This window comes from Microbacterium hydrocarbonoxydans, assembly GCF_011752045.1.
In the GTDB taxonomy this organism is placed as follows: Bacteria; Actinomycetota; Actinomycetes; order Actinomycetales; family Microbacteriaceae; genus Microbacterium.
Genome location: NZ_JAAKXW010000005.1, coordinates 223,229 through 280,272, shown reverse-complemented (window position 1 = coordinate 280,272; position 57,044 = coordinate 223,229). Strand labels below are relative to the sequence as shown.

Sequence of the window (57,044 nt, the reverse complement as noted above, 5' to 3'; positions counted from 1 at the left end):
ATCTTGCCGTTCTCCGGGTTCTCCCCGAGCACGCGATCACCGGCGACGGGTGCATCGATGAGCTCCTGCGCCCTGGCGGCGGTGAGCTCGTCGGGAGCCAGGTCCTCGGGGACGTTCACGATGCGCGGCTTCTCGTCGGGCGCGTCCGGGTTCACGACCTCCAGATAGGGGCCGTACTTGCCGAAGCGGAGCGTCGCCGTGTCGGTGATGCGCGTCGAGTTCAGCGCCCTGGCATCGATCTCGCCGAGATTGTCGACGACCTGCCGGAGCCCGACCTGCTTCTCGGACCCGTAATAGAAGGAGCGCAGCCACTCCACGCGCTTCTGCTCGCCGCGGGCGATGGCGTCGAGGTCGTCCTCGAGCGCGGCGGTGAAGTCGTAGTCGATGAGGTCTGCGAAGTGCTCCTCGAGCAGGCGCACGACGCTGAACGCGAGCCAGGTCGGCACGAGCGCCTGCCCGCGCTTGGTCGCGTAGCCGCGGTCGATCACGGTGCCGATGATGCTGGCGAACGTCGACGGTCGGCCGATGCCGTGCTCCTCGAGCGCCTTGACCAGCGACGCCTCGGTGTACCGGGGCTTCGGCGTGGTGCGGTGACCCTTGGCCTCGGCATCCGACACCGCGAGTTCGTCGCCGACGGCGACGGCGGGCAGGGACTGGTTCTCCGCGGCGTCGTTGTCGCTGCGCTTCTCGTCCCGCCCCTCCTCGTAGGCCTCGAGGAAGCCCTTGAAGGTGTAGACGGTGCCGGATGCCGTGAACTCGGCGTTCTGCCCGGCGGCGTCGACCGCGAGGGTGACCGTCGTGGTCTCGTACTTCGCGTCCGCCATCTGGCTGGCGACGGTGCGCTTCCAGATGAGGTCGTAGAGGCGCAGCTCCTCGCGGTCGAGCTGGGAGGAGACGGATGCCGGGGTGCGGAAGTTCTCCCCCGACGGGCGGATCGCCTCGTGCGCCTCCTGGGCGTTCTTGCTCTTCGACTTGTACACGCGGGGCTTCAGCGGCACCGCGGTGTCGCCGTAGAGCGCGACGGCCTGGCTCCGCGCCGCCTGCACCGCCTGGGTGCTCAGCGCCTGGGAGTCGGTGCGCATATAGGTGATGTACCCCTTCTCGTAGAGGCGCTGGGCGACGCTCATCGCCTGCTTCGCGCTCATCGAGAGCTTGCGACCGGCCTCCTGCTGCATGGTGGAGGTGGTGAAGGGCGCGTAGGGGCTGCGGGTTCCCGGCTTCGCCTCGACCTTGGTGACGGTGCCGGCGCCGGCGGCGTCGACCGCTGCGGCGAGCGCCGCGGCCTTCTTCCCGTCGAGGACGACGACGGCCTTCTTGAGCTTGCCGAGGTCGTCGAAGTCGGTGCCGCGGGCGAGCTGACCGCCGTCCACGCGGACGAGGCGCACCTTGAAGCCGGTGGTCGAGGAGGCGAGCGCCTCGACATCCCAGTAGTCGGCGGACACGAACGCCATGCGCTCGCGCTCCCGGTCGACGATCATGCGGGTCGCGGCGGACTGCACGCGGCCGGCGGAGAGGCCGGTCTTGACCTTGTACCAGAGCACGGGAGAGACGTCCCAGCCGTACAGGCGGTCGAGGATGCGGCGGGTCTCCTGTGCGTCGACGAGCGCGGTGTCGAGCTCTCGGGTGTTCCCGACGGCCGCCTGGATCGCGTCCTTGGTGATCTCGTGGAACACCATGCGCTTCACGGGGACCTTCGGCTTCAGCGTCTCAAGCAGATGCCAGGCGATGGCCTCGCCCTCGCGGTCCTCATCAGTGGCGAGCAGGAGCTCGTCCGCGTTCTTCAGGGCGCGCTTGAGTTCGGCGACGGTCTTCGTCTTGCGGTCGGACACCACGTAGTACGGATCGAAGTCGTTGTCGACGTCGATCGAGTACTTCCCGTACGCCTGCTTCTGCGCGGCGGGGATGTCCTTCTTGTCGGCGAGGTCGCGGATGTGGCCGACGGAGCTGAGCACCTCGTAGCCGTCGCCGAGGTACCCCTGAATCGACCGCATCTTCGTCGGGGACTCGACGATGACGAGCTTCTTGCCTTCAGCCAAGGGAGCGTCCTTTCTTCGAAGCACACCATACACACCACTGTGAGGGGAAGGTCACAGTGATCGCCCGCCCTCTTCGGCCGGATCGCGCCTCGTGCCGCGGTCATCTCCCGTCGGGTGGCCCGGCGCGGGCTCGGGAGATCGCGGCGAGTCCAGCGTACGCCGCCTCGACCTGGACGGTCGCCACAAGACCGTCGATGACGCAGGAGGTGAGGGTCGCCCGTGAGGCGGCTGCGACGCGCCGGGCGACCCCGCACGGGTCGCCGTCGACGGGCACCGCGCCGCTGACGGCGTCTGCGGCGGCGAGCGCGGCGGCGTCGGCCGCACCGGCCGCGCGCTGCGCGGTCACGGCCGCCCCGCCCGCCGCGGCGAGACCCAGGGAGAGCGCCGCGGCGACCGTGAGGACCCCCGCGGCGAGGGCGGAGCCCGCCATCAGAGACCGCCGGCCAGGGCGCAGCTCGACGCCGACAACGGGATCCGGAGCAGGTTGCCGATCGACGCGTCCACGCGTGCGGTGACGCAGACCATCTCGCCCGCGGCGCCGCTGGTGGCCGCGGCACCGGGCACCGCCGCCGAGACCAGCTGCGCCGCCGCGCCCGTGCTCTCCCCGCGACCGAGCAGTCGGGCTGCATCGGCCGCGGCATCCTGCAGCACCACCTGACGGGAGGCGGCGCCGAGAGCACCCGCTCCGAGGATCAGCGTGAGCACGACGGCGGGAAGAGCGAGCGCGAGCTCGGCGGCCACCGACCCCCGCTCGCTCCCGAGACGGACAGCCCGCGGCATCACGACACCGTGAGCGCCCGGCGCACGAGGTCGGTGAGGATGCCACGCACCTCGTCGGACCGCATGATCACGACGAGAAGGCCGGCGAACGCGACGGCGGCCATCGTGGTGATCGCGTACTCCGCGGTCGCCGCGCCGGTGTCGTCGCCGAACAGCTCCGCGGCGCGCCGGCGTGTGAGGGCGGGAAGGGTGGTGGTCATGTCGTTCCTTCTTTCTCTGTGGACGCGGGTGCGCCCGGTTTGTGCCGGTCAGACCGGCAGCGGGGTGGATGTGAGGACGCTGAGCAGCATCGGCGCGACGCCGAGGAGCAGGAAGGCGGGCAAGGTGCACACGCCGAGCGGGATCAGCAGCCGCGTGGAGAGCTTCGCCGCGCGCAACCGTCCGTCGATCCTGGCGGCGTGCCGGTCCTGCGCGGCGGCGGCCCTGAGCAGCTCGCCGGCGGGGACGCCCGCCGCCTGCGACAGGTCCAGCACGGCGCGGATGCGCTCCTCACCGCCGTGCCGTGACGCAGGACTCTCTGCGACGAGACGCAGCGCCCGGGCGACGGATGCCCCGCCGGAGAGGGCGACGGCGACGAGCTCGGCCTGCATCCCGGGTGTGCCGGGGGCGGGGCGGGCTCTGTCGAGGAGCCGCCGGGTCCAGGCGCGGGCCGCAAGCATGAGGAGGAGGCCCGCGACGACGCAGGCGGCGCCGATCGGGTGGCCGAAGATGACGCCGACCGTGTCGAAGCCGAGGGCGAAGCCGAGCAGGAGACCGGCGAACGGCATCCAGAGCAGCAGCCGCGCGGTGCCCGCCGGCTCCGCGAGGGCGATCCGCACGTCGTCGGCGGCGGATGCCGCATCGCGGAGGGTCTCCGCGATCATCCGCAGCACTTCCGCGAGCGGGGCGCCGACCGTGGTCGCGACCTCCCAGGCGGCGGCGAGATCGGACCACGCACCGCCCTCCTGCTCGATCGCCTCGAGGAGCGGCACCCCGCGCTCCAGACGGTCGACGACTGCGACCGCGTGCTGATCGCCGGTCTCGGCGAGGTGACGCCAGGCGACGGCCGGAACGGCACCGGCCTGGAGCAGCACCGCCAGCGTCTGCACCGACGTCGCGGCGTCCGCACCGGCGTCACCGGTGCCGGCCCGGCGGCGGAAGCTCACCACGGGCGCACCTCCTCGATGTCGAGCCGGTCGCCGGCGAGGAGGAAGGTGCCGGCCTGCGCGATCCGGCGTCGGCCCCCGGGGGCGCGGGCGAGGTGGAGCACGACCGTGAATGCACTGACGACCTGCCTTGCGAGAGCCGTGGCATCCATCCCCGCCAGGGCGCCGAGCGCCTCCAGGCGCGCCGGCACATCACGCAGCCCGCTGGCGTGCAGCGTCCCGGCTCCGCCGTCGTGCCCGGTGTTCAGGGCGGTGAGGAGTTCGCGCACCTCCTCTCCTCGGCATTCGCCGACGACGAGCCGGTCAGGGCGCATCCGGAGCGACTCGCGCACGAGCCGGGCGAGCGTGATGCCGCCGGCGCCCTCGAGGTTCGCCTGCCGCGCTTCGAGCGCGACATGGTGCGGATGCCGGGGCCGGAGCTCGGCGACGTCCTCGATGGTGACGATGCGCTCCCCCGGGGAGACGGCGGACAGCAGCGCGGAGAGAAGGGTTGTCTTGCCCGTGCCGGTGCCACCGGTGATCAGGATGTTCGCGCGCTCCGCGACGAGTCCCTGCAGCCAGCTCTGCTGCCGCGCGTCGAACGCCCCGAGAGCGGCGAGCGCGTCGAGATCGGCCGCGCGGACCCGCGGGATCCGGATCGACAGGGCGGTGCCCGATGTCGCCACCGGGGCGAGCACGGCGTGCACCCGGATGCCGGATTCCAGTCGCACGTCGACGCAGGGAGCCTGATCGTCCAGATGCCGGCCGCCGAGCCCGACCAGGGCGACCGCGAGGTCGCGCACCTCTTTCTCCGACGCCGTCCAGGACGAGACGGGCTCGGCGCCGGCGCCCCTGTCGACGAAGAGGCCGGCTGCGCCGTTGACGAAGAGGTCGGTCACGGCGTCGTCGGAGCAGTGCTCGGCGAGCGGCCCGAAGGCGGGATCGAGGATCAAGGCCGCTCCGCCGGTGACCGCGGGGAACGTCGACGACGCGGAACCTCGGGGACGGATGACGAAGGGATCGGTCATGCGACGACGGTAGGCGCGGCGGAGGACGCGGCAGCTCGCCTGGTGCCAGGCGCACCGCCGCCTGTGCAGAACTCTCCAGCAGGAGCATCCGTGCAGAGCGCCTCGGCGCTCCGGGAGGGAGCGCTCCCAAAGAGAAGGGCGGCACCTCACGGGGGGAATGAGATGCCGCCCACGGCGGATCCTCGATCGGGGGAATCGGGCGCGCCAAGGCCGGAATGAGAATTCGGCTGTCGTCGAGTGTACGCAAGGCGACCCGCCTGACAAAACCCGCTCCACTACCTACTTTCGGCAGTATGCGCCGAGTCGGCCCGAGACTAGATTCGCCGTGACCTCGTCGTGCCACCCACACGACCGAGCCGAGCACGACCGCATCGCCGCAAAGGAGCGCCTGCCGATGAGCAGCCAGATCGACCATCTTCTCGATGAGACCCGCCAGTTCCCGCCGTCCGAGGAGTTCGTCGCCCAGTCGGTCTCGTCTCCCGCCCTCTACGAGCGCGCCGCCGCCGACCGCGAGGGGTTCTGGGGGGAGCAGTCCCGCGAGCTGCTGCACTGGCACAAGCCGTTCACCCGGGTGCTCGACTGGTCGAACCCGCCGTTCGCGAAGTGGTTCGACGACGGCGAGCTCAACGTCGCCTACAACTGCCTCGACCGGCACGTCGAGGCAGGCCACGGCGACCGCGTCGCCCTGCACTGGGAGGGCGAGCCGGGAGACACTCGCACCATCACGTACGCCGAGCTGACCGACGAGGTCAAGCGCGTCGCGAACGTGCTCGAAGGTCTCGGCATCGGCCACGGCGACCGCGTCGCCATCTACCTGCCGATGATCCCCGAGGCCATCGCCTCGATGCTCGCCGTCGCACGGCTGGGCGCCATCCACTCCGTCGTGTTCGGCGGGTTCAGCGCCGACAGCCTGCGCTCGCGCATCGACGACGCGGGCGCCAAGCTCGTGATCACCGCGGACGGCGGCTACCGCAAGGGCCGCGTGTCCCCCCTCAAGCCGGCCGTCGACCAGGCGCTCGCCGACCGCGGCGAGGGCGAGCAGCAGACCGTGGAGCACGTGCTCGTCGTCCGGCGCGGCGAGAACGAGGTCGACTGGGTGGAGGGCCGCGATCTGTGGTGGCACGACGTGGTGCCCGCGGCATCCGCCGAGCACACCGCGCAGGCCTTCCCCGCGGAGAACCCGCTGTTCATCCTCTACACCTCCGGCACGACCGGGAAGCCGAAGGGCATCCTGCACACGTCCGGCGGCTACCTCACCCAGGCGTCCTACTCGCACAAGTACGTGTTCGACCTGCACCCGGAGACCGACGTGTTCTGGTGCACCGCCGACATCGGCTGGATCACCGGACACAGCTATGTCGCCTACGGCCCGCTCGCCAACGGCGCCACCCAGGTGCTCTACGAGGGGACGCCGGATGCTCCCCACCCCGGCCGCTGGTGGGAGATCATCGAGAAGTACGGGGTGACGATCTTCTACACGGCGCCGACCGCCATCCGCTCCTTCATGAAGATCGGTCGCAGCGTCCCGAAGAAGTTCGATCTGAGCTCGCTGCGCCTGCTCGGATCGGTCGGCGAGCCCATCAACCCCGAGGCCTGGATGTGGTACCGCGAAGTCATCGGCGCCGGCAAGACGCCGATCGTCGACACGTGGTGGCAGACCGAGACGGGCGCGATCATGGTGTCCGCGCTCCCCGGCGTCACCGCCACGAAGCCGGGCTCCGCGCAGGTCCCCCTGCCCGGCATCTCGATCGACGTCGTCGACGACGCCGGCGTCGAGGTGGGCAACGGCAACGGCGGACTGCTCGTGATCACGGAGCCGTGGCCGAGCATGCTGCGCGGCATCTGGGGCGACCCGGAGCGCTTCAAGGAGACCTACTGGGAGAAGTTCGAGGACCAGGGCTATTACTTCGCCGGTGACGGCGCGCGTCTCGATGAGGACGGCGACCTCTGGCTTCTCGGCCGCGTGGACGACGTCATGAACGTCTCCGGCCACCGGCTGTCCACGGCTGAGATCGAGTCCTCGCTCGTCGCCCACGAGGCGACCGCCGAGGCGGCTGTCGTCGGCGCGTCGGACGAGACCACCGGTCAGGCGGTCGTCGCCTTCGTGATCATCAAGGAGAGCTATCTCGCCGAGCACGCCCCCGAGGGGCTCGCGCAGCAGCTGCGGCTGTGGGTCGGCGAGCAGATCGGGGCGATCGCCCGCCCCCGCGACGTGTACATCGTCGGCGAGCTGCCGAAGACCCGCTCCGGGAAGATCATGCGGCGTCTGCTCCGCGACGTCGCGGAGGGCCGCGAGGTGGGTGACACCACAACGCTCGCCGACACCGCGGTGATGAGCATCATCTCCGCGCAGGTCAAGTAGCAGGACCCGATCGCCGAGACCCCGCTCTCTCGCCGAGACCCCTGCCTGCCGACGTCGGCAGGCAGGGGTCTCGGCGGTACTGCGGGGTCTCGGCGGGCGTGAGCAGGATGCCGGACCGGATGCCGTCAGGCGAGGATGAAGGTGACCTCGACCTCGACCGGGCTGTCCAGCGGGAGCACCGGGACGCCGACGGCCGCACGCGCGTGACGACCGGCATCGCCGAAGATCTCTCCGAGGACCTCGCTGGCGCCGTTCACGACGCCGGGCTGGCCGGTGAACTCGGGCACGGAGGCGACGAATCCGCCCACCCGCAGCACGCCGGCGATGCGGTCGACGCCGCCGACGGCATCCGCGGCCGCCGCCAGGGCGTTCAGCGCGCAGGTGCGGGCGTAGGCCTTCGCGTCGTCGGCGTCGACGCCTGCGCCGACCTTGCCGGTCGCCGGAAGGGCTCCCTCCGAGAACGGCAGCTGGCCGGACGTGTACACGAGGTCGCCGTGCACGACGGCGGGGACGTACGACGCGACGGGCGCCGCGACGGCGGGCAGTTCGATGCCGAGTTCAGCGAGACGCGCGGAGATGCTCATGCCGCACCGCCTTCGAACTGGCGGGACGCCTCGGCGGCGGCCGCGAGGCCGGCGTTGGCTGCGGCATCCTGCGTCACAGGACGCTTGAAGTAGGCGACGAGGCCGCCTTCGGGCCCCTGCACGACCTGCACGAGCTCCCACCCCTGCTTGCCCCAGTTGTTGAGGATCGCGGCGGTGTTGTGGATCAGCAGCGGCGTGGTGAGGTACTCCCACGTGGTCATCGGCACTCCTGTCTGGCGCCGTGGCGGCGCAGATGCGTCAAAGGCGGTATTCAGGGAACTCCCCTACGATCAAGCGTATGCCTCAACAGAATCGCACGGTGAAAGGCGTGCTCGGCGGCCTCCTCGGGCTCGTCGGGCTGAGTGCCGTCGCCGGCCTACTGGTCACCGCCAGCGTCACCCCCGTCCTCGCCATGACGGGCATCGCGGGATCCCAGGCCATCACCATCTTCGAGAAGCTGCCGACCAACCTGCAGGTCGACGCCCCGATGGAGCAGTCGACGATCTATGCGACCGCCGCCGACGGCACCGCGGTCGAGCTGGCCTCGTTCTTCGAGCAGAACCGCATCCCGGTGACGCTCGACCAGGTCGCCCCCGCGATGATCGACGCCATCCTCTCCAGCGAGGACAAGGACTATTACAACCACGGCGGCGTGAACCTCGGCGCCACCGCGAAGGCGCTCATCGACAACGTCCGCGGAACCAGCGATCGCGGCGCGTCGACGATCACCCAGCAGTACGTGAAGAACGTGCTCATCCAGGAGTGCGAGCAGAACGTCGACACCGCATCTGACACGTATGCCGACGACCTGCAGCAGTGCTGGCTGGATGCGACCAACGCAACCGGCAACGAGGGCATCGAGCGCAAGCTCCGTGAGATGCGCTACGCGATCCAGATCGAGAAGGACTACTCGAAGAACGAGATCCTGATCGGCTACCTGAACATCGCCAACTTCGGCGGCACCGTCTACGGCATCGAAGCCGCGGCCAACTACTACTTCTCCACGACCGCAGCGAAGCTCACGGTCGCGCAGGCCGCGACGATCGCGGGCATGGTGCAGAACCCGAACCAGTTCCGCATCGACCTGCCAGAGGGCACCTGGACCGATTCCACCGGCACGATCCGGAACGGCGCGATGGACGAGTACAAGGACACAACGATCCGCCGCTCCTACGTGCTCGACCGGATGCTCACCGACGGCAAGATCACGCAGGCCCAGTTCGACGAGGCCATGGCCACGCCCATCACGCCGGCGATCAAGCCGCCGGTGCAGGGCTGTGCCAAGGCCGGGCGGAACGCCTACTTCTGCGAGTACGTGAAGTCGATCGTCCTCGCCGACGAGGCTTTCGGCAAGACTCCGCAGGAGCGCAGCGAACTCCTCCGCCGCGGTGGCCTGAAGATCTACTCGACGATGAACATCGACATCCAGAACGCCGGCACCGAGTCGATGGCCAACATCGTTCCCGCGAACTACGACAACCAGTACTTCGGAGCAGCCGGGGTCTCGATCGAGGCCACCACCGGACGCGTGCTGGCGATCACGCAGAACACGACCTTCAGCGAGACGATTCAGGGAGACCAGGCTTACTCCGCGCTCGTGTTCGCCTCCGACAACGAGCACGGTGGCTCGGGTGGCTTCGCAGTCGGCTCCACCTACAAGCTGTTCACGCTCATCGACTGGCTCGAGAAGGGGCACTCCGTCAGGGAGACCCTGAACGGCGGCAACCGCGTGTTCTCGAAGTTCCGCTGTGGCGAGACTCCGATCTCGAACAGCACGAAGATCGCGAACTTCGGAAACGCCGGCGGCTACACCGGCACTGTGATGAGCTTCACCGCCGCCTCGCTCAACAGCGGGTACCTCGCCATGGCCGAGAAGCTCGACCTGTGCGACATCAACAAGGTGGCGGATCGCATGGGAGTGACCCTGGCGAAGGGCGGGAAGACCACTGACGGCCCCGCCGTCCCCTACGACATCCTCGGCTCCAAGTACATCTCCCCGCTCGCGATGGCCGGCGCCTACGCCACGGTCGCGAACAAGGGCGTGTACTGCACCCCGAAGGCGATCGATCGAGTCGTCTCTCCGTCCGGGGAAGACCTCCCGCTTCCGGAGTCGAAGTGCTCCCAGGTGATCTCCCCCGAGGTCGCCGCCACGGCCGCCTTCGCCCTCCAGGGCGTCATGAACGGCGGAACGGGCCGGCAAGCGAACACGTACGACGGCACTCCGCTGATCGGCAAGACCGGTACGCATGAGGACTTCGGCACGATGATGATCGAGTCGAGCACGAAGGTCACCACGTCAGTCTGGGTCGGGCGGTCCGTGGGCGACGCGAGCATCCTCCGGCAGAGCTGGGGAGGGATCGCGCTCAACCAGATGAGGTACTTCCTTGCGAGGGACATGCAGCGTGCGGCGAACTCGCTTTACGGCGGCGACGACTTCCCGCCGCCGGACAACAACCTGTCCCGCCAGGTGCTGACCGCAGTCCCGGACGTCGTCGGCAAATCCATCGAGGAGGCGACCTCGATCCTCGAGGGCGCCGGGTTCTCGGTGACGGTGGGCGCTCCTGTCGACAGCGACCGGCCGGCGAACACCGTGGCCGCGCAAGACCCCTCCGGCCAGGCCGCGGGCGGCGCGACCGTGACGATCTCGCCGAGCAACGGCCAGGGGACGAGCGTTCCAGATGTCACCGGCCAGTCGAAGGCGGACGCGCAGAACGCGCTCTTCGGCGCCGGGTTCACAGCGATCGACTTCAACGGCTCCTGCAACCCGCCGGATGCCAAGGTGAAGTCGACGAACCCTGCTGCCGGTACGGCGACGAACAAGAGCACCGAGATCAAGGTGCAGTGCGAGTGACCGCATCCCGCACGGCGAACCCGGCCCTCATCGCGCTCGGCGCGGTGGGGGCCGCGGGCGCTGCAGCCGCCGTCTGGGGCATCGGCATCGAGCGCTACCTCTTCACTGTGCGAGAGGCGACCGCAGCCGCCCTGGCGCCCGGCTCTGCCCCGATCCGCGTCCTGCACATCTCGGATGCCCACATGGCGCCGTGGCAGCGCCGCAAGCAGGACTGGCTCGCCTCCCTCGCGGACCTGCATCCTGACCTCGTCGTCAACACCGGCGACAACCTCGGCCACGAAGACGGGCTCGACGGCATCCGCCGCGCCTTCCAGCCGCTCGCCGGCATCCCCGGCGTCTTCGTGCACGGATCCAACGACGTGCAGGGCCCCTCGCCGCGCAATCCGCTGCGGTACTTCTCCGGCCCCTCGCAGCGGCACCACAAGAAGCGTCCGCTCGACACGGATGCCATGGACCGCTTCTTCACAGAGGAGCTGGGCTGGTCCGATCTGGACAACACCGCAGCGCGGCTTGAGGTCGCCGGGAACACGGTCGACTTCTTCGGGGTCGACGACGCCCACCGCGACTGGGACCGGCTCGAGGATCTGCCCTCCGCCATCGCCGATCTCGGACGGCGGGATGCCCGCACCTCGGTGCTCGGCGTCACGCACGCGCCGTACCAGCGGGTGCTGAACGGCTTCGTCGAGCTCGGCGCCGATGCGATCTTCGGCGGGCACACGCACGGCGGCCAGGTGTGCCTCCCCGGCTTCGGCGCGCTCGTCGCGAACTGCGACATCCCGCTGAAGCAGGCGAAGGGCCTGAGCACCTGGACCCGCGAGGGCCGCACCGTGCCGCTGAACGTCAGCGCGGGCTGCGGGCACTCGATATACGCCCCCGTGCGCTTCGCCTGCCGTCCGGAGGCGACGCTGCTCACGCTCACGGCACGCACCTGAGCCTCGATTCGTCGTTTCGGGTGCTTTGGCTATAGACTCGGAGGGTTGCAAAACGGGGTGTGGCGCAGCTTGGTAGCGCGCTTCGTTCGGGACGAAGAGGTCGCAGGTTCAAATCCTGTCACCCCGACAATGCAGAAAAAGGGTCCGCCGGAGGCGTGGCCCTTTTTCTGCATTTCGCGGTAGCAAAGCGGGGCCCCGCGGCGCAGGAGGCTCCACGCGCCGCTGTCCCGACCCGCGCGACCCGCGCCGGCTCTGGCGGCGCGTGGAGGGCGCCGTGGGGACGCACCCCGCAGTGACCGTCCCTCGAAAGGCGATGGCGCGAAGCGCTCATCGCCGCCCCGCCGCCATCGCCGCCATCACTCCGACCATCCCCGCCCTCGCTCAGCCTTTTCCCCACTCCCCCGCATAGAGTGTCCGAGACCGAGAGGAGCCCTGCCCGATGTCACCGTTCCGGCGCATCACGCTGCTTCTCGGCATCCCCTTCCTCGCCGGTCTCGCCTTCCTGACGCTCACTCCGTCGCGCGTCGAGAACGCCATGCCGAACCTGCTCGACCTGGTGCTCCGCGCCGCGCACCGGCTCGGCTGGGAGTCGCTCGACTTCACGCGGCTCGAGGTGGCGGCGAACGTCCTCGTCTTCATCCCGGTCGGGATGCTCGCCGTCGCCGTGCTCCCCCGCGGGCTGGCGGCGCTCGCCTTCTTCGCGGGGCCGGCGCTCTCGATCTGCATCGAGGTCGCCCAGCAGGTCGCCCTGCCGCATCGCGCGGCGACGATCAGCGACGTGCTCGCCAACTCCGCGGGTGCCACGATCGGCGTGATGCTCGCCCTACTGGCACTCGCCCTCTTCACTCGGCGCGCGCCACAGCCCGCGTCTCCTAGGCTGGAGACATCATGACCTCACCGGCCCTCGTCGCCTTCGACCTCGATGACACGCTCGCACCCTCCAAAGGCGCGATCAGCCCGAGGATCGCCGATCTGCTGCGCTCGCTGCTGCGCTCCGTGGACGTCGCGATCATCTCAGGAGGCAACGAGGATCAGTTCCGTTCCCAGGTGATCGCGCAGCTCGGCGAGACGGATGCCGCCGACCTCGCGCGCCTGCACCTGCTGCCCACCTGCGGCACGCGCTACCTGCGCCACGACGGCAGCGACTTCGCGCCTCTGTACTCGCACGACCTCGCGGAGGAGGAGAAGACTGCGGCGCTCATGGCCCTGCGCGAGGAGGCGGAGCGCCTCGGCCTGTGGGAGGCGGAGCCCTGGGGAGACATCCTCGAGGACCGCGGCTCGCAGATCACCTTCTCGGCGCTCGGTCAGCGTGCCCCGCGGGAGGCGAAGCACGCCTGGGACCCGACCGGCGCGAAGCGCCTCGCCTTGCGCGATGCCGTCGCCGCACGGCTGCCCGGGCTCGAGGTGCGCGCAGGCGGGTCGACGTCGATCGACATCACCCGCGCCGGCATCGACAAGGCCTACGGGATGCTCAAGCTCGCCGAGCACACCGGCATCCCGCTGGAGGCCATGCTCTTCTACGGTGACCGTCTCGACGAGGGCGGCAACGACTACCCTGTGCTCGCGCTCGGAGTCCCCTCCGTCGCCGTCGAGGGCTGGGAGGACACCGCCGACCGCCTGGACGAGCTGCTCGCCGGGCTCGCGGTCGCGCCGCGCTCCTGAGAGCACGGCGCGACACCGCCTCAGCGTGCGGCGGTCTCGGTCGCCGCGCGTGCGACCGGGACGAGCCGGGTCAGCTGGGTGACGTGCCCGGGCTCGAGCTCCGCGAGGGTGGAGACGCCGAGCAGCCGCATGGTGCGTTCGATCTCCGACCGCAGGATCGCGATCGTGCGGTCGACCCCCGCACGGCCGCCGGCCATCAGTCCGTAGAGGTAGGCCCGGCCGATGAGCGTGAAGTCGGCGCCCAGGGCGACGGAGGCCACGATGTCGGCGCCGTTCATGATGCCGGTGTCGATCATCACGGTGAAGTCGTCGCCGACGGCCTGACGCACGGACGGCAGCAGGTGGAACGGGATCGGGGCGCGGTCGAGCTGACGTCCGCCGTGGTTGGAGAGCACGATGCCGTCGACGCCGGCATCCTTGAGGCGCAGGGAGTCCTCGACGGTCTGCACGCCCTTGATCACGATCCTGCCGGGCCAGATGTCGCGGATGACGGCCAGATCGTCGTAGCTGATGGTCGGGTCCATGGCCGCGTCGAGCAGCTCGCCGACGGTGCCGCCCGTGCTCTTCAGCGAGGCGAACTCGAGCTTCGGAGTGGTGAGGAAGTCGAACCACCACCACGGCCGCGGGAGGGCGTCGACGATCGTGCCGAGCGTGAGCTGCGGCGGGATGCTGAAGCCGTTGCGCTTGTCGCGCAGGCGGGCACCGGCGACCGGGGTGTCCACCGTGAAGTGCAGGGTGTCGAAGCCGGCCGCGGCGGCGCGGCGGGTGAGCTCGTAGGAGATCTCCCGGTCGCGCATGACGTACAGCTGGAACCAGTTGCGGCCGTGCGGGTTGGCGTCCTTCACTCCCTCGATCGACGTGGTTCCGAGCGTCGACAGCGTGAACGGGATGCCGGCTGCGGCAGCGGCGCCGGCTCCGGCGATCTCGCCCTCGGTCTGCATCAGCCGGGTGAAGCCGGTCGGGGCGATGCCGAACGGCAGCGCGGACGGCCCTCCGAGGATGTCCACGGACGTGTCGACGTCGGGGGCGGGCCGCAGGATGCCGGGGTGGAACTCGACGTCCTGGAACGCCTGCCTGGCGCGGGAGAGGGAGAGCTCCCCCTCAGCGGCGCCGTCGGTGTAGTCGAAGGCGGCCTTCGGCGTGCGGCGCTTCGCGATCAGGCGCAGATCGGCGATGGTGAGCGCTGCGTCGAGACGTCGCTTCCTCCCGTTCAGCTCTGGCTTCCTGAACTTCATCAGCTCGAGGATCTCTGCGGGGTTGGGCACCTGGCGCTGGACCATGGCGTTCCTCTCAGTCGTGGGCGGGAAGCCGGGAAGTGACGCCGGTCGCCGCGTAATAGCCGGTGATGTGGTCGTGGACGAGGGCGCGGGCGGCGTCGGAACGACCCGCCTCGATGGCATCGAGGAGCGCGCAGTGCTCTGCACGCAGCCGCGCGGACATCGCCGCCCAGTCAGGCACGGCGGCGGCCCCCGCCTGCACGTACGATTCGATGGCCGTGCGCAGGCCTGCCATGGTGGCGGCGATGACGGTGTTGCCGCTGGCCTCGGCGAGCGACAGGTGGAACTGGGCGTCGAGGGCGAGGAACTCGGCCGCGGCGAGGTCGTCGGCATCCATCGCCGCGAGCAGTCTCCGGGACGCGCTGACATCGCGGTCCTCGCGGGCCGCGAGGGTCTGCACGACAGCGCTCTCGAGCACGAGGCGGGTCTGAACCACATCCTCCAGCGGGAAGCCCTGTGCGGCCACCTGAAGCCTCAGCAGCGCCGCCATGCCCCCTGAGGGCGTGGCGATCACGATCGCGCCGGCCTGCGGCCCTGAGCCGGTCGCGGTGCGGATCAGCCCCATCACCTCGAGCACGCGGAGCGCCTCGCGCACGCTGGAGCGCCCGACACCGAGGTCGGCGGCGAGGTCGCGCTCCGACGGGAGCCGGTCGCCGGGAGCGAGCCGGCCGTCGAGGAGGTCGCCCTCGATGTGCTCGAGCACAGCTCGCCAGGCGCGTGCAGGCCGGTCAGGCATCCGCTCTCCTCAGTATGTGGTCTGACCACAGTAGCTCGTGTGGTCAGACCACGCAAGGAGGGTACGCCGGAACACCCGCCGGGCGGCGGGCGAGGGTACCGGGGCTCAGCCCAGCCGTCCCCCGGACTCCTGCAGGTAGCAGGCGCCGCACAGCGACTCGTACGTGGTCAGCTCCGGCGCCGCGGAGCCGTCCGCTCCCTCGTCGATCGCGACCTGATCCCCGTCGAAGACGAACCGCCCGCCGACGACGCGGCCGTTGAAGACGGCCTTGCGACCGCAGCGGCAGATCGTCTTCAGCTCCTCCAGGGAGTGGGCGATGGCGAGCAGCCGCGCCGAGCCGGGGAACGCGTGGGTGAGGAAGTCGTTGCGGATGCCGTAGGCGAGCACCGGGATGCCGTCCTCGACCGCGATGCGGAACAGGTCGTCCACCTGCTCGGGGGTGAGGAACTGCGCCTCGTCGACGAGGAGGCAGGCCACGTCGACCGGTCCGCTCGGGATCAGCTCGGCCTCGGTAGAGCGTCGCAGTCGCTCTCGGTGCGCGGCGAACAGCGCGCGCACATCGTCCTCCGGGGCGATCAGGAAGTCGACCTCGCGGGTCATCCCGAGGCGGCTGTCGATCTGCGACGCGCCCTTCGTGTCGATCGCGGGCTTCGCGAGCAGCACGTGCTGGCCGCGCTCCTCGTAGTTGTAGGCGGCCTGCAGCAGCGACGTGGACTTGCCCGAATTCATCGCCCCGTAGCGGAAGTAGAGCTTCGCCACGATCGCGCTACGCGTTGATGCCGAGGACCTCGGCGGTCTCCGCCGTCGACTTGGCCGCGGCGACGGCATCCGTGTTCAGCTTCTCGCCGAACGTCGGGATGAGGGCGCGGAGCTCCGGCTCCCACCCGGGGAACTGCTCGGGGAAGCACTTCCTGAGCAGCTCGAGCATGATCGGCACGGCCGTGGACGCGCCGGGCGAGGCGCCGAGGAGGCCGGCGATCGAGCCGTCGGCGGAGGAGACGACCTCGGTGCCGAACTGCAGGATGCCGCCCTTCACCGGGTCCTTCTTCATCACCTGTGCGCGCTGGCCGGCGTCGATGAGGGTCCAGTCCTCGTCCTTCGCGGTCGGCATGAAGGTGCGGAGGTTCTCCACCTTCTTGCGATGGTTCTTCACCAGCTCGCTGACGAGATACGTGATGAGGTCGGGGTTGGCGAACGCGACCCGGAGCATCGGCCACAGGTTGTGCGGGCGCACCTGCGTGACGATGTCGAGCATCGATCCCTGCTTGAGGAACTTCGGGCTGAACGTCGCGAACGGACCGAACATCAGTGAGGCCTCGCCGTCGACGACGCGGGTGTCGAGGTGCGGCACCGACATCGGCGGCGCACCCACGGAGGCCTGCGAGTAGACCTTCGCGTGGTGCTGCGCGACGACCTTCGGGTTCGTCGTCTTCAGGAACTGGCCGCCGATCGGGAAGACGCCGTAGCCCTTGATCTCCGGGATGCCCGAGCTCTGCAGGAGCTTGAGCGCCCAGCCGCCCGCGCCCACGAAGACGAAGCGCGCCTTGATCTCGTTGGGCGTGCGGCCGATGGTGGTGCGGTACTTGACCAGCCAGCCGCCGTCCTTCTGCTTCTTCAGGCTGCGGACCTCGTGGTTCACGCGGAGGTCGACGCCGGAGGCCGTGAGGTGGTCGAAGAGCTGGTGGGTGAGCGCACCGAAGTCGACGTCCGTGCCGGCCGGCACCCGGGTGGCCGCGAACGGCTCGCCCTTGCGGCGCTTCTGCATGAGCAGCGGCGCCCACTTGTTGATGACGCGCGAGTCCTCGCTGTACTCGATGCCGGCGAACAGCGGCTGCTCCTTGAGCACCTCGTAGCGCGCCTTGAGGTACGCCACATCCTTCTCCCCGCGGACGAACGTCATGTGCGGGGTGGCGTTGATGAACGTCGAGGGCGCGTCCAGCACGCCCTTCTCCACGAGCGAGGACCAGAACTGACGGCTCTGCTGGAACTGCTCGTTGATCGAGATCGCCTTCGCCGGATCGAGGGGCGCATCGCCCTGCTGCGGCATGTAGTTCAGCTCGCAGAGGGCTGCGTGGCCGGTGCCCGCGTTGTTCCAGGCGTTCGAGGACTCCTGCGCCACATCGGAGAGCCGCTCGAAGGCGACGATCTTCCAATCCGGCTGCAGCGCGTGCAGCAGGGTACCCAGGGTGGCGCTCATGATGCCACCGCCGATCAGGACGACATCGACGTTTTCAGTCACCAGGACAGTCTAGTTCGCGGGCAGGAGGCGCCTGACCACGCGGACCGGCCCGACCAGACCGGATCCGCATGACGAGGATGCGGTCAGGCTATGACGCCGCGACGCTCAGACGCTCGGCGAGGAGCTCGGCGATCTGCACGGCGTTCAGCGCGGCGCCCTTGCGCAGGTTGTCGTTGCTGATGAACAGCACGAGGCCCTTGCCCTCCGGTGCGGACTGGTCTGCACGGATGCGACCCACGAAGCTCGGGTCCTTGCCCGCGGCGTACAGCGGAGTGGGGACCTCTTCGAGGACGACGCCGGGAGCGGCCGAGAGCACCTCGGCAGCCCGCTCGGGGGTGATGTCGCCGGAGAACTCCGCATGGATGGAGAGCGAGTGGCCGGTGAAGACGGGGACGCGCACGCACGTGCCCGCCACGCGGAGCTCCGGCAGCTCGAGGATCTTGCGGCTCTCGTTGCGGAGCTTCTTCTCCTCGTCGGTCTCGTTCTGGCCGTCGTCGACGAGGTTCCCGGCGAACGGGATCACGTCGAAGGCGATCGGCGCGACGTACTTCTCCGGCTGCGGGAAGTCGATGGCCGAGCCGTCGTGCACGAGACGGAGCGTGTCGCCCTGGGCGAGCACTCCCTCGACCTGGCCGAGGAGCTCCTGAGCGCCGGCGAGGCCGGAGCCCGACACGGCCTGGTACGTGGAGACGATGAGGCGCTCGAGGCCCGCCTCCGCGTCCAGCGCCTTCAGCACCGGCATCGCGGCCATGGTCGTGCAGTTCGGGTTCGCGATGATGCCCTTGGGGCGCTCGTCGATCGCATGCGGGTTGACCTCGCTGACGACGAGGGGCACCTCGGGGTCGTTGCGCCAGGCGCTGGAGTTGTCGACCACGACGGCACCCGCCTCGGCGAAGCGGGGAGCATAGGCGCGGCTGGCGGTGGCTCCGGCGGAGAAGAGAGCGATGTCGATGCCGGCGGCATCCGCCGTCTCCACGTCCTCGACGATGACGGTGGCGCCGCCGAACTCGATCGCCGTCCCCGCCGAGCGCGACGAGGAGAACAGCCGCAGCTCCCGGATCGGGAAGGACCGCTCGGCGAGAATCTCGCGCATCACGGTGCCCACCTGGCCGGTGGCGCCGACGATGGCGACGGAGAGTCCTGAGTCGGAGATGCGGGTCATGAGTTTCCTTGGCGTCGTACGGTACAGCGTGCGAGGCGCAGGGCGCGGCGTCGGGGTGCGGATGCCGCGCCTGGCGCCGATGTCAGGGTTCCGGTGAGTCTACCGCGCCGGAACGGGTGCAGGGCCCGTGTGTCAGCGACCGGTGCCCGCGTGGACGGTGGCCTCGTCCTCGCCGTCCAGCCCGTAGGCCTTGTGGACGGTGCGGGCCGCCTCGGCGAGGTCGGTGTCGCGGAGCACCACGGAGATGCGGATCTCGGAGGTGGAGATCATCTCGATGTTGATGCCCCCCTCGGACAGAGCCTCGAACAGGGTGGCCGAGACGCCGGAGTGCGTGCGCATGCCGGCGCCGACGACGGAGAGCTTGCCGATCTGGTCGTCGTGGATGAGGTTGGTGAAGCCGACCTCGTCCTGGTCACCCGCGAGCGCCTTGAGCGCCGCGGCGGCATCCGCCTTGGGGACGGTGAACGAGATGTCGGTGCGGCCGGTCGCCGACACGTTCTGCACGATCATGTCGACGTTCGCACCGGACTTCGCGACGATCTTGAAGATCTCGGCCGCCTTGCCGGGGACGTCGGGGACTCCGGCGACGGTGATCTTGGCCTGGCTGAAGTCGGTGGCGACGCCTGCGACGATCGGCTCTTCCATGACTGCTCCCTCTGCTTCGCGGGGGTTCTTCATGCCCTCGCCCAGAACGTAGGTGCCCTCGGCCGACGAGAACGTCGAGCGGGCGTGGATCAGGACGCCGTGACGGCGTGCGTACTCGACGGCGCGGATGTAGAGCACCTTGGCGCCGTTCGCGGCCAGCTCCAGCATCTCCTCGCTGGTGATCTGGTCGAGCTTCTGCGCCTTCGGGATGACGCGCGGGTCGGCGGTGAAGATGCCGTCCACGTCGCTGTAGATCTCGCAGACGTCGGCGTCGAGGGCCGCGGCGAGGGCGACGGCTGTGGTGTCGGAGCCGCCGCGGCCGAGCGTCGTGATGTCGCGGGTGTCGCGATTGAAGCCCTGGAACCCCGCGACGATGACGATCGCGCCCTCGTCGAGAGCCTCGCGCAGGCGCACCGGGGTGACGTCGACGATGCGCGCCGCACCGTGCTGTGAGTCGGTGATCATGCCGGCCTGGCTGCCGGTGAAGGAGCGCGCCTCGAAGCCCATCGAGTGGATCGCCATCGCCAGCAGCGCCATCGAGATGCGCTCCCCGCTGGAGAGCAGCATGTCGAGCTCGCGCGGCGCGGGGATCGGGGCGACCTCGTTCGCGAGGTCGAGGAGCTCGTCGGTGGTGTCGCCCATCGCGCTCACGGCGACCACGACGTCGTGACCGGCGCGCCGGGTGTCGACGATGCGCTTGGCGACGCGCTTGATGCTCTCTGCGTCGGCGACAGAGGAGCCGCCGTACTTCTGCACGATGAGGGCCACGTTCACTCCCTGGGATGTCGGGCGGATCCGCCCACGGTCATTCTACGGAGGGCACGTATGCCCTGTTGCGCATGTGTCGGGCTCAGAGCGCCGGCGGTACCGTGACGGATGCCGCAGGGCGCAGCCGACCGCCGGTGGCCGCGAACCAGCATCCGGCGATGATGAGCGGGAAGCCGATCAGCAGGCCGGGCGTGAGCGGCTCGGAGAGGACGAGGGCGCCGAGGATGATCGCGACCACCGGGTTCACGTAGGTGAACAGCGGGGCTCGCACCGGACCCACCTCGCGGATCAGCGCGAAGAACGCGAGGAATGCCACCGCCGTGCAGATCACGGCGAGCGCGAGCAGCGCGCCGATCGACGGCAGCGTCGGCACCTCGTGCTGGGTGAGGAGAGCGATCGGGAGGTAGAGGACGCCGATCATCAGCAGCGACAGGGTGATCGTGCCGATCGAGGGAACATCACCGAGGCGGCGGGCGACGATGAACGGCGCGGTCGCATAGAGGACGGCGACCAGCAGCACCTCCCCCGCGGCGAGAAGCGTGACCTCGCCGCCGAACAGGCCTGGTCCCGCGACGACGATCGCCACGCCGAGGAAGCCGACCACGAGGCCGATCGCGCGGGACGGGCGGAGCACGCCGCGATCGCCGCCGCCGAGGGCGATGAGCGCCGCGAACAGGGGGACGGTCGCGACCAGGAGCCCGGTCATGCCGGACGGGAGCGTGAGTTCGGCGTGGCCGAGGAGCAGGAAGGGGCCGGCCATCTCGATGAGCCCGAACGCGAGCACCCACGGCCAGTGCTTCCACGCCGCGCGCAGCGCACCGCCGCGGATCGCGAAGGGCAGCAGCAGGAGGGCGGCGATCAGCGTGCGTCCCGCGACGACGGCCGGCGGCGAGAACGACTCCACGGCGACGCTGATGAACAGGTACGGCACGCCCCAGAGCAGCGCCATGGCGCCGAAGAGGAGCCAGCCGCGGCGGGAGAACCCGGCGTGCGGGGTCACAGGACGCGCCGGCCCTCGAAGGCGCGGCCGAGGGTGACCTCGTCGGCGTACTCGAGGTCGCCGCCGACGGGGAGGCCGGAGGCGAGCCGCGAGACGGTGATCTGCATCGTCGTGAGCAGCCGGCTGAGGTAGCTCGCGGTCGCCTCCCCCTCGAGGTTGGGGTTGGTCGCGAGGATCACCTCCTGCACGGTGCCGTCGGCGAGGCGCGTCATCAGCTGCGCGATGCGCAGGTCGTCGGGTCCGATGCCTGCGATCGGGCTGATGGCCCCGCCGAGCACGTGGTACAGCCCGCGGAACTCTCGGGTGCGCTCGATGGCCGCCACGTCCTTTGCGTCCTCGACGACGCAGATCAGCGCGGGGTTGCGGCGCGGGTCGCGGCAGATGGCGCAGCGCTCCTGCTCCGCCACGTTGCCGCAGATCTCGCAGAAGCGCACGCGCACGCGGATCTCGGTGAGCAGCTCCGCCAGCCGCGCGACGTCGAACGTCGGCGTCTGCAGGATGTGGAACGCGATGCGCTGGGCGGACTTCGGTCCGATCCCGGGGAGCCGGCCGAACTCGTCGATCAGCTCCTGGACGATGCCGTCGTACATCAGGAGAACCTCGTCGGGGGCTCGTAGGGCTCTTCGCGCACGAACGTCGCGCCGAGCACCTGGCGGATCACGGCCTCGCCGTAGCGCTGCACACCGCCGGCGGGGGCGCGCTCGGTGACGACCGGGGCGGACTGGGGACGCCGCTGCGGCGACGCGGGGGCGGCCGGTGCGGCGGAGGACGCCGGGGCGCCCTGCGAGAGAGCAGGCGCCGCAGGCTGAGACGCCGGCGCACCGGACATCGCCGGCTCATAGGCGGGGTCGTACGGCGGTTCATCGTCGTAGAAAGGCGGCTCGTCCGGAAGCGGCGGCTCGTCGGACCGCGGCGGGTCGTCGCGCTCGGACGGGCGGGACGGGACGGCTTCGGCGGCCGGCCGTGCGGCGGCGTCCGGCGTGGGATCCACCGGTGCGGCCTGCACCGGCGTGGCCGGCACTGCGGTGGCGGACTCCGCGGGCACCTGCGTGCCGGGTGACGGCTCTGCCGGAGTCGAGGGGATGGACGCCACAGCCCACTCGGTCACGGGCGCGGACGACGCGCTGCGGGCCTGGGGACGCGGCGAGCCCGCTGACGCAGGCTCCGATGCGGACGGCCCCTCGGCCGGAGCGGGGCTGCCGGACGACGCGGGCTGACGGGGAGCCCCGCCCGCCGGCATCGGAGCCGGGCGGTACTTCACGCGCACACCCAGTTCCTGCTCGATGGCGGTCCGCAGGTGGTCGGACGGACCGGACCCCGGCGTCGTGCCCTTGAACTTCGCCACATCGTGCTGACTCGTGAAGCCGAGGGTCAGCACCTCCGACTCGGTGTCATAGGCCAGCGGCTGCACGGCCGTCGCCAGCAGCCACGACGAACGGCTGATGTCCTCGAGACGCTTGAGCACGGCGGACCAGGAGGCGGACACGCGCTCGATCGTCACCGGACCCGATGGCACCGCCGGAGCCGCGCCCTCGGGAGCGGCCGGTGCCAGCGCGGGTGCCGCGGCAGCCGCGGGAGCGGATGCCGCCGGAGCGGATGTCGCGGGCGCCTCACTGCGTTTCGTCTCGCTCGCTTCGCTCGCTCGCTCGACGACCGGGGCCGGCGTCGCAGGGAGCGCGGGGGCTGCGGGCGGCGAGGCCACCGGCGCAGCGACAGGCGCCGCAGCCGTGGCAGCCGCAGGGCTCGCGGCCGGGCGCTGCACCGGCGCAGCAGCCGGCACCGCAGCCGCAGCATCCGCTCCTGCCGCCAGGACGCGGGCGACCAGGAGCTCGAGGTGCAGGCGGGGCGAGGTGGCGCCGGACATGTCGTCGAGCGCCGCGCTGACGATGTCGGCGGTGCGCGACAGGCGCGCCGAGCCGAAGGCGTCGGCCTGGTCGCGCATGCGCTCCAGCTCGTCGGCCGCGACTCCGCGCAGCACCGCCGAGGCGCCGGTGCCCACGGCGGCGATGACGATGAGATCGCGCAGCCGCTCGAGGAGGTCGTCGACGAACCGACGGGGATCCTGCCCGGTCTGCACGACCTTGTCGATCGCGGGGAAGGCTGCGGCGGCATCCGCTGCGGCGAGCGCGTCGACGATCTCGTCGAGCACGGTCGCGTGCGTGTAGCCGAGCAGTGCGACGGCGCGCTCGTACGCCACCGTCACCGTCTCGGAGCCGGCCGGGGAGTCGGAGCCGGCGATCAGCTGGTCGAGCAGCGAGAGCGTGTCACGGGGCGAGCCTCCGCCGGCCCGCACGATCAGGGGCAGCACGCCCTGCTCGACGACCACGTGCTCCTCGGCGCACAGCTTCTCCACGTACTCGAGCATCGCCGCGGGCGGCACCAGCCGGAACGGGTAGTGGTGGGTCCGGGAGCGGATGGTGCCGAGCACCTTCTCTGGCTCCGTCGTCGCGAAGATGAACTTCACGTGCTCGGGCGGCTCCTCGACGAGCTTGAGCAGCGCGTTGAACCCCTGCGGGGTCACCATGTGGGCCTCGTCGAGGATGAAGATCTTGTAGCGGTCGCGGCTCGGAGCGAACGTCGCCCGCTCGCGCAGGTCACGGGCGTCGTCGACGCCGTTGTGGCTCGCCGCATCGATCTCGACGACGTCCAGCGAGCCGCCGCCGGCGCGGGAGAGCTCGACGCAGCTCGGGCACACGCCGCAGGGGACGTCCGTGGGCCCCTCGGCGCAGTTGAGGCAGCGCGCGAGGATGCGGGCCGATGTCGTCTTGCCGCAGCCGCGAGGACCGGAGAACAGGTAGGCGTGCCCGACCCTGTCGCCGCGCAGCGCGGTCATCAGCGGTTCGGTCACCTGGGACTGCCCGATCATCTCGCCGAACGACTCGGGCCGGTAGCGGCGGTAGAGGGCTGTGGTCACCACAACAGCCTACGGCGTGCCACGGACCTTGCGGTCGGCGAGGTCCGCGGCATCCGCGTCCTCCTCAGTCGATCGGCTCGATCACGGGGATCGAGGTCGTGATCACCGGCACGGATGCCGACAGGCGCGTGCCGTCCTCGCGGCGGGCGTCGGCGAACTGGCGCAGCGTCGGGCGTCCGCGCAGCAGGGGGCCCTGATCGGCGAGCGGCACGACGACCTCCTCCTCGTCGGTCGCGATGTAGGCGGTGTCGCGGACCGTGAACGGCACCGGAGCGCCGACGCGCACCTGCACCCGCAGCTCGTGGCGGCTGAGGGTGACCTGCAGCGCCGAGCCCTGCCACTGCAGCGGGAACGACAGCGAGGTCCAGTCCGCCGGAAGCCGAGGGTCGAAGCTCAGCTCCCCCGCGTAGTCGCGCATGCCGCCGAAGCCGCACACCAGCGCCGTCCAGACGCCGCCCGCCGAGGCGACGTGAACGCCGTCCGCCGCGTTGTGGTGCAGATCGTGCAGGTCGACGAAGAGCGACTGCCGGAAGTACTGCAGGGCGAGGTCCTGATAGCCGACCTCGGCCGCGAGGATCGACTGCACGACCGCCGACAGCGTGGAGTCGCCGGTGGTCAGCGGGTCGTAGTAGTCGAAGTCGGCCCGCTTCTCCTCCGGCGTGAAGTGGTTGCCCTGCAGGAACAGCGCGAGCACGACATCCGCCTGCTTGAGCACCTGGAAGCGGTAGATCACGAGCGGGTGGAAGTGCAGCAGCAGCGGACGCTGCGAGGCGGGGGTGTGCGCGAGATCCCAGACCTCGCGCTCCAGGAACAGGGAGTCCTGCGGGTGGATGCCGAGTGCCTCGCTGTACGGGATGAACATCGCCTCCGCGGCGCGGTCCCACTCGGCGGCCTCGCCGGGCCCCAGTCCGGTGCGCTCGACGAGTCGCGCGTAGTCCTCGGGGAACGTCTCCTGGATCTCGTGCACGACCTTGGCCGCGTAGCGGAGGTTGTAGCGCGCCATCACGTTCGTGTAGAGGTTGTCGTTCACCACCGTCGTGTACTCGTCGGGACCGGTGACGCCGTGGATGTGGAAGGTCTCCAGCCCCTCGGAGGAGCGCCAGAAGCCGAGCGTCGCCCAGAGCCGCGCCGTCTCGATCGCGATGTCGGCGCCCTCGCGGCGGAGGAACTCCTCGTCGCCGGTGGCGCGCACGTACTTGCCGACGGCGAAGCTGACGTCGGCGTTGATGTGGTACTGCGCGGTGCCGGCCGCGTAATAGGCGGAGGCCTCCTCGCCGTTGATCGTGCGCCACGGGAACAGGGCGCCCGCCTCGTTCAGCTGCATCGCCCTGCGGCGTGCGGCGGGCAGCATGAGCACGCGGGCGCGCAGCGCGTTGCGGGCCCACTGCGGCGAGGTGTAGGTGAGGAACGGCAGGACGTAGATCTCGGTGTCCCAGAAGTAGTGCCCGCTGTAGCCGGAGCCGGACACGCCCTTCGCCGCGACGCCGGTGCCGTCCGCGCGCGCCGACGCCTGGGCCAGCTGCAGCAGGCACCACCGGGTCGCCTGCTGCAGGTCGTCGTGTCCGCCGATCTGCACGTCGCTGCGCGCCCAGAACGCCGCGAGCCACTCCTCCTGGCGGCGGAACTGCGTGTCGATGCCCTCCACGGCGACACGGTCGAGAGAGCGTCGGCAGCGGTCGACCAGCTCACGCGGCGGCACACCCCGCGAGGTGTGATAGCTGACGAGCTTGGTGACGCGGATCGGCACGCCGGCCTTCGCCTGCACGCGGAACACGTTCTTCGCGATGTCGGGCTCGATGAGCGTGCGCGCGTCGTAGTCGTTGTCCGTCTCCACCAGGTGGTCGGCGACGACCGCGATGGTCATCCCCGAGTTTGCGACGCGATACGACAGCGCGGAGCGCAGGCCGTCCTGCCAGTGCTCGCCCGGCTCCAGCACCCGGTCGGCGATCTTCTCGGCCTTGCGCGGGTCGAACCCGGCGCCCTGCGCCGCCGCGGGGGTGCCCGCGTAGACCCCTGCGCCGTCCTGCCGGTTCAGCAGCTGGCAGCTGATCGTGACCGGGGCGTCCGCGTTCTCCACGACGACCTCGAGGCGCAGGATCGCGAGATGACGCTCCTCGAAGCTCACGATGCGCTCATCGCGCATCCGCACGCGCTTGCCCGACGGCGTCTCCCAGACGACGGTGCGCTCCAGCACTCCGGTGCGCATGTCGAGGGTGCGGCGGTACTCCCGCACGTCCGCGTCATCGAAGGAGATCGGCTCGTCGTCGACGTAGACGCGCATGACCTTCGCATCCGGCGCGTTGACGATGGTCTGGCCCACCTCGGCGAAGCCGTAGGCCTGCTCGGCGTGGCGGATCTGCCAGGTCTCGTGCAGGCCGTTGATGAAGGTGCCGTGCTCGTGCGCGCCGCGACCCTCGATGTGGTTGCCGCGCAGGCCCAGGTAGCCGTTGCCAACGCCGAACAGCGTCTCCCCGACGCCGTCCTCGGTGTAGCGCGTCTCGATGAGCCGCCAGGGGTCGACGGGGAAGCGGTCGCGGTCGATCATGCGGTCTCCTCGGAATCGGGGTCGGAGGCGGAGGTGGAGTCTGCGGCGTGCAGGAAGGCGGAGAGGTCGTCGACGACGAGCGTCGCCCCGGCGGCGCGGAGGGCATCGGCGCCGGTGCCGCGGTCCACGCCCACGACCACGGCGAAGCCGGCGGCCGCCGCGGAGGCCGCGCCGGACGTCGCGTCCTCGACGGCCACGCTGCGGGCGGGGTCGACGCCGAGAGCCTCGGCGCCGGCGCGGAACATGTCGGGTGCGGGCTTGGACGCGAGGTGCTCGCGCTCGGCGACGACGCCGTCGACGACGACGCGGAAGAACGAGCGGATGCCGGCGGCCGCCAGCACCTCCTCGGCGTTCTTCGAGCTGGAGACGACCCCGAGCGGGACTCCGGCCGCCTGCAGACGCTCGATCAGCGCCAGCGACCCGGGGAACGGGGCGATGCCCTCGCTCCGCAGCGCGGTCGCGAAGGCGGCGTTCTTGCGGTTGCCGATGCCGCAGATCGTGTCGGCCTCCGGCGGGTCGTCCACGCTCCCCCACGGCACCTCGACGTTTCGGCTGCGCATCAGGCTCGCCACCCCGTCGTAGCGCTTCTTGCCGTCGACGTAGTCGAAGTAGTCCTCGTCCGTGTAGGGCGGCTCGATGTCCCAGCGCGCGAACACCTCATCGAACACCGCCTTCCAGGCGCGCATGTGCACCTCGGCGGTCGGAGTGAGCACGCCGTCCAGGTCGAAGAGCACGCCGTCGGCGGCGAACAGGTCCGGCAGGGTTTCAGGCACAGGGACCTCCGGGAGAAGGGGCGATGGGGTCGGCACCTCTCCGTGCCACTGTGCCAGCGTAGTGCGGAGGCCCTGCGGCAGAAACCCCCTTGCCGCCACCGGTGGGACGGGTCAGAGCATGCCCGCCGTCTGCCGCGCGATCTGAAGCTCCTCATTCGTGGGCACGACCAGCACCTCGACCTTCGACGAGTCCGCGGAGATCCGGCGGATCCCGTTCCCTCGAGCCGCGTTGCGTGCGGCGTCGAGCTCGACGCCGGCGAAGCCGAGGGTCGCCAGCGCCGCTGCCCGCACGAGCGCGGCGTTCTCGCCCACCCCGGCCGTGAACGAGATGACGTCGACGCCGCCGAGCTGGGCGATGTACGCGCCGGCGTATGCGCGCAGCCGATGGACGTACACGTCGAAGGCCAGCGTCGCCGCCGGCTCCCCCGCCTCCACCCCGGCGAGGATGTCGCGCATGTCGCTGCGCCCCGCCAGCCCCTTGAGCCCGCTGCCGGTGTTCAGCAGCGCGTCGAGGTCGTCGATCGAGAGCCCCGCGCGACGCGAGAGGTGCAGGAGCGCCGCCGGGTCGATGTCCCCGGATCGGGTTCCCATCACCAGGCCCTCGAGGGGGGTCAGTCCCATCGACGTCTCCACCGATCGCCCGCCGTCGACGGCGGTCACCGACGCCCCGTTCCCGAGGTGGAACACGATCTGCCTGAGCTCTGAGAGATCGCGGCCCAGGAACGCCGCGGCCGCCGTGCTGACGAACTGGTGGCTGGTGCCGTGGAAGCCGTAACGGCGGACCCGGTGGGCGGCGGCGAGCTCCGCGTCGATGGCATAGGTGTACGCCGACGGCGGCAGCGTCTGATGGAAGGCGGTGTCGAACACCGCGACGTGCGGGACGTCGGGGAACACGGCCTTCGCGGCGACGATGCCGGCCAGGTTCGCGGGGTTGTGCAGGGGCGCCAGCACCGAGAGCTCCGAGATCTGCTCCTCGACCTCGCGCGTGATGAGCGTCGGCGCGAAGAACCGGGACCCGCCGTGCACCACCCGATGACCGACGGCCACCGGCGCATACGCCGCGAGCGAGGGGCCGTGATCGGCGAACTGCTCGAGCATCGCGGCGAACGCCGCCTCGTGGTCGGCGACGGGACGCTCGCTGCGGAACGTGGCGTCGAGCATCGCGACGACGGCATCCGCCTGCGGTTCGGGGCGCACCGTGTGCGAGATCGGGCTGAGGTCCTGGCCGATGCGCTCGATGAGCCCTCCGGCCAGCGGGTACTCGCTCCCGACGTCGATGAGGCTGTACTTCAGCGACGACGACCCGCTGTTGATGACGAGCACCACGCTCATGAGGCGGCTCCCGACTCCTGCGCCTGGATCGCGGTGATCGCGACCGTGTTCACGATGTCGTCGACGAGGGCGCCGCGCGACAGGTCGTTGATCGGCTTGTTGAGGCCCTGCAGGACCGGTCCGATGGCGACGGCGCCGGCGGAGCGCTGCACCGCCTTGTAGGTGTTGTTGCCGGTGTTCAGATCGGGGAACACGAACACCGTGGCGCGGCCGGCCACGGCCGAATCGGGGAGCTTAGCCTTCGCCACGGCGGCATCCGCGGCCGCGTCGTACTGGATCGGCCCCTCGACGAGCAGCTCCGGCGCGCGCTCGTGCACCAGGCCCGTGGCGGCCCTGACCTTGTCGACGTCGGCGCCCGAGCCGGACTCGCCGGTGGAGTACGACAGCATCGCGACCCTGGGCTCGATGCCGAACTGCCGCGCCGTCGCGGCCGAGGAGATGGCGATGTCGGCCAGCTGCTCGCTGGTCGGGTCCGGGATGACCGCGCAGTCGCCGTAGACGAGCACGCGGTCGGCGAGCGCCATCAGGAAGACGCTGGAGACGACCTTCACCCCCGGCTTCGTCTTGATGATCTCGAAAGAGGGGCGGATGGTGTGCGCGGTGGTGTGGGCAGCTCCGGAGACCATGCCGTCGGCCAGCCCGAGATGCACCATCATGGTGCCGAAGTACGACACGTCGGTCACCGTGTCGGCGGCCTGGGCGAGGGTGATGCCCTTGTGTGCGCGCAGGCGCGCGTACTCCGCGGCGAACCGCTCGACGAGCGCCGGGTCGGTGGGGCTGATCACCTGCGCCGCCGTGATGTCGGCGCCCAGCTCGATAGCCCGTGCGCGCACGGCCGGCTCATCCCCCAGGATCGTGAGGTCGGCGACCTCGCGGGCGAGCAGGATGGCTGCGGCGCGGAGGATCCGGTCGTCGTCGCCCTCCGGGAGCACGATCCGGCGGCGGTCCGCGCGCGCCCGCTCGATGAGCCGGTACTCGAACATCAGCGGCGTGACCACGGTGGACTCGGCGAGACCGAGCTGCGTGGTCAGCTCCGCGACGTCGACATGGGCCTGGAACAGGCGGAGCGCCCGGTCGTAGCGGGCGCCGGAATCCGGCGAGACCCGCCCGCGCGCGGCCATCACCCGCACCGCGGTGTCGTAGGTGCCCAGGTCCGTCGCGATGATCGGCACCGTCGAGGCGAAGCCGTCGAGGAGCCGCACGATCGGATCCGGCAGCGGGAAGGGGCCGTTGAGGATGATGCCGGCGATGCGGGGGAAGGTGCCGGAGGCGTCGGCGAGGAGGGTCGCGAGGAGCACCTCCGTGCGGTCGGCGGGGATGATCACGACGGCTTCGCCGGTGAGCCGCGGAAGCACGTTGACCATCGACATGCCGGCGACCACGATGCTGAGGGCCTCCCGGTCCAGACGGTCGGCATCGCCCTTGATCAGGCGCCCGCCGACCGCGGAGAGGATGCCGCGGATCGACGGGGCGACCAGGGCGCGATCCTCCGGTATCGCCCACACCGGCAGGCTCCTGGCCGGACCGGCCGCGGCCACCGCCGCGGTGATCTCGGCGAGGGCGTCGGGATCGGCCCGGTTCACGACGACGGCGAACAGCTCGGCCCGCTCCGCCGCGAGCTCCGCCAGCGCGAGCGCGGCGATCTGCCCGACGGCGGCGGGTGCGCGCGGGGTGGTGGTGCCGAGCTGCTCCGCCTGACGCTGCTGGTCGCGTCCCGACAGAGCGAGCAGCACCGGGACGCCGAGATTCGCCGCGATCCGCGCGTTGAAGCCGAGTTCCGCGGGACTCGCGACGTCCGTGTAGTCGCTGCCGACGATCACGACGGCGCCACATCGGGCCTCGACGGCCTTGAACCTCGCGACGATGGTGGAGAGGGCGCGTTCGGGATCGGCCCGCACGTCGTCGTAGGTGACGCCGATGCAGTCCTCGTAGTCGAGGTGCACGCCGTCGTGGGCGAGCAGAAGCTCGAGCACGTCGTCCCGCTCGGTGACCGACCGGGCGATCGGGCGGAAGACGCCCACGCGCGGCGTGGCCCGCATCAGGGCGTCGAGGACGCCGAGGGCGATCGTCGACTTGCCGGTATGGCCTTCGACCGAGGTGATGTAGATGCTCCGCGCCACGGCCTCAGCTTAGGGCGGCGGGGCACTCGCCGGACAGGGCGTCGACCACCGCCGTCGCATCCTCCAGATAGCGCGCGTAGTAGTCCCGGTCGGTGTTCACCTGCACCCGGTGGATGGCGTGCGAGGGCGGCATCCGCTGCCAGCCCTCGAGCCGGCCGAGCCGCGAGTAGAAGAGGGTCGCGGCTCCCGCGGGGTCCATCCTGGTCTCGACGCTCCCCCACCAGTCCTGCTGCTGGAACAGGCCGATGCTCGTCGTCCGGGAGCCGTCGGGGTTGCGGAACCCGCGCGTCTCCCAGTCTCCGTAGTCGATGTTGTGCAGGCTGCTCTCGCCCATCGCGGTCATCACGCCGAGGATCTGCCCGTCGCGCCCGAAGCCCAGACCCGCCGCCGTCCGCACGATGACGGCCGCGTTCTCCAGCTGGTCGCCCCGCCAGCCCTGGACACCGGCCGCGGGGAACGTCGCCGGCTCCGCGGCGCAGTACTCGGCGCGGTCCTGTGCCAGGCCGAGCGGGATCATCACCGCGAGTCCGGCGAGCGTCGCGACGGCGGCCGCCGAGACGCCGATCCGCGTCAGCATCCGTCGCCGCTGCGCCCGCCGCCTCGCCCGCTGACGGGACGTGGACCTCCGCTTCCGCGGGGCCGCGCGGCGCCGCCGACGCCGGGGTGTCACGGCCGGGTGCTCCCGACCCGGCGCGGGCGCCGGCCGGCGAAGGCGGCGAGCGCGCCGCCCACCGCGCCGAACAGGTGAGCCTGCCAGGAGATGCCCTCGCGGACGCCGACGACTCCCGCCAGCATGGAGCCTCCGTACAGGCTGATGACGATGACGGCGATGACGGCGTAGAGGATGCGGTGCGAGACGCGACCCGGCGCGAAGACCCGCAGAACCACATAGCCGAAGTAGCCGAAGACGAGGCCGGAGGCTCCGACCGTGAGCGCGCCCGGCGCGTTCACGAGCCAGGTGCCCGCGCCGCCCACGATCGCGGTGATCGCCGTCACCGCCCAGAAGCGGCGGGCGCCTTCGACCGCGACCAGGCAGCCGAGCACGAGGAACGGCACCGAGTTGGCGATGAGGTGCGCCCAGCCGGCATGCAGCAGGGGTGCGAGGACGATGCCGCCGAGCCCGCCGAGATCCCAGGACCGCAGCCCGAACCCGGTGAAGGAGCCGGGCAGCACGGCATCCGCGGCCTGGATGATCCACATCGCCGCCAGCAGCAGCACCGGCGACGCGAAGCGGCCGAGTGCGGAAGGACGCGGGGATCCCGCAGCGGAGGTGGTCACGTCATGATCCTGGCAGGGCTCCCTCGGAGAACGCTCAGATCGCCGGATGCCGGCCCGAGGGCAAAAGAAATGACCCTCCGCGCACCCAGCAGAGCCCGGTTACCCTTGCTGCGTTTCCGCCCTGGGGGAATTGGCCTGGATGCCGCCACGCGGAGAGCCGTCGTCCAGTCTACCCCGAGAGCGGCACGACCCGTGCACCCGTCCCCGACTCCGCGCCGACGACGAGGACGCGTCGCGCGGGCGCCTCCCGGATCCTGCCGACCACGCGGACCAGGTCGGCGTCATCGATCAGCGCGGCCGCGTCGGCCGCCCGCCAGACGCTCACCCTCGCCCCTGTCTCGGAGCGGAGCCGCGAGGCGAGGGCCTCGGCATCGCCCGCCGAGACGAGTACGATGCGCTCGACCCGCGCTGCGGATCCCCCGTCGGCCGCGGCGAGCCGTCGGTCCCGCCGCCAGATCGCAAAATGATAGGCGGACACCAGCAGCGTCGCGCTGAGGAGTCCGAGCGGCGCCCTGATGAGCTCGATGAGGCCGCCGACGCCGGAGAGCAGAGCCTCGAAGAGGCGGTACCCGATCAGCAGCGCGGTGACGAGCGCGACGATCGCGCTCGCTCCGAACACCACCACGAGGTACACCCGCCGTCCGGGAGAAGCAGCATCCGCGGCCGTCACTCCTCGTTCCGGCCGCCATGCCGCCCACCACGCGGGAGCGCCGACGACGATGGCGCTGACGCCCCCGAGGAGCAGCGTGCGGTGGCCTCCCAGCAGAGAGGCTCCGATGCTCGCGAGCAGCGCGTTCACGACGACGCCGACACCGCTCGCAGCGCCGAGAAGGGCGACCCCGGCGACGGCCAGCCGGGCGGCCGCGAGCACCGTGGCTGAGCGCGCCACGAGCGCCTGCGCGTGGAACGCCCAGACGATGCCGCCGACCGATGACGCGGCGAGAGCGGTATCGAGCGGGGCGAGCGCCTCCGCGACCGGCGCGTCAGCGGTGAGCAGGCGCAGCATCACGAACCAGATCGTGCCCAGCGCGAAAAGCGCGGTGGCGGCAGAAGCGGTGATCACTACGACGAGCACCACCGAGCCGAACGCGGTCGCCGCGCCGTCCGCCCGACGGTCGCGCCGCTGCCACCACCAGACCGCCGCTCCGCTCGCGCACCAGACGAGGGATTGCAGCACGGGAACGAACCAGGGGCCGGTGCCGACGGCGACCCGGGCTACATCCGCGAAGGCTTCCGCGAAGACCCCGGAAAGCGCTCCGACCGCTCCCCCCGCGGCGACGATCAGTCCGTAGAGGATCGCCATCTCCGTCGCCACGCCCGGGAGCCTGGTCGGTGCGGAGGCGCGTCCCCTCAGCATCCCACGGTGCCACAGCAGGACGGGAAGCCATACGATCGCCGTCGCCACCTGGTCCGGCCGCCACACTCCGTCGACCGCGGACGCGACGGCGGAGGCCGCGGCCGTGACGGAGACGACCAGGGCCACGACGGTCATCACCATCACGTACAGCGCCCAGAGCAGCGACGCACGCTCCGCCGGGTCGGTGAGGCTGCGTCGCTGCCACCACCACAGGGCGGCGGCGCTTGGCGTTCCCACGAGCGTGAGCGCGAGCGCGAGCGCGAGACCCGCCCGGTCATCGACGACGGTCGTCCCGGTATCCAGTGCCCTCTCCAGGAGGCCGGACAGCCCTGACGCCGCGATCGACACGAGCGCGAGGAGCAGGACGAGGACGACCAGCCGGCGCATCATCGCGGCGATCACCGGATGCCGCCTTCCTCGCAGACTGCGAACTGCCACGGTGCCGTCTCGATGAGCCACGCGCCGCCCTCGCGCCGGAGGCCGAAGACCTCTTCGCTGCTGTACTCCTCGGGACCGAACGGCCCGGAGGAGTACACCTCCGAGATGATCACCTCGACGCGCGCCGAATCGCCGCGCTCGGTGGACTCGACGAGAGCTACGCGGTAGTCGTCTCGGCCCTGCACGATCCGCTCGCACTCCTCCGCGTCCTCGGGAACGAGGAGCCCGAGAGCGACATCGAGATCGCCGTCCACGACCGCCTGCGCATAGACCTGCACCGCGCGTTCGGGCGAGCCCTCCGGGTACGTCGCGGTGCCCCGTCCCGCGACGATCACGCCGACCGCCGCGATGACGAGCAGACCCGCGGCGGCGGTCACGCCGATCAGCGCGGCCCGCGCGGTCCGCCGCCGCGGTCCGCGGTCCCCAGCATCCGCTTCTTCGCTCATGCGTCCATCGTGCGCTGATCCGTCCAGCCGGATAGGGCCCTTGGTCCCCCCTGAATTGTTACGATCGGACGCGTGAGGCCGCACCGACGCGCCGATCTCTCCGGAGGACCACCATGACCGACATCACCGCAGTCGACGCGGCGCCCGCCCCGATCACGGCCGAGCAGTTCGCCGCAGAGACATCGGCGATCCTCGGCTCCGTCGGCCAGGTCATCGACGGCAAGCCGGACGCCGTGCGCAGTGCGCTGGTCTGCCTTCTCGCCGAGGGGCACCTGCTCATCGAGGACGTCCCCGGCGTCGGCAAGACGATGCTCGCGCGCGCACTCGCCGCGAGCGTCGACGCGACGGTCCGGCGCATCCAGTTCACACCCGACCTGCTCCCCGGAGACGTCACCGGCGTCTCGGTGTACAACCCCGTCGACCGCGAGTTCGAGTTCAAGCGCGGCGCGGTCTTCGCCCACATCGTCATCGCGGACGAGATCAACCGGTCATCGCCGAAGACGCAGTCGGCGCTGCTGGAGGCCATGGAGGAGCGGCAGGTCACGGTCGACGGCGCCTCGCACCCGCTCCCGGAGCCCTTCCTCGTCGTCGCGACGCAGAACCCTCTGGAGATGGAGGGGACCTACGCGCTCCCCGAGGCGCAGCGCGACCGGTTCATGATGCGCATCTCGATGGGATACCCGGATGCCGCCGCCGAGGCGCTCATGCTGCGTCAGCGCGACGTGGTCAACCCGCTCGCGGCGGTGACGGCGGTGACCGACGCCTCGGCGGTGACGAGCCTCATCGCGTGGGCGCGCTCGGTGCACGTCGCGCCGGCGATCGAGGAGTACACGGTCGCCCTCGCGCAGGCGACGCGCGCCGACCCGAACCTGCACCTCGGCGCGAGCCCGCGGGCGACGCTGCAGCTGATCAGGGCCGCGAAGGTGTGGGCGGCACTCGACGGCCGGGACTTCGTGATCCCGGATGACGTCACCGCCCTGCTCATCCCCGTGCTCGCGCATCGTCTGCTCCCCGCACGGGGTGCCCACCGCGCGGGCGCGCAGCCCGTCGAGTCCGCCCTCCGGCAGATCGTGGAGCGCGTCCGCGTCCCCGTCGCCGCGCGCTCCTGAGCGGAGCCCGATGCGTCCCCGCCGAGCCCTCACCGCCCGCGGCACCGGCACGCTCCTGGCCGGGCTCGGCTGCATCGTCGCGGCGAACCTCGTCGGGGCGTCGATCCTCGTCTATGTCGGCATCCTGCTCCTCGCGCTGACCGTCGTCGCGCTGATCGTCGTGCGGCTGCCGCGGCGCACCGGCACCGTGGCCAGGCAGATCTCCACCGACCTGCTCACGGTCTCGGAGACGTCGCGGGTGTCCGTGCGGTTCGGCCTCCGGGCGATCCGGGTGCCGCACGGGCTGTGGCGGGACGTGCTGCCCGACGCGGTGTCCGGCGACGCCGCCGGCGAGTACCCGCCGGAGTCGGGGCAGCTGAGCTATCTCATCACCGGTGTGCGGCGAGGGGTCTGGCCGATCGGGCCCCTGATGCTGCGGACGGTGGATCCGTTCGGCCTCGCCCAGCGCGAGCAGGCGTTCGGCGAGACCCGCACGGTGACCGTGGTGCCCGAGGTGTTCGCGCTCGCTCCCCTCACGGTCAGGGTGGGGGCCGCCGGCGGCACGGCGCACACCTCGTCCAGCAGGCTCGGTCAGGGCGCCGACAACCTCTCGCCGCGGCGGTATGTCCCCGGCGACTCGATGCGCCGCATCCACTGGAGGGCGACCGCGCACCGCGGTCAGCTGATGGTCCGTCAGGAGGAGGAGGAGTCAAGCCCGGACGCGCTCGTCGTCTTCGACCGGAGCGCCGCGCACTGGTCCGCGCCCGGCGAGGAGGCGGATGCCGCGTTCGAGACCGCGGTCTCGCTGTGCGCCTCGGTGGCGGTGCACCTCGTGCAGGAGGGGTACGGGGTCGACGTCATCGACAGCGCCGGGAACGCGCTGGGCACGCTGCGGGGACACGAGGACGACAGGGACGGGCTGCTCGTCGCGCTGGCGATGATCACGCCCCGCGGGGATTCCCGCGACCTGAACTCGCTGATCGGCGGCACGCCGCCGGGGCCCCTCGTGTACATCACCGGCACGATCGACGAGGAGGATGCCGCGCTGCTGCGCCCGTCCGGCGCCGCCGCCCCGATGCTCTTCGCCACCGACCCGCGGCCGGGGGCCGCCGAGGCCGCCGAGCAGCACGGCTGGCGGACGGCGGTGCTCGCCGGCGACGTCGCCGAGGCGTGGGAGGACGCCCTCCCGGAACGGATCGGCGTTCAGCCGTACGGTGGGCAGGGGGCGGGCGATGGCGCGCTCTGACCGCCAGGCGCGGATGCCGGCGCCGATCACCTGGCACGCGGACCGCGACGAGCCGGACAACCATGCCGCGGCCGCCGCGATCGCCGCAGCGGCCTCCCTGGTCGCGATGTGGCCGTACACCTCCGTGATCGCGCCGGGCTCCTGGTCCTTCGCCGTGCTCTCCGTGATCGTCGTCACCGCGATCGCCGGCTTCGGCACGCGCCTGCTGCTGCGGTACCGCTCCCGGTGGGCGCGCGAGCTGGTCACGCTCGGAGTCCAGGTCGCCGCGACGACCGGTGCTCTCACGCAGCTCGTCGCCGGAGACACCGCGATCCTCGGCGTCGTCCCGACGCCGACCACCGTGCTCGCCTTCCAGACGCTGTCCGCGTCGGCCTGGGAGGAGATCGCCTTCGGCACCGCTCCGCTGGAGGCGACGCCGGGGCTGCGCGCCGTGCTGGGCCTCGGATTCGCCGTGGTCGCGATCCTCATCGACCAGCTCGTCGCGACCCGGGGTGCGGTGCTCGCCGCGATCCTCACCGCCGTGATCGGCTCGGTGCCCATGATCGTCACCCTCGGGGAGGCGAACGTCGTGTGGTTCGTGCTGCTCGGCGGGGTGCTGCTCCTGCTGTTCCGGTTCACCGCACGCCGGCATCCGGAGGCTCCGAGACGGTCCTCGGCCGCCCTCGCCTCCGGTGTCGGCATCGCCGCGATGCTCGCGGCGGTCGTCGTCGCACCTGCGCTCCCCGTCTCGGCGAGTCTCACGGGGACCGGAGTCGGCGTGACGGTCGACGCCTCCCTGCGCCTGGGCGACGACCTCCGTCAGCCGAACCCGGTGGAGGTGCTCACGGTGGCGACCGCCGAGGACACCGCGCCGTACCTGCGGCTGACGACCCTGTCGCAGTTCGACGGGCGGGTCTGGCGTCCCGATCGCGGGGAGCTGCAGGAGCAGAGCGAGGGCTTCGGACCAGACGAGTGGGGAGCGGACATCGCCACGTCCGAGGAGAGCACGTCGATCCGGGTGGTCCGGATGTCGAGCTCCTGGCTGCCGGTGCCGTACCCGGCGACCGGCATCCAGGGCGTCACCGCGACGTGGCGGCTGTCGCCGGAGAATCGCACGGTGGTGTCCCGATCCGCCGACGCGGTGGGCAGCGACTACACCGTGGCGTCGCTCGAGGTGACGCCGACGCTCGAGCAGATCCGCGCGATCGAGGTGGCCGCCCCGCTGGCGGACCCGGATGCCGACCCGGTCGAGCTGCCCGCCGTCATCGCGAGCACCGCGGCCGAGGTCACCGCACAGGCCGAGACCGACTACGACCGCCTGATCGCACTGCAGTCCTGGTTCCGCAACGGGTTCCGGTATTCGCTGGACACACCGGTGGAGGAGGGCTTCGACGGCACGGGAGCCGAGGCCGTCGCGCGGTTCCTGGAAGCCCGGTCCGGCTACTGCGTGCATTTCGCCGGTGCCTTCGCGCTGATGGCCGAGAGCCTGGGGATGCAGGTCCGCATCGTGGTGGGGTACCTTCCCGGCACGATCACCGAGGAGAGGCGCGGCGACGACAACGTGTTCTCCGTCTCGAGCGATCAGCTGCACTCCTGGCCGGAGGTGCTCTTCCCCGGCGTCGGCTGGGTCCCGTTCGAGCCGACAGCATCCCTCGGCGTACCGACCGCCTTCGCCGCGTCGACCGCGACCGGCGGACCGGGAGGTGCGCCGGTCACCCCTGTGCCGACGTCGACCCCAGGGGCCGAGCAGACCACCGGTCCCGAGATCGACCGCGGCGACGACACCGGAGACGCCGGGGCGGGTGCGCCGCTGCGCCGGCTCGACCCCGCCCCGGTCCTGCTCGCGACTCTCGGGACGCTGTTCGTGCTCGCGCTTCCTGCCGTGATCCGCATCCTGGTGCGAGCGAGGCGCCGTGGGCGCGCACGTCGGGGCGACGCCGGAGCGGCCTGGACGGAGCTGCGCGCGACGATGCTCGACCTGGAGCTGCCGGTCTCGGATGCCGACTCCCCGAGGAGTCGCGGCGCCCTCCTCGTCACCGAGGGCAGGGCGGATGCCGACGCGATGCGCGCCCTCACCGACGCCGTGGAGCGGGCGAACTATGCCAGGACGGGTGGGGACGCGGGCGATCTCACCGCCGCGCTCGACGGAGTCCTCCGCGAGCTGCGCCGGAGCGTGGACCGGCCGACCCGGCTGCGCGCGCTGCTGCTCCCCCGGTCGCTTTTCGCCGGCCGGGGTGCGGACGCGCCGCTGCTCGCCTGAGCCCCAGGACGTGCGGGGTGCTCAGACGGCTGGGATCGCGTGGGCTGCGCAGGCGACGGCGACGCAGTCCTCGCAGACGACCGACTGGGTCTGGCAGGAACGGTCAGGGCAGTTCGCCGTGCGATTGGTCGCGGCGCCGCATCCCGCGCACACGCCGATGACGGCCGCATGATCGGAGAAATCCAGGGAGCGGCGCTTGTCGAAGACGTAGAGGGAGCCCTCCCAGAGTCCGTCGTCACCGTACTTCTCGCCGTAGCGGACGATGCCGCCCTCGAGCTGGTAGACCTCGCCGAAACCGCGCGCCGTCATCAGGCTGGAGAGCACCTCGCAGCGGATGCCGCCGGTGCAGTAGGTCACCACCGGCTTGCCCTTGAGGTCGTCGTAGGCGCCGGAGTCGAGGAGGCGCACGAAGTCGCGCGTGGTCTCGGTGTCGGGGACCACCGCGCCCCGGAAACGGCCGATCTGCGCCTCGAGCGCATTGCGCCCGTCGAAGAAGACGACCTCGTCGCCGCGCTCGTCGATGAGCTCGTGCAGCGCCTCCGGTGTGAGGCGGGTACCGCCGCCGACGACGCCGTGCTCGTCGACGCGGAGCTCGCCCGGGGCGCCGAACGAGACGATCTCCTCGCGCACCTTGACGCTGAGCCTGGGGAAGTCGAGGCTGCGCCCGTCGGCATCCACGCCGGTGCCCTCGCTCCACTTGATGTCGGCGTGCTTGAACGGCGCGTACTCCCGGAACCGTCGCACCCACTTCTTGAGGGCGAGCACGTCGCCGCCGAGGGTGCCGTTGATGCCGTCCTTGGAGATCAGCAGGCGTCCGCGCAGACCCAGCGACTCCCCGAGGTCGCGCTGCCAGAGCCGGATGGCCTCGGGGTCGGCGAGCGGGGTGAAGACGTAGAACAGGACGATCTTGGGTGTTGCCACCGAAGAATCCTACGTCGTGGGCAGCAGGGCGATCAGCGGGTTCGTGTCCTCGGGGTCGACGATCACGGCGGAGATCTCCTCGAGGGGGAGCACGGGGAACCGAGACACGGCGCCGATCTTCTCGGCGCTGCCGAGCGCGTAGACCTCGGCGCTCCGCGCCGCGAGCGCCCGCTTCGTCACCGCGTCGTCGAGCACGCCGGTGGTGAGACCGTGCTCCGGATCGATGCCCGTCGCCCCGAGGAAGAAGGCGTCGGCGCCGAGACGCGCGACGGCCTCCTGCGCCAGGGCACCCCCGGAGACGGCGGAGTGGCGGCTCAGCTCTCCGCCGACGAGGATGATGCGCGCCGCCGAGTGCTCCATCGCGGCGAGCGCGACCGCGGGGCTCGGCGTGATCACCGTGAGGTCGGCGCCGTGCGGCAGCATCCGCGCCATGGCGAGGGTCGTCGTGCCCGCGTCCAACACGATGACGGATGCCGGCCGGATGAGCGCGCACGCGGCGCGGGCGACCCGCTCCTTGCTGTCGGTCGCGACGGTGAGGCGCTGCTGCACGGGCGCCTCGGCGGCCGGCACCGGAAGCGCGCCGCCGTACACGCGCACGCAGAGCCCGGCGTCCGCCAGCTCGCGCAGGTCGCGGCGGATGGAGTCCTCGGAGACGCCGAGTTCCATCGCGACGGTCTTGGCGACGACGCGACCCTCCGCCGCGAGGACGGCGAGGAGGTGATCCTTGCGCTGCGCTCCGAGCATTCTCACTTCTTCCTGTTATTGCACGTTCTTGCATGGTTAACGCTACAGTGTCCGACATGAACAAGCCACTCCTCATCCTCATCGCCGGCCCGTACCGCTCGGGCACCGACGGCGACGCCGCCGCGATCGCTCGCAACCTCGAGCGCCTGGAGGCCGCCGCCGCTCCTCTGCATCGGCTCGGCCATGTGCCGATGATCGGCGAGTGGGTGGCGCTGCCGACCCTCCGGGGTCTCGACGCCGGGGAGGCCGCCGCCGGGGACGTCATGTACGAGACCGCGGCCCGGCTGCTGCAGCACTGCGACGCCGTGCTGCGCCTCCCCGGAGACTCGACCGGGGCCGACGAGGATGTGCGCATCGCGCACGAGCGAGGGCTCCCGGTGTGGTTCTCGCTCGAGGAGGTCCCGGCGGCCTGAACGACGCCGCTCCCCCGGATGCCACTCTGCCCGGTGAAACGCGAAAGGGGCCCCGCTTCGCGAGGCCCCTTTCACATCTGGCGGTGACGGCGGGATTCGAACCCGCGGTTGCTTGCACAACACACGCTTTCCAAGCGTGCTCCTTCGGCCGCTCGGACACGTCACCAGGGAACAACCTGACCATCCTATCCGATCGGCGGAGCACCAAGTGACAGAGGCTCGCCTCCTCGGGCGGAGATCGCACGCTCGGGCTGAGGTTCTCGCCGGAATCGTCCTCCCGAACCGGGTTCCTCCTCCCGAATGCGGACCGGCGCGACGGCCGCTCAGCCCCCGAGCGTCACCCCGTAGCTCAGCGAGCCGGGAGTCGACGGCAGCCGGTGCATCCCGAGCCGCTCGTAGAACGCCGCCGCGCCGGCGTTCCTCGGGTTCATGCCGAGGTGCAGCCCCGGCACCCCGCGACGGGTGAGCTCGGCGAACAGGGTCTCGATGAGCCGGCGGCCGAGACCCTGCCCCTGCGTCTCCGGCAGCAGATCGATGTGCAGGTGAGCGGGGTACTCGTCGGCGTTCGGCTCGATCCCCGGCCCGCGGGCGTAGGCGTACTCGGTCATCCGCTCCTCGACCGTGGCGGGGTCGGCGGGGCGCGGGTGGCGCTCGGCGAACCGCGGCCACCAGACGTCGTGGAACCAGCCGTAGAAGGCATCGGTGTCGTCGGTCGCGACGATGTAGCCGATCACTCGCTCGTCATCCGCCTCCACGACCCAGGCCAGATCCGGATGCCGTTCGACGTACGGGACTGCGAAGATGTCGCCCCAGAGGGTGTCATCGGAGACGAGGCCGGTCGCGTCGTTCCCGGCATCCGCCGTCTTCACGCACACCTCGTACAGCGCGGCGCGGTCGGACGGACGGTACGGACGGATGCGGGACACGGCTACTCCTCGGCGCGGGCGGGCTCGCTCCAGCCTACCGACGGCGACGCACCCGGGCCTCTGCCCTGCACCCACGGCAGCAGCCAGGCCGCCAGGAGCAGCACCGCGCCCGCCCCGGCCAGCGCTCCGCCGACGGTGTCCGACGCCCAGTGCACGGAGAGCAGCGTGCGCGAGTAGGCCATCGCGACGATCCAGGCGGTGGCGGCGAGCGCGGTCCACAGCCGGGGGAACAGCACCCACACGATCACCGCGACGGTCGCCGCGTTCGCGACGTGCCCCGAGGGGAACGACCCGAAATCGCTGGCCACCAGCATGTCGTCCGGTCGCGCGCGCCCGAAGACGTGCTTGAGCACCTGCACGAAGGCCGCGCTCGCGATCATGGCGAGCGCGGCGAACACCGCGGAGCGCCATCGCCGGGCCAGCAGGAAGAAGACGATGACGATCGGCGCCACCACGAAGATCGTGAGCCGGCTTCCGCCGATGCTGTTCATCACGTGCGCGAAGGCGAGCAGCGCATCGGTCCGGTGGCTGGCGACGGTGGTGTTCCACCAGCGGTCGACGGCCGGGCCGTCGGCGAACCCGAGGACCACCAGTGCGCCGAGAGCCGTCGCCGCGAGCAGGAGCCCGGTGCCCCACCACAGCAATGCGCGCCTGTCCATCGCCCCATTCTGTCCGATGGATCCTGTGGGATCAGGGAGCGAGCATCCCGACGGTGCGCGGACGCACGATCAGCCAGAGCGACAGCAGCCCGATGGCGGCACAGCCAGCCATGACCGACGCCATCGTCGTCGCGGTGATCCCGGCGTCCTTCGAGACCCAGCCGACCACCGGGGAGATGAGCCCGGCGACGCCGAAGTTGGTCGCCCCGAGGACGGATGCCGCCGTGCCCGCCGCCTTGCCGTGACGGTCGAGCGCCAGCACCTGGACGTTCGGGAAGGTGAAGCCGCAGGCGGTCATGAAGACGAACAGCGGGACGATCGTGCCCCAGAGGCCGAGTCCCAGCTGATCGGTGACGATGATCGCGATGCCGGCGGCGAGCAGCACGGCGGTCGAGTAGGCCATCACCCACTGCGGGCCGAAGCGCGCGGCGAGGCGGGAGGCGAACTGCACCCCCGCCACCACGCCGAGCGAGTTCACGGCGAACAGGAGGCCGTACTGCTGGGCATCCAGGCCGTGCGTCTGCTGGAAGAGGAACGGGGAGGCGGAGAGGTAGGAGAACAGTCCGGAGAACGTCATGCCGCCGATGATGAGCACGCCGATGAAGACCCGGTCGGAGAACACCGAGCGGTAGCGCTGCAGCACGGTGGCGCCGCCGCGCTCCTGCCGCCGGGCGACCGGCAGGGTCTCCGGGATGAATGCGATCGCGGACACCAGCATCACCACGCCGTACACGGCCAGCACCGCGAAGATCCCGCGCCAGGGCATGAGCGTGAGCAGCCAGGAGCCGATCAGCGGCGCCACCACCGGTGCGACGCCGGAGACGAGGGCGAGGCGCGAGAGCATCACGACCAGTCGCCTGCCGCCGAAGAGGTCGCGCACGATCGCCATCGCGACGACGCCGCCGGCGGCGGCGCCGACGCCCATCAGCACGCGGGCGCCGCTCAGCAGCGGGAGGTTCGGGGCCAGCGCGGCTGCGGTGCTCGCGAGGACGTGCAGGGCGGTGACGGCGATGAGCGGGAAGCGGCGCCCCACCTTGTCGCTGAGCGGGCCGACGACCAGCTGTCCGAGGGCGAAGCCGATCATGGTGCCGGTGAGGGTCAGCTGGATCGCTGCGGCCGTGGTCTCGAAGTCCCGCTCGAGGATGGGGAAGGCGGGCAGGTACAGGTCGATCGTGAACGGACCGAGGGCCGTGAGCGCCCCGAGCAGCACGATGTAGAGGATGCGGCGCCCGGTGGAGATCGAGTCTCCGGGGTGCAGCATGATCGGCGCGGTCTCCGGGTTCGACCCGAGCGTGCGGATCGCTCCGGTCGAGGAGGGCACGCGGATGCTCCCGGTCGCCGTGCGCTCCGGGTGGGCGACGATCGGAGTGGAATCGGTACGGGGCGCGTCGGGCACGACGATCCTTCCGGAGTTCGGGGGAGGTCCGGCCGCAGAGCTCGAATCGTTTCGATCAGGCCGGAAGGACCATGATACAGCCTGCGCCCCCGCAGATTCCAACGTTGAAAGGTCAGAAACGCACCCCCAGGAGGCCCCGGAGATGCGTTTCTGACCTTTCGTGCGGCTCAGCCGGCGATTCGAGCGAGCGCCTGCTCGAGATCCGCGATGAGGTCGGCGACGTCCTCGATGCCCACCGACAGCCGCACCACGTTCTCCGGGACCGCGAGCGCGGTGCCCCGGACCGAGGCGTGGGTCATGTCCGGCGGGTAGCCGATGAGGGACTCCACCCCGCCGAGCGACTCGGCGAGCTGGAAGATGCGCGTCGACTCCGCGAACGAGCGGGCCGCATCCGGGCCGGCGCTGAGGGCGAGCGACAGCATCCCCCCGAAACCGCTCATCTGCCGGGCGGCGATGTCGTGACCCGGGTGCGTGGCGAGTCCCGGGTAGAACACCGTCTCGAACTCCGGCCGCGCGGCCGCCCACTCGGCGATCGCCTGGGCGTTCTCGGAGTGCTGGCGCACGCGCACCGCGAGGGTCTTGATGCCGCGGGTGGTCAGCCAGGCGTCGAGCGGGGCGCTGACCGCGCCCACGGCGAACTGCTGGAACTTGATCTGCTCGTGGTAGCGGTCGTCTCCGAAGACGACGGCGCCGCCGAGCACGTCGGAGTGCCCGCCGAGGTACTTCGTCGTCGAGTGCACGATGAGGTCCGCGCCGAGCGCGAGAGGCTGCTGCAGCGCCGGCGAGGCGAAGGTGTTGTCCACCACGGCGAGCGCGCCCGCCGCGTGTGCGATCTCGGCGATGGCTGCGATGTCGACGATCTTCAGGAGCGGGTTGCTGGGCGTCTCGACCCAGACGATCCTCGTCTCCGGACGGATCGCGGCCCGGACGGCATCCGCGTCGGAGAGCTCGACCGTCGTCGTCTCGATGCCCCAGGGTGCGAGCACCTTCGTCAGCAGCCGGTACGTGCCGCCGTAGACGTCGTTGCCCAGGACCACGTGGTCGCCCGGTTTCAGGACGGCACGAAGGAGCGCGTCCTCCGCGGCCAGCCCGGATGCGAAGGACAGCGCGTGCGCTCCGCCCTCGAGCGCGGCCAGCTGCACCTCGAGCGCGGTGCGCGTCGGGTTGCCTGAGCGGTTGTACTCGTACCCCTCGCGAAGACCCCCGATGCCGTCCTGCACATGCGTGGAGACCTGGTGGATCGGCGGGATGATCGAGCCCGTGGTCGGGTCGGGGGCTTGTCCCGCATGGATGGCGCGGGTGGCGAAGGCGTGATCGGACATGTCCCTCAGCCTACGTCCGCGCGCGCAGCGGCGGCCGCCCCTGTTACACCCGCGGTCAGCGCGAGAGGTATCCCAGCAGATCCTGGCGGGTCAGCACCGTGTGCGGCTTGCCGTCCTCCGTGACCAGCAGGGCGTCGACGTCGGCGAGCGCGGCGCGCGCCTGAGCGACCGGCGCATGGATGCCGATCAGCGGCAGCCGCTCCCCCACATGCGCGCCCACGGCATCCGTCGGCTTCGCCTCGCCCCGGAACAGCAGGTCGAGCAGGCCCTTCTCGTCGACGGCGCCGACCACCTCCCCCATCATCACCGGCGGCTCCGCGCTGAGCACGACGAGCTGGGAGACGTCGAACTCCGACATCACCGAGATCGCCTCGAGCACGGTCTCGGCGGGGTGCACATGGACGAGGTCGGGGATGCCGCGGGAAGACCGCGCGGCGAGCACGTCGGCCACTGTCTCGCCCTCGTCGATGTCGCTGAATCCGTAGGAGCGCATCCAGCCGTCGTTGAAGATCTTGCTGAGATAGCCGCGCCCGCCGTCAGGCAGCAGCACCACCATGACGGCATCCGCGGGCAGGTCCTTCGCGACGCGCAGCGCGCCGACGACCGCCATGCCGCTGGAGCCGCCGACGAGGGTGCCCTCCTCACGGGCGAGGCGGCGGGTCATCGCGAACGCCTCGGCGTCGCTCACCGCCACGATCTCGTGCGGCACGGACGGGTCGTACGCGCCCGGCCAGATGTCCTCCCCGACGCCCTCGACGAGGTACGGCCGCCCGGTGCCGCCGCTGTACACGCTGCCCTCGGGGTCGACGCCGACGATGTGCACGCGCTCCTCGGAGACCTCGCGCAGGTAGCGGCCGGTGCCGGTGATCGTGCCGCCGGTGCCGACGCCGGCGACGAAGTGCGTGACCTTCCCGTCGGTGTCGCGCCAGATCTCCGGACCGGTCGTCTCGTAGTGGCTGCGCGGTCCGTTCTGGTTCTCGTACTGATTCGGCTTGTAGGCCCCGGGGATCTCCCGCACGAGACGGTCGCTGACGCTGTAGTACGACTCGGGACTGTCCGCCGCGACGGACGTGGGCGTGACGACCACATCGGCGCCGTACGCCCTGAGCACGTCGATCTTGTCCTCGCCGACCTTGTCCGGGAGCACGAAGACGCACCGGTAGCCGCGCTGCTGAGCGACCAGCGCCAAGCCGACCCCGGTGTTGCCGCTGGTCGGCTCGACGATCGTGCCGCCCGGCTTCAGCTCCCCCGAGGCCTCCGCTGCGTCGATGATCCGCGCGGCGATGCGGTCTTTGGCCGATCCGCCGGGGTTGAGGTACTCGAGCTTGACGAGCACGGTGCACGCGACGCCCTCGGTGACGTGGTGGAGTTTCACGAGGGGCGTGTCGCCGACGAGGTCGACGATGGAGTCTGCGTACTTCATGGTCCCAGCGTAAGCGCGCGGATGCCGCGGCGGGGGCTTGTTGCCCTTCGCCGCGGCATCCGGCGCACTAGCCCTTCGTGGACCCTGCCAGCAGACCGCGCACGAAGTAGCGCTGCAGGGAGAAGAACACGATCAGCGGGATGATGATCGACACGAAGGCGCCCGCCGTGAGGAGGTACCACCCCTCGCCGCGTCCGGTGATCTCTGCCAGCACCTTCGTGATCGGGGCCACCGGCCCGTCGGCGAACACGAGGGCGACGAGGAGGTCGTTCCACACCCAGAGGAACTGGAAGATGGCGACCGAGGCGATCGCCGGCATCGTCAGCGGCAGCACCACGCGGAAGAAGATCTGTCCGCGGGAGGCGCCGTCGACGCGCGCAGCCTCGATGATCTCGCCGGGGATCTCCGACATGAAGTTGTGCAGCAGGTAGATCGCCAGCGGCAGCGCGAACATCGTGTGCGCGAACCACACCTGCGCGTACGCCTGGGAGACGCCGAGCCCCAGTGTCACCTGAAGCCCGAAGAGGTTGATGCCCTTCGAGAACGAGGTGAGCAGGGGCACGAGTGCCATCTGGATCGGCACGATCTGCAGGGCGAACACGAAGATGAACAGCGCGTTGCGGCCTTTGAAGTCGATCCACGCGAACGCGTACGCCGCCATCGAGGCGATCATCAGCGGGATCAGCGTGGCCGGGATCGTGATCGCGATCGAGTTGACGAACGACTCCAGGATCGTCAGCTGGGTCGTGCCGGACTCCAGGACGGCCGCGTAGTTGTCGAGCGTGAACTGCGGGTTCGCGAAGATCGTCCACCAGCCCGAGGTGTCGATCGCGTCACGCGGCCGGAGCGACGAGATGAACAGGCCGAGGGTCGGCACCGTCCACAGGAACGCGATCACGATCGACGCGATGGACGCCCACGGTCGGCTGAGTCGCTTGCGGGCGCGTCCGGCGGAGGCGTCGAGCCGTCCGCCGGTGGTGATCGCGCGGGTGCTCTGGGAATCGGTCGTGACGCTCATCGGATCTCCCGCTGCTTCTTGATCTGGCGTGCGTTGTAGATGACGATCGGCAGCACCAGGAGGAACAGGATGACGGACAGTGCGGCGCTGCGCCCGGCCTCGAACTTCGAGAACTGGGTGTACATCTCGTTCGCGAGCACCGAGGTGCCGTAGTTTCCTCCGGTCATCGTGCGCACGATGTCGAAGACCTTCAGCGAGGCGATCGAGATCGTCGTGAGCACGACGATCAGCGCCGGGCGGATGGACGGCACGGTCACCGACCAGAACCGCTCCCACGCGTTCGCGCCGTCGAGTTCGGCTGCCTCGAGGAGCTCCGCGGGGACGCCCTTGATGGAGGCGGAGAGCACGACCATCGCGAATCCGGTCTGCACCCAGATCAGCACCACGATGAGCGCGAGGTTGTTCCACGGTCCGTCGAGGAGGAACTGCTGAGGCCTGCCGCCGAACCAGACGAGGATCTGGTTGAGCAGGCCGATCTGTTCCTCACCGGGGCCGCGGTAGGCGTACATGAACCGCCAGATGATGCTCGCACCGACGAACGAGATCGCCATCGGCATGAAGACGAGCACCTTGTAGATCTTCTCGCCGCGGGTGCGGTCGATGAACACGGCGTAGGCGAGGCCGACCAGGGTCGACACCGTCGGCACGAGGAGCACCCACACGATGGTGTTGATCACGGAGGTGATGCCGTCGGACTGGGTGAAGATCCAGGTGTAGTTGGCGAGGCCGACGAACTCCTTGCCCGTCGAGTTCCAGAACGATGCATAGACGGTCTGAAGCGACGGGAGGATGAGGCCGACCAGCAGCAGCAGCATGGCCGGGGCCATGAAAGCGATGAGCTGGATGAGGTACCCCGCGCCGTCGCGGGAGCGGTAGTCCAGGAAGAAGAACAGCGCGCCTACGGCGACGGCGACTCCCATGGCCCAGTAGTAGGAATTGAAGAACCACATCACGGCAAGCGGGATCAGCACGCACATGGCCAGCCGGATGCCGGTGTAGACGGCTCCCTTGCGTGGCGCGATGTCCACGAGCAGCAGGATCACGGCGACGACGATCGCGAAGGCGATGACGACGGCAACGGCCTGCAGGACCGGTGGGAGCATCCCGATCCATTGGAAGAACAGAGTCGCGTTCACGGATTCCCCTTCATGACTCGGAGCGGATAGCGGTGCGCGCGGCCATGCGCGCACCGGAGGAGAAGGTGGGCCGCCCTGCGCGGGCGGCCCACCTCCGCGATCACTCCGCCGGCCAGCCGGTCTCGATCTGGGTGAGCACCTCGTCGGTGGAGGTGCCGTTGACCCAGGCGACCATGCCCTTCCAGAACGTGCCGGCACCCACGGCACCGGGCATCAGGTCGCTCGCGTCGAAGCGGAACGTCGTCTCCGGGTCCTGCAGGATCTTGATGGTCTCCTGGAGGATCGGGTCCTTGGCGCTCTCCGGGTCGAGTCCGTTGTTGGCCGAGGTGACTCCACCGAGGCTCACCCGCTTGTTCGCCCACTCCGGGCTGGAGAGGTACTCGAGCACCTTCTGGGTCGCCTCGGAGTCGGTGAACGCACCGACGATCTCGCCACCACCGGTGACCGTCGTCTCGCCCTCGGTCTCACCCGGGAGGATGAAGGCCCAGACATCGCCGTCCTCGGAGACGTCGGTGCCCTCGGGGAAGAAGCCGGAGAGGAACGACGCCTGGTGCGTCATGGCGCACTCGCCGGACGCGACCTTGGGCGCGACATCGCCGAATGCCGTGGAGTTGATCGATCGCACATCGCCGAAGCCCGCATTGACGTAGGCCGGGTTGAGCAGAAGCTCGCCCACCGAGTCGAACGCCTGCTTGATCTCCGGGTCGGTGAACGGCACCTCTCCGGCCGCCCACTGGTCGTAGACCTCGGTCCCCGCCTGGCGCAGGACGTAGTCCTCGACCCAGTCCGTTCCGGGCCAGCCGGTGGCCACGCCGGACTCGAAGCCGGCGCACCACGGGGCAGCGCCGGTCTTGGCCTGGATGTCGGCGGTGAGCGCGTTCAGCTCGTCGAGCGTCTTCGGGACCTCGACGCCCCACTCGGCGAACTTCGCCGGCGAATACCAGATCCAGCCCTTGACGCTCGCCATCAGCGGCGCGCCGTAGAACGTGCCGTCGACAGTGCCGTAGTTCACCCAGTCCTCGGTCCAGTACTCCTTCGCGTTGTTCGCGACGGCCTCGGGAGCCGGCTTCAGGAAGTCGCGCGAGGCGAAGTCCGCGAGCAGACCCGGCTGCGGGAAGATCGCGATGTCCGGCGGGTTGCCGCCCTGCGCACGCGTGCCGAGCTGCGCTTCGAAGTCCTGGCTGCCCTCGTACTTGATCTCGATGCCGTTCTCCTCGGACCAGTCGGCCCAGGTCTCCTGCAGGAGTTCGGCTTCACCCTCGACGATCGTGCCGTAGATCGTCACGGTGCTGCTCTCGCCGCCGCCTCCGCCGCCTCCGCCGGGTGCTCCGGGAGCACCGCAGCCCGCGAGCGCGATGCCGGCGGCACCCAGGACGGCGAGCGGCACCAGCCGCCGGGAACGCTGTGACAGAACCATGTGGATTCTCCTCTTCGAGTACACGGCTGTCCCTCCTCCGATGCCACCCCTCGGCATCGTTCGGGAACCGATTCCAGGCCAACCTACTGGCCCGGACCTCCCCCGCACAATGGTCTAGGATCACAACCTCGCATCCTTCGGGACGCTCGGGTCCCGCGTGATGGGAGCGCTCCCTGAGCTGTTTTGTGGAACCGGTTCCCTTCCGGATGCCGAAAGGCTACGCTGACATCGGCGCGCGCCGGTTCGACCGCGGTGCCGGGGCAGGGTGGTCGAGGAGGACCGATGAGCACGATCGCGGACGTCGCGGCGCGTGCGGGCGTGTCGAAGGCGACCGCCAGCAGGGCGCTGAGCGGTCGCGGCTATGTCTCCGAGGAGACCCGGTCCCGGGTCGCCGCGGCGGCGGCGGAGCTCGCGTACGTCGCGCACTCCTCCGCGATCAGCCTCGCCACAGGGCGCACGCAGACGGTCGGCGTGATCATGCCGCCCGTCGACCGCTGGTTCTTCTCCGAGCTGCTCGCCGGCCTGCAGGAGTCGCTGTTCGCGCTGGACTACGAGCTGGCGCTGTACGGCCTCCGCGAGGGCACCACGACGCGCGAGCGCCTGTTCGACAAGGTGCTCCCCCGTCGCCGGTTCGACGGGATCATCGCGGTCGGGCTCCAGCCCAGCGCGCATGAGCTCGAGCGGCTGCGCCGCTCGGAGCGCCCTCTCGTCAGCGTCGGGCCGTACAGCGAGGGCTCGAGCTCCGTCTCGATCGACGACACCGCCGCGGCCCGCATCGCGACCGAGCACCTCATCGAGCTCGGTCACACGGACATCGCCTTCGTCGGCGGCTCGGCGGATGCCGGCGCGCTCAGCTTCGGCGACGCCCGGCGGGTCGAAGGCTATCTCGAGGCGCTCCGGGCCGCCGACCTCGCCGCCCGCGCCCGCCTGGTCGAGGCCGCTCCCACCATGCCCGGCGGGTACGGCGCCGCCGCCGAGCTGCTCGGCGACCGTCGCGGCCGCCCGACGGCGATCGTCGGGGTGTGCGACGAGGCGGCGATCGGCGCGACGATCGCCGCGCGGCGTCTGGGCATCGCCGTGCCGACGGAGCTCAGCGTCGTCGGCATCGACGACCACCAGCATGCGGAGATGTTCTCGCTCACGACGATCCGGCAGTCGCCGCGGGAGCAGGGGCACGAGGCCGTCCGCCTGCTGCGCGAGCGGATCGAGCATTCGGATGCTCCGCCGGAGCACGTCGTGCCGGCATCCGCTCTCGTCGTCCGGAACTCGACGGCGGCGCCTCGGCACGGCTCCTGAGCGGGCGACCCGGAATGCACGAAGGCCCCGGGTGGAACCCGGGGCCTTCGCAGAAAAGCGTCAGACGCTGAGATTACTTGAGGGTAACCGTCGCGCCAGCCTCCTCGAGGGCAGCCTTGGCCTTCTCGGCGGTCTCCTTGTTGGCGCCCTCCAGGACAGCCTTCGGAGCACCGTCGACGACACCCTTGGCCTCGCCGAGGCCGAGCGAGGTGAGCTCGCGGACGACCTTGATGACCTGGATCTTCTTGTCGCCGGCAGCCTCGAGGATGACGTCGAACGAGTCCTTCTCCTCCTCGGCCTCAGCGGCGCCAGCGCCACCGGCAGCACCGGCGACGGCGACGGGGGCAGCAGCGGTGACCTCGAACTTCTCCTCGAACGCCTTCACGAAGTCGTTGAGCTCGACGAGGGTCAGGCCGGCGAACTGCTCGAGCAGCTCCTCAGTGGTGAGCTTAGCCATGATTTATCTCCTAATAGATGGGGTTTGTTGATCGAGAACGCAGGTCGCTCACGCGGCCTCGGCGGTCTCCAGCTTTTCGCGAAGAGCGTCGATGGTGGCGGCAGCCTTGCCCATCGTGGCCTTCATCATGCCCGCGGCCTTCGCCAGCAGAACCTCACGGCTCTCCAGCGAGGCGTACTTGTTGACCTCGTCGGCGGTGAGGGCGTTGCCCTCGAAGATGCCGGCCTTGATCACGAGAAGCGGGTGGGCCTTGGCGAAGTCACGCAGAGCCTTGGCAGTGGCGACGAAGTCACCGTGCACGAACGCGACGGCCGACGGACCCTTGAGGTCGTCGTCCAGCGCGGTGATGCCTGCCTTGTTGGCGGCGATCTTGGTCAGCGTGTTCTTCACCACGGCGTACTCAGCGTCCTGACGGATGCTGTTGCGCAGCTCCTTGAGCTGGGCAACCGTCAGACCGCGGTACTCGGTCAGCAGAACGGCGGACGAGTTCTCGAATGACTTCGTGAGCTCGGCGACCGATGCATCCTTCTGCGCCATGGTCACTCCTTGGTGTGTACGAGGCGCCTCACGGCGGTGAGGCACCGACCTCGACCCGGTCCCCTGGAATGAGAAGAGCTCCGGCGCAAGCGCACGGAGCTCAGAAAGTTCGTGACACCTGCGCGGGCCCCTGCATTGCAGAGCTTCGATCGCGTTCGCTTGCGCGCACGACGATGACCAGCGGTCTTCGGTTGGTACAACTGTACCCGACCGCATCCGCTCTCCCCAAATCCGGTGCTGGTGGCTGCCCCTCGCGCGCGTCGCCGACGCCCCATCTGCCCGCCGACGCCCCATCCGGACGACGTGAACCAAGTGGGGCGTGGGCGATCAGGTGGGGCCTCGCAGCGGACAGCGAGAGTGGGAGGCGAGCGCGGGCAGAGCGGCGCGTGCGGGGAGGGAGGGTCCGTGGACGGGGTTAGGGTCGAAGGGTGACACCGGAACTTCAAGCGCGCATCGTTGCGGACTCCCGCGACCGCGTCGCCTGGATGCGAGCACGCTCCCGCGGGATCACCGCGACCGACGTCGCCGGGCTGACCGGTGCGAAGTCGATCGCGCGAGCCGCCGACTCCAAGCTCGGCGGCGGGCCCCGCTTCGGCGGCAACGCCTACACCGATCACGGTCGACGTCGCGAGCCCGAGATCGCCGCGTGGGTCGCCGCGACGCACGGCATCATGCCCTCCTCCGCACTGTTCCGCGCCGAGATCGAGCACCGGCACCTCGCGACCCCCGACGGAATCGCCGTCGACGCGGAGGGGCGCATCCGCCTCGCCGAGATCAAGACGACGAACAAGGCCTTCCGCGGCATCCCGCGCACCTACCTGCGGCAGGTGTGGTGGCAGCAGCACGTGCTCGGAGCCGAGCGCACCCTCTTCGTCTGGGAGGAGCACGAGGACTTCTCCCCCGTGCACGACGAGCCGCGCTGCGTGTGGATCGATCGCGACGAGCGCGAGATCGCGAAGCTCGTCGGGCTCGCGACCGAGCTCATCGACGAGCTCTACCGCCGCACGACCGGACAGCAGGTGCCGGGACGGGTGGCGGATGCCGCGGCCAGCCGCCGCGAGCATCTGCGCGAGCGCGACGCCTTCCGCGCCCTCGCCCTCGCGGACTGAGCAGACGCTTCGGTCACACAGTGCACGTCGGGTTGAGCCCGAGCAGCGCGATCGTCAGCCTCCGGGTCGCCGCCGGCGAGGTCCACGAAGTCCCGGCGACGCTCGTCACCGCCAGCGTCGTGGTGCTGCCGAGCAGGTTCGTCACCAGGCTGGTCAGCAGGGCCTGACTCAACACGGCCGTGTGGGTGTAGGTCCCGTTGACCGGTCCCGAGGTGCTGATGTTCGACGCCGGCACTGTGCCGGTGTTCGCGCCGGAGGTCGCGGTGAGCTTCACCCCCGCGACCGGGTACGGCGCGGTCCACACCAGGGTCACGCTCTGGAACACGAGCCCGACGCCGATGACGTTCAGCGTCTGGGGCGTGCAGCTCGTGATCACCGGCGTCTCGAGCGTGGTCGCCGCGAACGTCGCCGTCGCGTGCTCGGCATCCGTGAAGGCCGCCTCCGTGGTCTGCGTCGGCGGCACCACCGCCGCGCCGAGGAGCACGAGCGCTCCGGCGAGGCCCGCGATCACCTTCCGCCACCCCGTCACGACTCCTCCCGTCGACTCCGGAGGAGCAGGAGCAGGATGCCCGCGATCAGCGATCCGCCGCCGAGCACCCAGGGCAGCGCCGGCGACGGCATGCCGGTCGCGGCGAGTCCACCGCCCGGTCCGACGACCGCACTCTCCCCCGCGCCGGTGGCGTGCACGCGCACCTCGGTGCGGCCGTCCTCCTCGGCGGCGAGGGCGACGGACAGACGCAGGTGCGCGACTTCCGTGTCGGAGATCTGCGCGAGAGGGACCTCCGCCCCGTCGCGCGGCACCTCCCACCCCGAGCGGAGCACGGTCGCCCCGCTCGGGCAGTCGCCGCCCTCCCAGGCCTGCATGCACAGCCAGGCGTCGAGGACCAGAGGCGCTCCCCCGCTCGCGCTGATCCCGATCCCGATCACGCCGGGGTCGGGGGCGTCCGCGCTCACCGCGATGTCCCACCGCACGGGCTGTCCCGGCAGCAGGCTCGATGCCGCATCCCAGTCGGCCACCGACACCAGGCGGAGCACCTCGCCCTGAACCACCTCCGTCGTCGGCGCGGCCGTGGCGGGTCCCGCGCTGCCGAGCACGGCTGCGGCGGCGACGAGGCACGCGGCTGCGACCCGCCTCACGTCGTGCTCCCCTCGCCGGCACGACCGCGCTCCGCCCGCGGCCAGAACGCCCACACCACCAGCGCGGTCGCCGTGACGGTGATCGCACCGAGGACGTAGGGATTCCCCATCGCGACGATCACGGTGGCGAGCCCGGGAACCGAGAAGAGCACGATGCGCACCGAGGCGACGGTGTACGGGAACGGATCATCACCGGCGTTGGCGTCGCCGCGCATCGTGAGAACGCGCTCCCCCTCCGCCGCCCCGGGAGACACCGAGGTGATCCGGTGGGTGACGGGGAGCTGGTTCTCCCTGTCCACGGTCACGACATCGCCGACCTCGACCTCGGAGGCCGGCACGCGCTGCACGACGGCGACGGAGCCCGCGGGGATCGCCGGGGACATCGACCCGGTGCGGAACATGATCAGCGTGATGCCCGCCGTGTACGCGAGGACCACCAGGAGGATGCAGACGACGCCGCCGATCGCGGCGAACCAGAGGAGAACGTCGGCGAGGAGGCGCCCGAGGCCGCGATGGCCCGGACGGCGGACGGATCCCGCGGCGGGCGCGCCGGCGACCGCGGCCTGCTCGCGCAGGCCGCGCCGCGTCGCCGGCGCGCTCATCGATTCCTCCTCGCGTTCATCCGCCGCATCCCCGCCGTCAGGACGAGGTCCCCGTGATCTGCCAGGTCTGGATCGCGGTGAGTCCCTGGGCGCCGTTCCCGGCAGTGCTGGGCAGTGTCACGGCGAAGCAGTAGTTCACGGTGGACCCGCCGTTCGCGGCGACGCTCTGCGTGCCCGCTGCACCGGTGGAGAGCGCGGTGCCGTCGGGCACCACCGCCGTTCCGGCCGCATACGTCGTCGCGTTGCAGGCCGTGCCCGCGACGCTCCGCACCCCGTACGTGAGGAACGGAGCGAGACCCGTGCCGGCGGTCGATCCCACTCCGAGCTGCAGCGTCCCCGCGACCGATGGATTCGCCGTCTTCACGCTGAACAGGGCGTACGTCGTGGTCCCCGGGGACATCGCCGTCGGCGCGACGACGAAGCTCAGCGTCGCCGGCGCACCCGATGTGGCATGGCTGGCGAACGTGGTGCCGTCGGCGGCTCCCACGATGTCGAACAGGCCTGCGGTGAAGGTCGCGGCGCCGTACTCGGAGTCGTTCCACGCCGCGAGCGTCGCGGCCGCGCCGACGCCGAGCACGAGGCCTCCGGCCAGGATCGCCTGTATCCGGCGCCGACGCAGCCGCTTCGCCTCCCGCAGGCCCCTGCGGGTGCGCTCCATGATCAGTTCGCGGTCGAGGTGGCCGTGAACTCCCAGGTCGCCGTCGCGCTCGCGCCCTCGGCGAGGCCGGATTCCGCGGTGACGGCGAAGCAGAGCTGCACGGCCGTGCCCGCAGCTCCAGCGGTGCCCTTGGTCAGCGCCACAGAGGTCGCCCCGGTGAGGGCGCTGAGCGTGGCGCCGCTGCCGACGACGGTTCCGGTCGCGGCGCCGTCGCACGTCGCTCCGGAGGCGATCGCCGTAACGGTGTAGGACAGATTCGCCTCGTTGCCGCCGGTGCCCGCCGTGATCCCCGCAGGGATGAGCGTGGCGTCGTTCGTCGTCGTGCTGTCCAGGCGCACCCAGAACGGCGCGTAGACGACGTCACCCGGTGCCATCGACGCGGCGACGGCCGGCAGCTGGAAGCTCAATGTCGCGGCGGTGTCCCCATCGTCGACGTTGTGCTCCGCGTATCCGGTCGTTGCGCTCGTGGTCGAGCCCTCGAGATTGAACGAGCCGGCGGTGAACGTGCCGTTCGCGAACTCGGAGTCGTTCCAGGCGGCGAGCGTGACGGCGGTGCCGATGCCGAGGACGAGACCGCCGGCGAGGATGGCCAGCACCTTGCGCTGGGTGGGCGTTGTTGACATGTGAGATTCCCCCTCAGGAATTCCGGGACAGACGAACGGATGCATATGGGGACGGTCTCCCTCAAGACCGGCATCCGCGCGTTGTCCACATCCTCTCCGAGCACCGGGGAACCCACAAGGGATCTGGGTCACGATTTGCACACCGGTATTCCGGGCAGATGGTTGACGAAGCTCAACCATCTGCGTATAGTTGACGAAGTTCAACTATTTCTTGCGCGCCAGAGCCGTCGCCGCATCCGTCCCCGCGACCGCGAAAGGCCCGCAGCATGACTCCGGACTCCCCCGCCA

The 57,044-nt window shown here is 70.7% G+C and carries 54 protein-coding genes, 2 tRNA genes and 1 other RNA gene (2 of these 57 running past the window's edge); 13 read left to right on the top strand and 44 right to left on the bottom strand.

Going from position 1 to position 57,044, the window contains the following annotated elements; translation table 11 throughout:
* The 6 genes from topA to G6G98_RS15230 form a co-directional block, all read right to left on the bottom strand.
* Positions 1-2,036: the 5' portion of a type I DNA topoisomerase gene (gene topA, locus G6G98_RS15255; protein WP_164234419.1), read on the bottom strand. Its footprint begins 802 nt before the window's first position; the window shows 2,036 of its 2,838 coding nt (coding positions 1-2,036); it begins with the start codon at positions 2,034-2,036; its stop codon lies beyond the left edge, outside the window.
* Between the two features lie 100 nt (positions 2,037-2,136).
* Positions 2,137-2,466, bottom strand: a complete 330-nt coding sequence (locus G6G98_RS15250) for an Rv3654c family TadE-like protein (protein ID WP_067354619.1) — start codon at positions 2,464-2,466, stop codon at positions 2,137-2,139.
* The gene (locus G6G98_RS15245; protein WP_067354617.1) at positions 2,466-2,816 is read right to left on the bottom strand and encodes a TadE family type IV pilus minor pilin; all 351 of its coding nucleotides are present in this window, start codon (positions 2,814-2,816) and stop codon (positions 2,466-2,468) included. Before G6G98_RS15245 ends, G6G98_RS15250 begins: the two co-directional genes overlap by 1 nt.
* Positions 2,816-3,016, bottom strand: coding sequence for a DUF4244 domain-containing protein (locus G6G98_RS15240; RefSeq protein ID WP_067354614.1), 201 nt, complete (start codon positions 3,014-3,016; stop codon positions 2,816-2,818). Before G6G98_RS15240 ends, G6G98_RS15245 begins: the two co-directional genes overlap by 1 nt.
* Positions 3,017-3,064: 48 nt before the next feature.
* Positions 3,065-3,964, bottom strand: a complete 900-nt coding sequence (locus tag G6G98_RS15235) for a type II secretion system F family protein (RefSeq protein WP_164234418.1) — start codon at positions 3,962-3,964, stop codon at positions 3,065-3,067.
* Complete coding sequence (locus G6G98_RS15230; protein ID WP_164234417.1) at positions 3,958-4,968, bottom strand: TadA family conjugal transfer-associated ATPase; 1,011 nt, start codon at positions 4,966-4,968, stop codon at positions 3,958-3,960. Before G6G98_RS15230 ends, G6G98_RS15235 begins: the two co-directional genes overlap by 7 nt.
* A 394-nt stretch (positions 4,969-5,362) precedes the next feature.
* Here G6G98_RS15230 and acs point away from each other — a divergent pair, with 394 nt between their 5' ends.
* Entirely contained in the window at positions 5,363-7,330 is a 1,968-nt protein-coding gene (gene acs / locus G6G98_RS15225; RefSeq protein ID WP_067354607.1) for an acetate--CoA ligase, read from the top strand.
* A gap of 125 nt (positions 7,331-7,455) precedes the next feature.
* Here acs and G6G98_RS15220 read toward each other — a convergent pair whose 3' ends face one another.
* The gene (locus tag G6G98_RS15220; protein ID WP_067354603.1) at positions 7,456-7,914 is read right to left on the bottom strand and encodes a RidA family protein; all 459 of its coding nucleotides are present in this window, start codon (positions 7,912-7,914) and stop codon (positions 7,456-7,458) included.
* A complete protein-coding gene (locus G6G98_RS15215) occupies positions 7,911-8,135 on the bottom strand; it encodes a hypothetical protein (protein ID WP_067354600.1) in 225 nt (74 codons plus the stop codon). The genes G6G98_RS15220 and G6G98_RS15215 overlap by 4 nt, the downstream gene beginning before the upstream one ends.
* A gap of 77 nt (positions 8,136-8,212) precedes the next feature.
* On the opposite strand from G6G98_RS15215, the gene G6G98_RS15210 reads away from it, so the two are divergent.
* From G6G98_RS15210 to G6G98_RS15190, 5 genes are all read left to right on the top strand, one after another.
* On the top strand, positions 8,213-10,765 hold the full coding sequence (locus G6G98_RS15210; RefSeq protein ID WP_067354597.1) for a transglycosylase domain-containing protein: 2,553 nt from the start codon (positions 8,213-8,215) through the stop codon (positions 10,763-10,765).
* The gene (locus tag G6G98_RS15205; protein WP_164234416.1) at positions 10,762-11,697 is read left to right on the top strand and encodes a metallophosphoesterase; all 936 of its coding nucleotides are present in this window, start codon (positions 10,762-10,764) and stop codon (positions 11,695-11,697) included. The genes G6G98_RS15210 and G6G98_RS15205 overlap by 4 nt, the downstream gene beginning before the upstream one ends.
* Before the next feature lie 53 nt (positions 11,698-11,750).
* A tRNA-Pro gene (locus G6G98_RS15200) sits at positions 11,751-11,824 on the top strand.
* 312 nt (positions 11,825-12,136) lie between these two features.
* The gene (locus G6G98_RS15195; protein ID WP_067354590.1) at positions 12,137-12,589 is read left to right on the top strand and encodes a VanZ family protein; all 453 of its coding nucleotides are present in this window, start codon (positions 12,137-12,139) and stop codon (positions 12,587-12,589) included.
* Complete coding sequence (locus G6G98_RS15190) at positions 12,586-13,359, top strand: HAD-IIB family hydrolase (RefSeq protein ID WP_067354587.1); 774 nt, start codon at positions 12,586-12,588, stop codon at positions 13,357-13,359. The genes G6G98_RS15195 and G6G98_RS15190 overlap by 4 nt, the downstream gene beginning before the upstream one ends.
* 20 nt (positions 13,360-13,379) lie before the next feature.
* On the opposite strand, the gene G6G98_RS15185 is transcribed toward G6G98_RS15190, so the two are convergent.
* From G6G98_RS15185 to G6G98_RS15100, 18 genes are all read right to left on the bottom strand, one after another.
* The gene (locus tag G6G98_RS15185; protein ID WP_164234415.1) at positions 13,380-14,639 is read right to left on the bottom strand and encodes an alpha-hydroxy acid oxidase; all 1,260 of its coding nucleotides are present in this window, start codon (positions 14,637-14,639) and stop codon (positions 13,380-13,382) included.
* A 10-nt stretch (positions 14,640-14,649) separates the two neighbouring features.
* A complete protein-coding gene (locus G6G98_RS15180; protein WP_067354580.1) occupies positions 14,650-15,372 on the bottom strand; it encodes a FadR/GntR family transcriptional regulator in 723 nt (240 codons plus the stop codon).
* Positions 15,373-15,477: 105 nt separating this feature from the next.
* Positions 15,478-16,131, bottom strand: coding sequence for a thymidine kinase (locus G6G98_RS15175; RefSeq protein WP_164234414.1), 654 nt, complete (start codon positions 16,129-16,131; stop codon positions 15,478-15,480).
* 7 nt (positions 16,132-16,138) lie between these two features.
* Positions 16,139-17,611, bottom strand: coding sequence for a malate:quinone oxidoreductase (locus G6G98_RS15170; protein WP_067354575.1), 1,473 nt, complete (start codon positions 17,609-17,611; stop codon positions 16,139-16,141).
* 88 nt (positions 17,612-17,699) lie between these two features.
* Positions 17,700-18,773, bottom strand: coding sequence for an aspartate-semialdehyde dehydrogenase (locus tag G6G98_RS15165; RefSeq protein WP_067354572.1), 1,074 nt, complete (start codon positions 18,771-18,773; stop codon positions 17,700-17,702).
* A 132-nt stretch (positions 18,774-18,905) separates the two neighbouring features.
* Entirely contained in the window at positions 18,906-20,186 is a 1,281-nt protein-coding gene (locus G6G98_RS15160) for an aspartate kinase (protein ID WP_067355145.1), read from the bottom strand.
* 82 nt (positions 20,187-20,268) lie between these two features.
* Entirely contained in the window at positions 20,269-21,186 is a 918-nt protein-coding gene (locus G6G98_RS15155; protein WP_164234413.1) for a DMT family transporter, read from the bottom strand.
* Positions 21,183-21,776 carry a recombination mediator RecR gene (recR, locus tag G6G98_RS15150; protein WP_067354565.1) on the bottom strand — a complete coding sequence of 198 codons (594 nt, stop codon included), beginning with the start codon at positions 21,774-21,776 and terminating at the stop codon, positions 21,183-21,185. Before recR ends, G6G98_RS15155 begins: the two co-directional genes overlap by 4 nt.
* Positions 21,776-24,100 (bottom strand): DNA polymerase III subunit gamma and tau, encoded by a 2,325-nt coding sequence (locus tag G6G98_RS15145; RefSeq protein WP_208321511.1) that lies wholly within the window; start codon positions 24,098-24,100, stop codon positions 21,776-21,778. Before G6G98_RS15145 ends, recR begins: the two co-directional genes overlap by 1 nt.
* Positions 24,101-24,164: 64 nt before the next feature.
* Positions 24,165-26,645, bottom strand: a complete 2,481-nt coding sequence (locus tag G6G98_RS15140; RefSeq protein WP_067354559.1) for a glycoside hydrolase family 65 protein — start codon at positions 26,643-26,645, stop codon at positions 24,165-24,167.
* Positions 26,642-27,418, bottom strand: a complete 777-nt coding sequence (locus tag G6G98_RS15135) for a beta-phosphoglucomutase family hydrolase (protein ID WP_164234411.1) — start codon at positions 27,416-27,418, stop codon at positions 26,642-26,644. Before G6G98_RS15135 ends, G6G98_RS15140 begins: the two co-directional genes overlap by 4 nt.
* Positions 27,419-27,529: 111 nt before the next feature.
* Entirely contained in the window at positions 27,530-28,750 is a 1,221-nt protein-coding gene (locus G6G98_RS15130) for an acetate/propionate family kinase (protein WP_164234410.1), read from the bottom strand.
* Positions 28,747-30,870, bottom strand: a complete 2,124-nt coding sequence (pta, locus tag G6G98_RS15125; RefSeq protein WP_164234409.1) for a phosphate acetyltransferase — start codon at positions 30,868-30,870, stop codon at positions 28,747-28,749. The genes G6G98_RS15130 and pta overlap by 4 nt, the downstream gene beginning before the upstream one ends.
* Positions 30,871-30,874: 4 nt before the next feature.
* A complete protein-coding gene (locus tag G6G98_RS15120) occupies positions 30,875-31,447 on the bottom strand; it encodes a hypothetical protein (RefSeq protein ID WP_067354547.1) in 573 nt (190 codons plus the stop codon).
* Positions 31,448-31,536: 89 nt separating this feature from the next.
* Positions 31,537-32,148 (bottom strand): rhomboid family intramembrane serine protease, encoded by a 612-nt coding sequence (locus tag G6G98_RS15115; protein ID WP_243842146.1) that lies wholly within the window; start codon positions 32,146-32,148, stop codon positions 31,537-31,539.
* 65 nt (positions 32,149-32,213) lie between these two features.
* An RNA gene (ffs, locus tag G6G98_RS15110) (signal recognition particle sRNA small type) lies at positions 32,214-32,310 on the bottom strand.
* 7 nt (positions 32,311-32,317) lie between these two features.
* A complete protein-coding gene (locus G6G98_RS15105) occupies positions 32,318-33,943 on the bottom strand; it encodes a DUF5671 domain-containing protein (protein WP_164234408.1) in 1,626 nt (541 codons plus the stop codon).
* On the bottom strand, positions 33,904-34,389 hold the full coding sequence (locus tag G6G98_RS15100; RefSeq protein WP_164234407.1) for a hypothetical protein: 486 nt from the start codon (positions 34,387-34,389) through the stop codon (positions 33,904-33,906). Before G6G98_RS15100 ends, G6G98_RS15105 begins: the two co-directional genes overlap by 40 nt.
* A gap of 113 nt (positions 34,390-34,502) precedes the next feature.
* On the opposite strand from G6G98_RS15100, the gene G6G98_RS15095 reads away from it, so the two are divergent.
* From G6G98_RS15095 to G6G98_RS15085, 3 genes are read left to right on the top strand one after another with little or no spacing between them, the layout of a single operon-like run.
* Positions 34,503-35,498 carry an AAA family ATPase gene (locus G6G98_RS15095; RefSeq protein ID WP_164234406.1) on the top strand — a complete coding sequence of 332 codons (996 nt, stop codon included), beginning with the start codon at positions 34,503-34,505 and terminating at the stop codon, positions 35,496-35,498.
* Between the two features lie 10 nt (positions 35,499-35,508).
* Positions 35,509-36,723 carry a DUF58 domain-containing protein gene (locus G6G98_RS15090; protein ID WP_067354539.1) on the top strand — a complete coding sequence of 405 codons (1,215 nt, stop codon included), beginning with the start codon at positions 35,509-35,511 and terminating at the stop codon, positions 36,721-36,723.
* On the top strand, positions 36,710-38,962 hold the full coding sequence (locus G6G98_RS15085; RefSeq protein ID WP_067355142.1) for a transglutaminaseTgpA domain-containing protein: 2,253 nt from the start codon (positions 36,710-36,712) through the stop codon (positions 38,960-38,962). The genes G6G98_RS15090 and G6G98_RS15085 overlap by 14 nt, the downstream gene beginning before the upstream one ends.
* Before the next feature lie 21 nt (positions 38,963-38,983).
* On the opposite strand, the gene G6G98_RS15080 is transcribed toward G6G98_RS15085, so the two are convergent.
* Positions 38,984-39,883 (bottom strand): rhodanese-related sulfurtransferase, encoded by a 900-nt coding sequence (locus G6G98_RS15080; protein WP_067354536.1) that lies wholly within the window; start codon positions 39,881-39,883, stop codon positions 38,984-38,986.
* 9 nt (positions 39,884-39,892) lie between these two features.
* Entirely contained in the window at positions 39,893-40,627 is a 735-nt protein-coding gene (locus G6G98_RS15075; protein ID WP_067354533.1) for a DeoR/GlpR family DNA-binding transcription regulator, read from the bottom strand.
* A 56-nt stretch (positions 40,628-40,683) separates the two neighbouring features.
* Between G6G98_RS15075 and G6G98_RS15070 the strand changes: the two genes are divergently transcribed.
* Positions 40,684-41,040, top strand: a complete 357-nt coding sequence (locus G6G98_RS15070; protein WP_067355140.1) for a DUF4406 domain-containing protein — start codon at positions 40,684-40,686, stop codon at positions 41,038-41,040.
* Positions 41,041-41,118: 78 nt separating this feature from the next.
* Here G6G98_RS15070 and G6G98_RS15065 read toward each other — a convergent pair.
* The 9 genes from G6G98_RS15065 to G6G98_RS15025 form a co-directional block, all read right to left on the bottom strand.
* Positions 41,119-41,206 (bottom strand) — tRNA-Ser (locus tag G6G98_RS15065).
* Positions 41,207-41,363: 157 nt separating this feature from the next.
* Complete coding sequence (locus G6G98_RS15060; protein ID WP_067354529.1) at positions 41,364-41,966, bottom strand: GNAT family N-acetyltransferase; 603 nt, start codon at positions 41,964-41,966, stop codon at positions 41,364-41,366.
* A 2-nt stretch (positions 41,967-41,968) separates the two neighbouring features.
* The gene (locus G6G98_RS15055) at positions 41,969-42,625 is read right to left on the bottom strand and encodes a phosphatase PAP2 family protein (RefSeq protein WP_067354527.1); all 657 of its coding nucleotides are present in this window, start codon (positions 42,623-42,625) and stop codon (positions 41,969-41,971) included.
* A gap of 31 nt (positions 42,626-42,656) precedes the next feature.
* Positions 42,657-44,021, bottom strand: coding sequence for a multidrug effflux MFS transporter (locus tag G6G98_RS15050; RefSeq protein WP_432207078.1), 1,365 nt, complete (start codon positions 44,019-44,021; stop codon positions 42,657-42,659).
* Between the two features lie 167 nt (positions 44,022-44,188).
* Positions 44,189-45,343, bottom strand: coding sequence for a cystathionine gamma-synthase (locus G6G98_RS15045; RefSeq protein ID WP_067354524.1), 1,155 nt, complete (start codon positions 45,341-45,343; stop codon positions 44,189-44,191).
* Between the two features lie 55 nt (positions 45,344-45,398).
* The gene (locus tag G6G98_RS15040; RefSeq protein WP_164234405.1) at positions 45,399-46,766 is read right to left on the bottom strand and encodes a cystathionine beta-synthase; all 1,368 of its coding nucleotides are present in this window, start codon (positions 46,764-46,766) and stop codon (positions 45,399-45,401) included.
* Positions 46,767-46,833: 67 nt separating this feature from the next.
* On the bottom strand, positions 46,834-47,784 hold the full coding sequence (locus tag G6G98_RS15035; RefSeq protein WP_067354518.1) for a carbohydrate ABC transporter permease: 951 nt from the start codon (positions 47,782-47,784) through the stop codon (positions 46,834-46,836).
* Positions 47,781-48,920: a carbohydrate ABC transporter permease gene (locus G6G98_RS15030; RefSeq protein ID WP_243842145.1), complete on the bottom strand. Its 1,140-nt coding sequence runs from the start codon at positions 48,918-48,920 to the stop codon at positions 47,781-47,783. The genes G6G98_RS15035 and G6G98_RS15030 overlap by 4 nt, the downstream gene beginning before the upstream one ends.
* Positions 48,921-49,020: 100 nt before the next feature.
* The gene (locus G6G98_RS15025; protein ID WP_067354512.1) at positions 49,021-50,337 is read right to left on the bottom strand and encodes an ABC transporter substrate-binding protein; all 1,317 of its coding nucleotides are present in this window, start codon (positions 50,335-50,337) and stop codon (positions 49,021-49,023) included.
* A gap of 282 nt (positions 50,338-50,619) precedes the next feature.
* Here G6G98_RS15025 and G6G98_RS15020 point away from each other — a divergent pair, with 282 nt between their 5' ends.
* Positions 50,620-51,633 carry a LacI family DNA-binding transcriptional regulator gene (locus G6G98_RS15020; RefSeq protein ID WP_067354509.1) on the top strand — a complete coding sequence of 338 codons (1,014 nt, stop codon included), beginning with the start codon at positions 50,620-50,622 and terminating at the stop codon, positions 51,631-51,633.
* Between the two features lie 73 nt (positions 51,634-51,706).
* Here G6G98_RS15020 and rplL read toward each other — a convergent pair whose 3' ends face one another.
* Together rplL and rplJ are read right to left on the bottom strand one after the other, a co-directional pair.
* Positions 51,707-52,090, bottom strand: a complete 384-nt coding sequence (gene rplL, locus G6G98_RS15015) for a 50S ribosomal protein L7/L12 (protein ID WP_067354506.1) — start codon at positions 52,088-52,090, stop codon at positions 51,707-51,709.
* 48 nt (positions 52,091-52,138) lie between these two features.
* Positions 52,139-52,627, bottom strand: coding sequence for a 50S ribosomal protein L10 (gene rplJ, locus G6G98_RS15010; RefSeq protein WP_067354502.1), 489 nt, complete (start codon positions 52,625-52,627; stop codon positions 52,139-52,141).
* Positions 52,628-53,055: 428 nt separating this feature from the next.
* Between rplJ and G6G98_RS15005 the strand changes: the two genes are divergently transcribed.
* A complete protein-coding gene (locus tag G6G98_RS15005; protein ID WP_067354498.1) occupies positions 53,056-53,736 on the top strand; it encodes a YqaJ viral recombinase family protein in 681 nt (226 codons plus the stop codon).
* Between the two features lie 13 nt (positions 53,737-53,749).
* Here the strand turns inward: G6G98_RS15005 and G6G98_RS15000 are convergent, their stop codons facing one another.
* Genes G6G98_RS15000 through G6G98_RS14980 form a run of 5 tightly spaced genes read right to left on the bottom strand, consistent with a single transcriptional unit; the run spans position 53,750 to position 56,756 of the window.
* Positions 53,750-54,265 (bottom strand): hypothetical protein, encoded by a 516-nt coding sequence (locus G6G98_RS15000; RefSeq protein ID WP_067354495.1) that lies wholly within the window; start codon positions 54,263-54,265, stop codon positions 53,750-53,752.
* A complete protein-coding gene (locus G6G98_RS14995) occupies positions 54,262-54,873 on the bottom strand; it encodes a hypothetical protein (RefSeq protein ID WP_067354492.1) in 612 nt (203 codons plus the stop codon). The genes G6G98_RS15000 and G6G98_RS14995 overlap by 4 nt, the downstream gene beginning before the upstream one ends.
* On the bottom strand, positions 54,870-55,475 hold the full coding sequence (locus tag G6G98_RS14990) for a signal peptidase I (protein ID WP_067354488.1): 606 nt from the start codon (positions 55,473-55,475) through the stop codon (positions 54,870-54,872). Before G6G98_RS14990 ends, G6G98_RS14995 begins: the two co-directional genes overlap by 4 nt.
* A gap of 37 nt (positions 55,476-55,512) precedes the next feature.
* A complete protein-coding gene (locus tag G6G98_RS14985; RefSeq protein ID WP_067354485.1) occupies positions 55,513-56,133 on the bottom strand; it encodes a SipW-dependent-type signal peptide-containing protein in 621 nt (206 codons plus the stop codon).
* A 2-nt stretch (positions 56,134-56,135) separates the two neighbouring features.
* Positions 56,136-56,756 (bottom strand): SipW-dependent-type signal peptide-containing protein, encoded by a 621-nt coding sequence (locus G6G98_RS14980; RefSeq protein WP_164234404.1) that lies wholly within the window; start codon positions 56,754-56,756, stop codon positions 56,136-56,138.
* A gap of 266 nt (positions 56,757-57,022) precedes the next feature.
* Here G6G98_RS14980 and G6G98_RS14975 point away from each other — a divergent pair, with 266 nt between their 5' ends.
* Positions 57,023-57,044 carry the 5' end (the start) of an MDR family MFS transporter gene (locus tag G6G98_RS14975; protein ID WP_164234403.1) on the top strand. 1,679 nt of this gene lie beyond the right edge of the window, so 22 of the gene's 1,701 nt are visible here — the first part of the coding sequence; it begins with the start codon at positions 57,023-57,025; its stop codon lies beyond the right edge, outside the window.

Bases quoted from the DNA above. Each gene is read 5' to 3' on its own strand.
- G6G98_RS15250 (WP_067354619.1), bottom strand. From the start codon at position 2,466: ATGGCGGGCTCCGCCCTCGCCGCGGGGGTCCTCACGGTCGCCGCGGCG.
- G6G98_RS15245 (WP_067354617.1), bottom strand. From the start codon at position 2,816: ATGCCGCGGGCTGTCCGTCTCGGGAGCGAGCGGGGGTCGGTGGCCGCC.
- G6G98_RS15240 (WP_067354614.1), bottom strand. From the start codon at position 3,016: ATGACCACCACCCTTCCCGCCCTCACACGCCGGCGCGCCGCGGAGCTG.
- G6G98_RS15230 (WP_164234417.1), bottom strand. From the start codon at position 4,968: ATGACCGATCCCTTCGTCATCCGTCCCCGAGGTTCCGCGTCGTCGACG.
- acs (WP_067354607.1), top strand. From the start codon at position 5,363: ATGAGCAGCCAGATCGACCATCTTCTCGATGAGACCCGCCAGTTCCCG.
- G6G98_RS15220 (WP_067354603.1), bottom strand. From the start codon at position 7,914: ATGAGCATCTCCGCGCGTCTCGCTGAACTCGGCATCGAACTGCCCGCC.
- G6G98_RS15215 (WP_067354600.1), bottom strand. From the start codon at position 8,135: ATGACCACGTGGGAGTACCTCACCACGCCGCTGCTGATCCACAACACC.
- G6G98_RS15210 (WP_067354597.1), top strand. From the start codon at position 8,213: ATGCCTCAACAGAATCGCACGGTGAAAGGCGTGCTCGGCGGCCTCCTC.
- G6G98_RS15195 (WP_067354590.1), top strand. From the start codon at position 12,137: ATGTCACCGTTCCGGCGCATCACGCTGCTTCTCGGCATCCCCTTCCTC.
- G6G98_RS15190 (WP_067354587.1), top strand. From the start codon at position 12,586: ATGACCTCACCGGCCCTCGTCGCCTTCGACCTCGATGACACGCTCGCA.
- G6G98_RS15185 (WP_164234415.1), bottom strand. From the start codon at position 14,639: ATGGTCCAGCGCCAGGTGCCCAACCCCGCAGAGATCCTCGAGCTGATG.
- G6G98_RS15180 (WP_067354580.1), bottom strand. From the start codon at position 15,372: ATGCCTGACCGGCCTGCACGCGCCTGGCGAGCTGTGCTCGAGCACATC.
- G6G98_RS15165 (WP_067354572.1), bottom strand. From the start codon at position 18,773: ATGACCCGCATCTCCGACTCAGGACTCTCCGTCGCCATCGTCGGCGCC.
- recR (WP_067354565.1), bottom strand. From the start codon at position 21,776: ATGTACGACGGCATCGTCCAGGAGCTGATCGACGAGTTCGGCCGGCTC.
- G6G98_RS15140 (WP_067354559.1), bottom strand. From the start codon at position 26,645: ATGATCGACCGCGACCGCTTCCCCGTCGACCCCTGGCGGCTCATCGAG.
- G6G98_RS15130 (WP_164234410.1), bottom strand. From the start codon at position 28,750: ATGAGCGTGGTGCTCGTCATCAACAGCGGGTCGTCGTCGCTGAAGTAC.
- G6G98_RS15120 (WP_067354547.1), bottom strand. From the start codon at position 31,447: ATGCTGACGCGGATCGGCGTCTCGGCGGCCGCCGTCGCGACGCTCGCC.
- G6G98_RS15100 (WP_164234407.1), bottom strand. From the start codon at position 34,389: ATGAGCGAAGAAGCGGATGCTGGGGACCGCGGACCGCGGCGGCGGACC.
- G6G98_RS15095 (WP_164234406.1), top strand. From the start codon at position 34,503: ATGACCGACATCACCGCAGTCGACGCGGCGCCCGCCCCGATCACGGCC.
- G6G98_RS15090 (WP_067354539.1), top strand. From the start codon at position 35,509: ATGCGTCCCCGCCGAGCCCTCACCGCCCGCGGCACCGGCACGCTCCTG.
- G6G98_RS15085 (WP_067355142.1), top strand. From the start codon at position 36,710: ATGGCGCGCTCTGACCGCCAGGCGCGGATGCCGGCGCCGATCACCTGG.
- G6G98_RS15075 (WP_067354533.1), bottom strand. From the start codon at position 40,627: ATGCTCGGAGCGCAGCGCAAGGATCACCTCCTCGCCGTCCTCGCGGCG.
- G6G98_RS15070 (WP_067355140.1), top strand. From the start codon at position 40,684: ATGAACAAGCCACTCCTCATCCTCATCGCCGGCCCGTACCGCTCGGGC.
- G6G98_RS15055 (WP_067354527.1), bottom strand. From the start codon at position 42,625: ATGGACAGGCGCGCATTGCTGTGGTGGGGCACCGGGCTCCTGCTCGCG.
- G6G98_RS15045 (WP_067354524.1), bottom strand. From the start codon at position 45,343: ATGTCCGATCACGCCTTCGCCACCCGCGCCATCCATGCGGGACAAGCC.
- G6G98_RS15040 (WP_164234405.1), bottom strand. From the start codon at position 46,766: ATGAAGTACGCAGACTCCATCGTCGACCTCGTCGGCGACACGCCCCTC.
- G6G98_RS15035 (WP_067354518.1), bottom strand. From the start codon at position 47,784: ATGAGCGTCACGACCGATTCCCAGAGCACCCGCGCGATCACCACCGGC.
- G6G98_RS15025 (WP_067354512.1), bottom strand. From the start codon at position 50,337: ATGGTTCTGTCACAGCGTTCCCGGCGGCTGGTGCCGCTCGCCGTCCTG.
- G6G98_RS15020 (WP_067354509.1), top strand. From the start codon at position 50,620: ATGAGCACGATCGCGGACGTCGCGGCGCGTGCGGGCGTGTCGAAGGCG.
- rplL (WP_067354506.1), bottom strand. From the start codon at position 52,090: ATGGCTAAGCTCACCACTGAGGAGCTGCTCGAGCAGTTCGCCGGCCTG.
- rplJ (WP_067354502.1), bottom strand. From the start codon at position 52,627: ATGGCGCAGAAGGATGCATCGGTCGCCGAGCTCACGAAGTCATTCGAG.
- G6G98_RS14990 (WP_067354488.1), bottom strand. From the start codon at position 55,475: ATGAGCGCGCCGGCGACGCGGCGCGGCCTGCGCGAGCAGGCCGCGGTC.
- G6G98_RS14985 (WP_067354485.1), bottom strand. From the start codon at position 56,133: ATGGAGCGCACCCGCAGGGGCCTGCGGGAGGCGAAGCGGCTGCGTCGG.
- G6G98_RS14980 (WP_164234404.1), bottom strand. From the start codon at position 56,756: ATGTCAACAACGCCCACCCAGCGCAAGGTGCTGGCCATCCTCGCCGGC.